The sequence below is a fragment of the Salinivibrio sp. PR919 genome (genome assembly GCF_001995355.1).
Taxonomy (GTDB): Bacteria; Pseudomonadota; Gammaproteobacteria; order Enterobacterales; family Vibrionaceae; genus Salinivibrio; species Salinivibrio proteolyticus.
Genome location: NZ_MUFL01000021.1, coordinates 1 through 46,198 on the forward strand (window position 1 = coordinate 1; position 46,198 = coordinate 46,198).

The following is a 46,198-nucleotide window of genomic DNA, read 5'->3' on the forward strand; positions in this document are numbered from 1 at the left end:
TTTACCATGGTCAACGTGGCCGATAGTACCAACGTTAACGTGCGGTTTCGTACGTTCAAATTTTTCTTTAGACACGATCGTCTTCCTTCCTAGTTGTGAGCTAAAGGTATCAACACCTAACTAGCTCAGAAGTCAGTATTGGATGCCGACAACACGCCGGCATCGAGACTAATAAAAATTAGCTACGCTCTGCAATCAGGGCGTCGGCAATGTTCTTAGGCACTTCGCCATACTCGCTGAATTCCATTGAGTATGAAGCACGACCCTGAGTTGCACTACGCAGGTCAGTGGCGTAACCGAACATTTCAGACAGTGGTACCTGAGCACGTACGATCTTCAGACCCGCTGGGCCCTCGTCCATACCGCCAATCAGGCCACGGCGACGGTTCAAGTCACCAACAACGTCACCCATCCACTCTTCTGGCGTAGTTACTTCTACTTTCATCATTGGCTCAAGCATAACAGGTTGCGCTTGCAGTGCACCTTTCTTGAATGCCATTGATGCAGCGATCTTAAACGCCATTTCGTTGGAGTCAACATCGTGGTAAGAACCATCGTACAGGGTTGCTTTAACGTCGAGCACTGGATAACCGGCAAGTACACCGTTTTTCATTTGCTCTTCAACGCCTTTCGCTACCGCGCCGATGTATTCACGTGGAACCACACCACCAACGATTTCGTCAACAAAGACAAAGCCTTCGTTTGGCTCAGATGGCTCAAGCTTCAGCCATACGTGACCATACTGACCACGACCACCTGACTGCTTAACGAACTTACCTTCAACTTCCGTGCTACCACGGATAGTTTCACGGTACGCTACCTGAGGCTTACCAACGTTACACTCAACGTTAAACTCACGGCGCATACGGTCAACGATAACGTCTAGGTGAAGCTCACCCATACCAGAGATCAGGGTCTGGCCAGACTCTTCGTCAGACTCAACGCGGAAAGATGGATCTTCTGCCGCCAGTTTACCTAGCGCGATACCCATTTTCTCTTGGTCTGCTTTAGACTTAGGCTCAACCGCGATCTGAATAACTGGATCAGGGAATTCCATACGCTCTAGGATTACTTTTGAATCCATCGCACACAGAGTATCACCCGTAGTTACGTCTTTTAGACCAACCGCGGCCGCGATGTCACCGGCGCGAATTTCTTTGATTTCTTCACGCTTGTTCGAGTGCATCTGTACGATACGGCCTAGACGCTCACGCTTCTGCTTAACAGAGTTGTAAACAGTATCGCCTGAGCTTACAACGCCCGAGTAAACACGCATAAAGGTCAGCGTACCTACGAATGGGTCAGTTGCAATTTTGAATGCCAACGCGGAGAACGGTTCTTTGTCGTCTGCGTGACGCTCGATTGGGTTGCCGTCTTCGTCTTCACCTTTGATTGACTTAACGTCGATTGGTGAAGGTAAGAATTCGATAACCGCATCCAGTACCGCCTGAACGCCTTTGTTCTTAAATGCAGAACCACAGGTTGCCAGTACGATTTCGTTATCTAGAGTACGCTGACGCAGCGCCTTCTTGATTTCTTCTTCAGACAGCTCACCTTCTTCAAGGTACTTGTCCATCAGCTCTTCAGACGCTTCTGCAGCAGACTCAACCAAGAAGTTGTGCCACTCTTCTGCTTGCTCTTGAAGTTCAGCTGGAATCTCTTCATAGGTATAAGTCATACCCATGTCTTCTTCATTCCAGTTGATCGCTTTCATTTTGATCAGATCGATAACGCCCTTGAACTCGTCTTCAGCACCGATGTTCAAGTGAATTGGCACAGGGGTCGCACCAAGGCGATTTTTGATTTGATCAACAACGCGTAGGAAGTCTGCGCCTGCACGGTCCATCTTGTTGACGAAAACCATGCGTGGAACTTCATATTTGTCAGCCTGACGCCATACGGTTTCAGACTGAGGCTCAACACCAGAAGAACCACAGAAAACAACAACCGCACCATCAAGAACACGCAGTGAACGTTCTACTTCGATAGTGAAGTCAACGTGTCCTGGAGTATCGATGATGTTAACACGGTGTTGTTCGAATTGGTGATCTGAACCTTGCCAGAAAGTGGTAGTTGCTGCAGAAGTGATGGTAATACCACGCTCTTGCTCCTGCTCCATCCAGTCCATGGTAGACGCGCCGTCGTGGGTCTCACCAAGCTTGTGGTTAACGCCTGTGTAGAACAGGATCCGCTCGGTAGTGGTGGTTTTACCGGCGTCTACGTGAGCACAAATACCGATGTTACGGTAGCGCTCGATAGGGGTTTTACGAGCCACAATAGTATCCTCTTACTAAGGTTAACCTTAGAAAATGGGTTCGGCGCGCCACCGAAGTGGCGCGCCATGAAGGCATTACCAGCGGTAATGTGCGAACGCTTTGTTCGCGTCTGCCATACGGTGAACGTCTTCACGTTTCTTAACAGCAGTACCTTTGTTTTCAGACGCGTCAAGCATCTCGTTGGCCAGGCGCTGAGCCATAGATTTTTCACCACGCTTACGAGCAGCTTCAACCAACCAACGCATAGCCAGCGCGTTACGACGCACAGGACGTACTTCTACTGGTACTTGGTAAGTTGAACCACCTACACGGCGAGATTTAACCTCTACCGCTGGGCGTACGTTTTCAAGAGCTTGTTCGAATACAGCCAAGTGCTCTTTACCAGAACGCTCAGCCATGATGTCTAGTGCACCGTAAACGATTTTTTCAGCAGTTGACTTCTTACCGTCAACCATCAGGATGTTCACAAATTTTGCCAGCAATTCTGATCCGAACTTAGGATCTGGAAGAATTTTACGCTGACCAATTACGCGACGACGTGGCATGGATTATCTCCGTTGTCTTCTTCAGGTTTTATCCAAAACTTTTCAGTTTTTTCAAAATTCAATTGTTTGAGTGTTTGGCCTTACTTAACGGAATCCATTAAGACTTAGGACGCTTCACACCGTACTTAGAACGACCTTGTTTACGGCCGTTAACGCCTGCACAGTCAAGTGCGCCACGAACAGTGTGGTAACGCACACCCGGCAAGTCTTTTACACGACCGCCGCGGATAAGCACAACGCTGTGCTCTTGCAGGTTGTGGCCTTCACCACCGATGTATGAGGTTACTTCGTAACCGTTAGTCAAACGCACACGGCATACTTTACGCAGTGCTGAGTTTGGTTTTTTTGGCGTAGTGGTGTAAACACGAGTACAAACACCACGTTTTTGCGGACACGCTTCCAGCGCAGGCACGTTGCTTTTCGCAACTTGCTTCAGGCGTGGTTTGCGTACCAGCTGGTTAATAGTTGCCATTAAATAGCTCCTGATATTACTTAACGTATAAGTGTGAAAAATCTATCCCCAATAAAACGGGGACGCGAAATTTTAGGCGCCGACTTATAGGGTGTCAAGATTTATACAGAGATCTTTGCATCGTCTGTTTTTTCACCGATAGCAAGGAAGGCATTTTTATCCTTCGATAGCCTAGTCGATCACCATGTCATTTGCGTGACGTGATCCTCGGTGAGTTGAACCAACCCTTGCATATCAATCTGTTTAACTTGCGGATGTAGATGCGCTTGTACCCCACGGGCCATCACATCTTCTTCGAGCACATAAACCGAACGGTTATCTGTAAAAAGTGCCACACCCAAAGGGCTCTCTACCAGTGCGCCAAGGACTGCGTCATTGATCAAGACGATGACACTGTCAGGGGTGGCATACGCCAAACAGTGCGACAGCGCATGCGTTGCATAAGGGGACGATTTGATAATATGTAGCATCTGACTCTCTTAAAAATGCAGGATGCGATCACAGCGAGCGAGCTGTGCCTGAATGTGTTCACGTTCCAGCACTTCGCCCGTCAACACGCGCGCCGCATCACCCATGCCTCGTGCCGTCAGTGACGCTTGGCAAATATAGATATCTTCGACATCACACAGCGGTAGCATTTTAAAGCTGGCAATATAATCGCGACTAAGCACTGTGCTTGGGCGCTGCCCATCAATCAATTGCATCACCCCATCGCCAATGAAGAACACGCTAATCGTTTCGCAAAAAGCGGATGCCGCCAACAGCGCATCTAACCCCTCACGTCCGCTCGCTGAGCCATGCGGTGCGGTTGAAAAAACAAACCCGAGTTGCATACGTCCTCTTAAAATTGCAGTACACGATCGGCTGTCAACAAAGCTTCTGCCAAGGCACCGAGACCAGCTTGTTGATACCCATCAGCCAGGTTAGCTTGTGACAAGCCATGCTGCGTCGCTTCTTGCTCACTCACAATACCTCGACGTAATGCGGCAGCCACACAGGTTTCGAGTTGTACCTGATGTTCATTGGCTAAGGTCTGCCATGCCTTAACCAAGTCAAATTCGTCATTCGCAGGCACCGTTGTCGCAGCCCCGTTTAATACGCCATCTTGGTAGAAAAACACTTTGCTGACACTGTGTCCTTTGGCAATGGCCGCACACGCAAATTGATAGGCCGTACGCGCAAGTTGCGTCCCATAAGCCGGCTCTGAGACCACGAGTACGTAATTGAGGCTCATTTTTCCCCGTCTCCCGTTTTGCGTTGGCGCACGTAAAGGTACACAGTGTGCTTCGATATGTTGAGCCTATCAGCGACACGATGAATAGCATCTTTGATATCAAAGATCCCTTTATCATAAAGCGCCATCACAATTTGGCGGTTTTTGGTGTTGTTAGACACACTTTTATCCGCGTTGACTTCTTCAATGGTACGCTCAACGGTTTGATCCACCAGCTCTTCTACATCACTGGCAAAGTTAACCGATGACGCAGCTTGCTTGGCTTGATCATCGGGCATAAACGCTTGCAGCACCTGAGAGAAAGGGGCATCCAAGTTTATATTGATACATAACAGCCCGATAATGCGGCTTTCACCATTGCGGATGGCAACCGTGATCGATTTCATTAAGGTGCCGCTTTTCGCGCGCGTAAAGTAGGCGCGAGAAAAATTACGCTCAGACCCTTCAATGTCCCGCAACATCCGTAAGGCCAAATCCGTGATGGGTGACCCCACTTGGCGACCGGTGTTTTCACCATTGGCAATTTTGATTGCTGACTTGTTCAAGTCTTCTAGCGAGTGCAGTACGATTTCACAATGCTCGCCAATCAGCGCAGCCAAGCCGTCTACGACCGCGGCATAAGAGTGWAAAATCACACTGTCTTGCGCAGTAAATGGATTCGGCTCAATGAGCTCGCTTTCTGTCATGATTTCTGCGCCAAAATGCTCTGTCGGTACCACGTACGCCTATCCTTATTCGACAGTGAATCTGTGTTTATCTCAGCCAAGTTTAACAGAATCCAGCCCTAAAAAAGCAAAAGCCCCGGCAAAGCCGAGGCATTTTGGCGCGAAAACAAGCGTCAGGTTTACCCTTCACTCGCCTTCTCTTTGTTGGCATCGTCTTTGATTTCCAGTAGCTCAACATCAAACACAAGCGTTGAGTTCGCAGGAATGGACGCCGTATCTTGGTCACCGTAAGCCAGCTCTGGCGGGATCACGAAGGTGAATTTAGATCCAACCGGCATCAGCTGCACCCCTTCAGTCCAACCTGGGATCACACGATTAAGCGGGAAGGTTGCTGGCTCGCCACGATCGTAAGAGCTATCAAATTGGGTACCATCCGTTAGCGTGCCTTTGTAGTGCACCACCACAGTGTCTTCCGCCGCGGGCTTTTTACCGTCACCTAAGCTATCCACTTTGTATAACAAGCCAGATTCGGTTTCTTTCACGCCCTCTTGGCTCGCAAATTCAGTGCGATACTTTTCACCGTCTGCCAGCGCAGCTTCTGCTTTCTCTTTAGCTTGTTGCTGAGCCAGCTCAGTCACGCGTTGATCGAGTGACTGCAGTGCCGCTTGCGCTTGCTCGTCGGTCAGCTTGGATTCGCCATTAAAGACGTCCTGCACCCCTTGCAATACCAACTCTTTATCTAAATCCAAACCAATGTCGGCTTGTTGCTCTAGGTTGGCGTTGAGGTATTGCGCTAAAGACGCACCAATCGCGTAGGCTGCCTTGTCGTCATCATTAGCAAACGACGCTTCCGCTTGCGCTTGCTCAGCGGCTTGGTTCGTCTGCTCGACGTTGGTGTCGTCTTGTTGACAGCCGACGGCAAGGGCAACGGTTGCCGCGAGTAGCGACATCTTCATTACTGATTTCATTGGGTACTCCGTTGATGGTAAGGATAAATCCTCGTATGGTTGTCACTGACGCATCAACAATGCGAAAGCCTGATTCTATCAATATACTCGTGGTTATATGGCTGCACGTTTCGGAACTCAAGCATCATGCCCAAAATTCGCCACATTGTTTGCATTTTTCTCATCGCCATCACGCTAACTGGCTGTTGGCAGTCTGGCAAAGAAGCCCAGCGTTGGTCAATCCATCCTGAAGGCGCCACCAGCTTTAGCCTGAGTCGAGACGGGCGATTTGCGCTGCTCGCCTCCGAAGAAACCGACATTGTGCTGTGGGATCTGGTCACCAACCAAAAACTGGCGGATCTAGGGCCCCAAGATCCGAATGCAAACCCTGTGGTGGTCAGCCATATCTCCGACAATAAACGCTATGCCATCACCGCGACCGCGCAAAATTTTGCTGTCTGGGATCTTGCCTGGAGCCAAGCCGAGGGCTTGTGGTCGGTCTCTGAAGGCATTATCCGTGATGCGGCTATCAGCAACAACGGCCAAAAAGTGGTCCTCGCGATGTCGGACGGCAAAGCGCTATTCATCGACTTAGGCACAGGAAGACGCTTAGAGTTCCTTGCCCATCGCGATAAAGTCAATGCGGTCGCCATTTCCCCGAACGGCGCTTACGTCCTCTCAGGGGGCAATGACCATCATGCCTATTTTTGGGACACCAATTCCGGGCAAATTATCAACGACTTTCCTTATGACCAACGGGTGAAGCAAGTGGCGCTGCAACGGGAAGGGAAGTATGCCTTTGTCTCGGATGGCAGCAATCAAGCAATTATCTGGGCCTTACCCAGCGGTGAGAAGGTCAGTCAACTGGATATCTTTGCGCGCCAAGCGATTTATGCCAGTGCACGCTTTTCCGATGACGGCCGCCGACTCGCAACCGGTACTCCCTCACAGCGGGTCGAGCTTTGGGATGTTCAGACCGGTGAGAATCTAGGGCGTTGGGAGGCATTGGCTCAACCCAATACTCGCCCTCCCAGCGCGGTCGTGTATGATGTTGCTATCGACCCAACCGGCCGTGTGATTTCCGGCACCTCGGCGGGCATCGCCCAAGCTTGGTTAACCGACACCCCTTAATGCAGTGAGAAACAAAAATGAGTGAGATTGGCAAATTACAGCAACAAATTGACGATCTAGAGTGCAAGGTCGCGTTTCAAGAAGACACAATAGAACAGCTCAATGACGCTCTCACCCAGCAGCAAGGCGATATTGAGCGTATGACAGTGCAAATTCAGTATTTGGTCGGCAAACTGAAAGACGTCGCGCCGGCCAACATCGCCAGCCAATCGGAAGAAACCCCACCGCCGCATTATTAATTGCCAAGCGCTGGTGTCGATACACACCTGAAGACGGTGGATATGAAATAAAAAAGGCGCCAAACCGGCGCCTTTTCTCGTTGCTAATCACTGATTAGTGATCGTGACCGCAGCCACCTTCTTGGTGAATGTGGCCATGAGCAATTTCGTCTTCGGTTGCTGCACGTAGATCAACCACTTCCACAGAGAATGACAGAGTTTGGCCTGCCAGCATGTGGTTAGCATCAACAACAACTTCGTCACCGTCAACTTCGGTGACTTCAACCGGGATCTGACCTTGGTCAGTTTCCGCCATAAAGCGCATGCCGACTTCCACTTGGTCTACGCCTTGGAATACGTTCGCCGGTACACGTTGTACCATGGCTTCTTGATACTCACCGTATGCGTCGTCAGGACCTACAGTCACTTCAAACGCGTCGCCTTTCTCACGACCTTCCAGTGCCTTTTCCAGACCAACGATCAGGTTACGGTGACCGTGTAGGTACTGGAGGGGTTCTTGCGCTGTTGATTCATCAACTAACGCACCGTCTTCATTTTTTACTTGGTAGGCCAGGCTGACCACCACATCATTTGCAATTTTCATGCTCGCTCCGAGACCGGAAGGTTAATGGACTGCCGATGATAACGGATTCCCTACTCCGGTTTAAAGATCCCAATGACATTCTCTGCCGGCGGGGTTTCAGACTGTGACTGCTGTGCCGAATCCGGAAGCCGACTCTCATGGTAATCGCAGCTGACACATTCCACTTTGTCAATATTGTTTTCGCGCCAGACCCGCAAGGTATCTTGGCGCTGACATTTGGGGCACGCCGCCCCAGCAATAAAGCGCTTTTTCACAATTCCATCCTATTCATCTCGGTTCCAACTCTGGTGGCGCTCAATCTCTCCGCGCATTTCCCGATCGAAGATCTCTTCCAACTCTTTACGCGCCTCTTTCACGCGTGAAGCGGCGGCCATATCTTCATTATGCTGAGGTAAGAGGTCTTGCAATACCCGCATATCCAATTTTCGGAACAACACCTCGGCACGTTTTGCCTTGTAAGGATGCATGCCTAAGGACTCTAACGTCTGTCGGCCTAAATCAAGCGCGCCAAGAAATGTCTCCCGCGACAAGGTTTCGACGCCTAAGCCCATGAGCTGATAAGCCTCCACCCGACTTCGTGCTCGCGCTAATATCTTTAAGTTAGGGAAATGCCGCTGACAAAGATCAACAATCTCCATCACTTCATCCGGCGAGTCGGTGCAAATCACAATCGCCTCTGCGCTTTGCGCCCCTGCCGCCCGAAGCAAATCAAGCTGCGTCGCATCACCGTAATACACATCATACCCGAATTTACGTAACAGTTTGATTTGGGTGGGATCACGTTCCAAGATGGTGACACCAATTTTGTTGGCAAACATCAATCGACCAACCACTTGACCAAACCGACCGAAGCCCGCGATGATGACGCGCGCATCATGTTGATCAAATTGCGTCTGTGTCGGTAACTCCTCGGGTTCATTAAAGGTGCGTTCAAACCAGCGTTGCTGCAAGGTAAGCATCAAAGGCGTGGTCATCATCGACAGACTCACCACCACCAGCAAGAAGGCATTCAATTCTTGGCTGAGTAACCCTTCTGCGCGTGCCGCCGTAAAGATCACGAAAGCAAACTCACCGCCTTGGCTAAGCAACACCGCCATTTGACTGCGCGCTTTAGGTGCCACACCAAATAGACGCGCGAGCAGATAGATAAGTAACGCCTTACCACACACCAGTGCAAGTACCGCACCGAGCAAGGTCAGCGGATATTCCAGCAATAGACCGAGATCCACCGCCATCCCAACCGCAATAAAAAACAGCCCCAGCAACAATCCTTTAAAGGGATCGATGGCGGTTTCGAGCTCGTGGCGATACTCACTCTCCGCAAGCAGCACACCCGCAAGGAACGCACCTAACGCCATCGAGAGACCCAACTGCTGCATCGCAAGCGCAATACCAATCACCAAGGCCAGTGCCGCCACGTTAAACAGCTCGCTGACCCCGCTCATGACCACCAAACGGAATAGAGGCCGAAGCAAGAAATGCCCGCCGACCAACAGCGCGCCAATCCCCACAAACATCCATAGCACATCTAACCAGCTGCCGAGACTGCCTCCTGCCAGTGCGGGCATCACCGCCAACATGGGGATCACCGCGATATCTTGGAATAACAGAATCGCAAACCCTGCTTGACCGGATTCACTGCGCATAAGGCGCTGATCCTCCATAATTTTCATCGCAATGGCAGTGGAGGAGAGCGCCATGGCCATGCCCACAATAAAGCCCTGCCGTTCCGTCAGGCCAAACATCACCCCAACAGCACCTATTACCAAGGTGGTCACCACCACTTGGCTACCACCCAGCCCCAGTATCGGCCGGCGCATCTGCAGCAGTTTTTTAGGGTTCAGTTCCAAGCCAATCAGAAATAGCAGCAATACCACCCCGAATTCAGAAAAATGGAGAATAGACTCCACATCGCTGATAAGCCCGAGCCCCCAAGGACCAATCACGATGCCAGCCATCAGATAGCCTAATACCGAGCCCATTCCTAACCGCTGCGCGAGTGGGACGGCAATGACCGCCGCGAGCAGAAAAATAAAGGCCGCAGACAGCAAGTTATGCTCCATGCTCACCTCCCGCATGGGCGAGCGGATCACGAATCCAATCGGCATACAATTCCGCAAACGCATCCCGATCAGCATCACTAACACGGCGTGCCCAATGCAAGACCAACGGCGGAAGCCACTCCATGCGGCAAAGAGCTGCGGTCAGCTCAAACGGCTGGAGAAGCTCTTGCATCGAGTACTTGTTGTATCCGCTTTTAGTGAACGCCTCAGCCGCCCCTCCAGTAGTGACGACAAAACGGCAGGTTTTTCCTGCTAGCGCATCCCCTCCCTCGCCATGTGCAAAACCTTTGCCTAGCACCACATCAATCCATTCTTTCAATAACGCCGGACAGGAATACATTTGTAGCGGGTGTTGAAAARCAATCACATCAGCTTGTTGCACCCGTCGGCGCTCATCGTGCACATCAACCACAAAGTCGGGATAGGTTGCGTAAATATCGTGAACGGTCACGTGCGGAAAAGAAGAGATAGCGGCAAGCAGACGTCGGTTCGCCACCGACTGATCAGGGTCGGGATGGGCAAAGATCACCAACACCGACGCGGGGTCTTGGTATGCATCCTTGTCATTGGGCATAGGCATCCTTGTTATCACGGCAAGAGTCAGTTTTCATGCTTGTTTTTAACCTTAACACACAAAACACACAACACAGATCGCGCCAGTTAGGCCGACTGACGGGGAAATTTGGCAATCCCCGCACCAAGCTGGTATAACGACGACGCACCCAAACCACACTAGCGCACTGAATAATCATGATTAGCTTTTCTGACATCCAATTACTGCGCGGTGGCAAGCCACTGCTCGATCATACCTCTGCCACCATCCATCCTGGCGACAAAGTCGGATTGGTCGGAAAAAACGGCTGTGGCAAATCTAGCTTGTTTGCGCTGCTTCGCCACCAGCTGACGTTAGATGCGGGCAGCTATCATTATCCTAGCCAATGGCAAGTAGCATGGGTGGCACAAGAAACACCCGCACTGGAAAAAAGTGCGCTCGAGTATGTCATTGATGGCGATGCTGAATACCGTGAACTGCAGATGGCCTTGTCGGATGCCGAACAACGCGATGACGGTCATGCCGTAGCGACCTTACACGATAAACTGGATGCCATTGGTGGCTACAGTATTGAGGCCCGCGCCGCCAGTTTGCTCGATGGCTTGGGGTTTAGTCAGGCGCAAATGCAATGGTCCCTCACGCAGTTTTCGGGCGGCTGGCGGATGCGCTTAAACCTTGCCCAAGCACTACTGTGTCGTTCCGACCTCTTGCTACTTGATGAACCAACCAACCACCTCGATTTAGATGCCGTGATGTGGCTGGAAAAATGGCTACAGCAATACCCCGGTACCTTGGTGCTGATTTCCCACGACCGTGACTTTCTTGACCCTGTGGTCAACCGCATTATTCATATTGAGCATCAGCAGCTGAATGAATACACGGGCAATTATTCCGACTTCGAGCAGATGCGGGCGCAGAAGCTGGCGCAACAACAAGCGCAGTTTGAAAAGCAAAAAAAGCAAATTGCCCACATGCAATCTTACATCGACCGCTTTCGTTATAAAGCCTCAAAGGCGCGCCAAGCGCAAAGCCGGATTAAGGCTCTGGAGCGGATGGAAAAGGTGTTGCCAGCGCAATACGATAATCCGTTTAGCTTTACCTTCTTCACCCCAGATGCGCTCCCAAATCCTATCTTGATGATGGACAAGGTCGCAGCGGGGTACGACAAGACGCCGATTGTGGAAAACATCCGCCTCAATCTAGTCCCAGGCGCGCGTATTGGTTTGTTGGGCCGCAATGGTGCGGGTAAGTCTACGCTGATCAAACTCCTTGCTGGCACCTTACCAGCCATGGCCGGTGAGCTCAGTTACTCCCAAGGGGTAAAAATTGGCTATTTTGCGCAGCATCAACTTGATACCTTGCGCATTGACGAAACCCCGCTGCAACATATGAATCGCCTTGCGCCTACCACAGCCGAGCAAACGCTACGTGACTTCTTAGGGCGCTTTGGCTTTCAGGGGGATAAAGCGCTTGAGACCATTGGTCCCTTTTCGGGAGGCGAGAAGGCACGCTTGGTATTAGCGTTATTGGTGTGGCAAAAGCCTAACCTGCTGTTGCTTGACGAACCGACTAACCACCTTGATTTAGACATGCGCCAAGCCTTGACGCTTGCCCTACAATCGTTTGAAGGGGCGATGGTGATCGTCAGCCATGATCGCTTTTTGCTGCGCGCGACCACCGACGATCTTTATCTTGTCGACAACGGCGCGGTGCAACCCTTTGACGGTGACTTACACGACTACCATCGCTGGCTTGGCGAGCAACAGCGTGCCGACCGTGCGGAAAGTAAAAAACAAAACACCGATGACAAAGCCGCCCCCCAGCAACGTCAGGTCGATCGTAAGGCACAAAAGCGTCGCGAGGCCGAACTTCGCCAAAAAACCGCGCCACTTCGTAAAAAAATTGACAGCCTAGACACAAAAATCGAACAGCTCTCTGCCATTATTGCCGATGCAGAGACCAAACTGGCCGACCCAACAATTTATAGCGCAGACCAAAAAGCCCAACTCGCGGAACAATTACAACGCCAGGCTGATGCCAAATCAGCGCTGGAAGAGGTAGAGCAAGAATGGATGGAGCGACAGGAAGAACTGGAAGCCATGGAGGCGGCATTCAATCAAGCCTAATTCCCGGCAAAGCGAATGCAGCCGATCTGTGGCAGTTTTGTTTGCAACACTACGGCAAGCAAGACGTGAAACAGGCGTGTCTTAAATTGCAAGATCAGCATCAGGGCAACGTCAACCTTGCCTTGTTGCTGGCTTGGTTGGAAAGTCATGGCTATGGCCTTGCCCCAGAGAGCCTCAGCCAGCTTAAACAATCGCTTAGCCGCTCTGAGCACTTGCTGATTGCCTACCGCAACCTGCGTCGCGATATCAAACCGCGCGTTGGTGCGGGACAATATAAAAAAATGCTGAATTTTGAGCTCAGCCTCGAAAAGTTCCAGCAACAAGACCTCATCCACGCCTTGAATCAACAAACATGGCTGACCGAATCGCCCTCGCCGTTGGCGTATTATTGCCGTCAGCTCTCGCCCTCGGCCAAATCGCTCTATCCCGCCCTGCGCGCCAGTGTGATCAAAGACGATGAGCAAGGAGACGCCGATGACGCCCTTTGAACCGATTCCCAGCGCCCGTAATCCACACCTACAAACCATCATGCCACGGCTGATACGGCGTCAACCCGTGCTCTCTCCTTTGTGGCAACAGCTGGATTTACCGGATGGTGATTTTGTCGATCTCGCTTGGACGCAGACACCTAAGCCCGGTCAACCGATAGTGGTGCTTTTTCATGGCCTTGCTGGCAGCTTTCATAGCCCATACGCGAATGGGTTACTGGCTGCTTTTCAGCGCCGAGGCTGGTGCGGTGTGGTGATGCACTTTCGCAGTTGCAGTGGCCGATTAAACCGCGTCCCGCGCACTTATCACTCAGGCGAGACACAAGACGCGCGCTATTTTTTGACCACATTACGTATGCGTTATCCTCAGCATCCCATTCATGCTGTGGGCGTATCGCTAGGCGGCAACATGCTGGTGCGCTATTTGGCAGAGTATGCGGACGATCCGATCGTCTCCAGTGGCTGCGCAGTGTCACCCCCCTTAGACCTTGCCGCCTGCTCGTTACGCATTCAGCAAGGATTCTCACGTGTCTACCAAGCGTATCTGCTCCGATCGATGCGGCAAACCCTGTCAGATAAGCTTACGCGGCACGCCCAAGTGGGTCGTTGGCAAGCTGGCGAGCAGCCCCGTATTGCGACCTTATTCGAGTTTGACCAAACCGTCRCCGCACCACTGCATGGATTTGAGGACGCACATCATTACTACCAGCAATGCAGTGGCCTATCCGTGTTGCCTGCGATCCGCACCCCTTTGACCATCATTCATGCCAAAGACGATCCTTTTATGACCGACGCGGTGATCCCAACCACGCCATTACCGGCCAATATACGCTATCAACTCACTGACCATGGCGGACATGTTGGGTTTGTCACTGGCCGTTGGCGTGCACCGCGTTTATGGTTGGAAGAGGCAGTGCCCGCGTGGATAGCTGAGCAACTCGACACCTGATGCCCCTATTCGTCACGATAAATTGTGACTGAATCGACATAGATACACTGCACCTACGCGCATAATTCGGTAAAATGGGAGCTAATTCACAACCTAAGCACGGAGATGGCGTCCGTGCCATCTAGGTGTCAGCAAAAGGTGATGTAGTATGATGGTTCCATGGCAATCTGTGCCAGCCGAAACCTTGACCAATTTAATTGAGCACTTTGTGTTGCGGGAAGGGACAGATTACGGTGAGCAGGAAGTCAGCTTTGCTGAGAAAGTTGAACAAGTGCGCGAACAATTAAAATCCGGCGATGCCGTGATTGTATACTCTGAGCTGCATGAGACAGTGGATATTCGTCGTCAGCGCGATCTCAGACCGTAACACCGCCTCCCATTGTGGGCTGCGGTGTAAATTCAGACTGATCAATGACAGGGCTCGTCATGTCGGCTAAACACCCAATCATCGCTGTGACCGGTTCATCTGGCGCAGGCACAACCACGACCTCCGAAGCGTTTCGCAAGATGTTCAATATGATGAACATCAAAGCCTCTTGGTTAGAGGGCGATAGCTTTCACCGCTTCACGCGGCCAGAGATGGATGTTGAGATCCGTAAAGCACGTGAACAAGGTCGTCATATTAGCTACTTTGGCCCCACGGCCAACGACTTCCCACGCCTTGAGCAATTTTTTAAAGAATATGGCGAACAAGGCACCGGCAAGTATCGTCGTTATCTACACACCTTTGATGAAGCCGTGCCTTATAATCAAATGCCGGGCACCTTCACTCCCTGGCAAGATCTGCCTGAAAATACCGACGTATTATTTTATGAAGGCTTGCATGGCGGAGTGGTGGATGGTGACGTCAATGTCGCCCAACATGTTGATTTACTGATCGGCATGGTGCCTATCGTTAACTTGGAGTGGATTCAAAAGTTTGTCCGCGATACGCGCGACCGCGGCCATTCCCGCGAGGCCGTTACGGACTCCATTGTGCGTTCCATGGACGATTACTTGCACTATATTACGCCGCAGTTTTCTCGCACGCATATTAACTTCCAACGCGTCCCAACCGTAGATACATCTAACCCGCTGAATGCAAAAGGGATCCCGTCACTCGACGAAAGTTTTGTCGTGATCCGCTTTCGTGGCATGAAGAACGTCGATTTTCCTTATTTACTGCAAATGATCAGTGGCGCCTTTATGTCTCGGCACAACACGCTGGTCGTGCCCGGCGGTAAAATGGGATTTGCGATGGAGCTGATTATTCGCCCCTTGATCCAACAGTTGATTGAGAAAGGCAAGATAGGTTAAGCGCCGTAGCGCACTTAACGTGTATTACTTCTCAGGTCGTGATCTTAGCCACATTTTTGCCGAATTTTTAGGCGGTTGGCTTAGATCAAAATCAAGAAATCCAGATAGAAAAAAGATACACTCTTGTTAACATACAGTGAGCTTGTAGCCTGCGCCAAGACCTCGTATTCTGTGCATTGGACTGATGGGTTTCCATTCAGACAAAGACAGGACGTCGTTGCCGGGCAACACATGCAGAGGAAATAAGTTATATGGTTCCAGGAAAACCTCAAACAGACCCTACACTCGAGTGGTTCCTTTCACATTGTCATATTCACAAGTACCCGTCCAAAAGTACTCTGATCCATGCAGGGGAAAAGGCGGAGACCTTGTACTACATCGTGAAAGGTTCTGTGGCCGTACTAATCAAAGATGAAGAAGGCAAGGAGATGATCCTGTCTTACCTTAACCAAGGTGACTTCATCGGCGAACTTGGTCTGTTCGAAGAGGACCAAGAGCGCACCGCATGGGTACGTGCGAAATCACCTTGCGAAGTGGCAGAAATTTCATTCAAGAAATTCCGCCAGCTGATCCAAGTTAACCCAGACATTTTGATGCGTCTCTCCTCTCAGATGGCGCGTCGCCTGCAAGTGACCAGCCAGAAAGTGGGAGACCTTGCCTTCCTGGACGTGACCGGCCGCATTGCACAAACCCTACTGAACTTGGCGAAGCAACCTGACGCCATGACTCACCCTGACGGCATGCAAATCAAGATCACGCGTCAGGAAATCGGTCAAATTGTTGGCTGTTCGCGTGAGACGGTTGGGCGTATCCTTAAAATGCTGGAAGAGCAGAATCTTATCTCAGCTCACGGTAAAACCATTGTGGTTTACGGCACACGCTAATCCTCGCGTGTTGCGATAAAACCGGCGCTTTTGCGTCGGTTTTTTATTTTTATTGACTGGAAACTCATTACCTAAGTTCTACACTTCAAAAACGACCCATCTAACAACTGATTAACAGGATGTCGTTTATGAGAAGCTTACGTCACACCCTTGCTGCATTGCTACTCGCGGCGGTTTCTTCAACTGCTGCGGCGAATATCACCATTGTCCACCCAGAACCACGGGCTGGCTCTGCCCTCGATTTATACGCTATCGACTTGATTGAGTTTTTAGCGGAAAAATCGGGTGAGTCTGTCACGTTACAGGCCTTTCAAGGCCAAATTGGCTCTCAGTCTCGTAAAGTAGAAATGCTGAAACAAGGACGACTGACGGTAGATTGGCTCGGGGCCGACCGTACCCTTGAGTCAGAGTTACTTCCCATCCGTTATCCAGTTTTTCGGGGTCTCTTAGGCCATCGCTTGTTCATTACTAATCAAGCCACCGAACCCAAGCTTGCACAAATCAGTGACCAAGCAGGGCTCAATAATCTGACCATGATCCAAGGGCAAGGCTGGGCCGATGTGAAGGTCTTGCAGTCAGCGGGATTTCGGGTTCGAGAAATTTCAAGCTTTGAGAATATCTTTAAAGCCGTCGATACCGGACGGGCAGACCTCTTCCCGCGTGCGCTTATCGAACCTTTTAGCGAACTGGCAGAGCGACCTCAATATGCAAATCTGTTGGTCGATCCGCACTTAATGCTGATCTATCGCTTCCCGATGTTCTTGTTTGTATCGCCCCAAAACCCAGAGGTGGCGACCATGCTCAATGATGCCTTTGCGGCCGCCTATCAAGACGGATCCTTCATCGAATTTTTTGAGAATGCGCCTCTGGTAAAAGAGACCTTTGAGAAAGCCAATATTGGTGAGCGCACCTTTATTCGCGTCGACAACCCACATCTGAGTAATGAAACTCAGGCGATTGACGATAAATTCTGGCTCGATATTGAAAGTCGCTAAACACAGCCACCCAAAAAAGGAGAGCATCGCTCTCCTTTTCTTCTCTCGCCACTATTGATGCGTACTTTCAAAGATTTTATCAGCCGAGGCGGCGACAAAACCTTGATAAAGTTCACCGTCCGGAAGCGGATACCGTTTCGCAAACTCGTAGAACCCCCCCGGAATATCATGGCGTGCATCGCTAAATTGCACCGGCACGCGATCAGCCATCGTCGAGGATTGCTCCAAAAAGACTGATGCATCCCCTTTGACCTCCCCGCCAGATTCGTTAATGGTAAAACCATTTTGGCGCAAGGTATCGTTAACCGCTTGACAGCTATCATGGTTGTTCAGCTGATTCACGCTGACGGTAAAGTGGTTCGCCCCATAGCCATGCGCTGCCACCCAAGCTGCATATTCACTTTCATCCGCTAACGTCTTGTAGGTTTGCCAATCCAACTCCCACAAACGTCCTTGATGAAGAAAATCGCTCCCTTTCAGCGCATCATCGTCTACATTCGCCACTAAGTCGCGCACGATGGATTGCAATGTTGTCGAGCATTGGCCCACCATCAATTCACTAATAAACACTTTCGGCATCAAAGGGTCGGGATGCTCGTAGTGACGTGCGTTGAGCTTCTTCGCTTCAAAGGTGTACTCACCTTTCGGTTCATAGCCCAACGCAATAAAAGGACGGGCAAGCTTGTCCAGCCCTACATTAGGCAGTGCAAAGGTGCGCAGTGCAATGTGATCATTGATCAGGGGTTGGCCTTCTTCGAGCAACCCATGCACTTTCTGCGCAGAAGGGCAAAGACGCTGGGTGTAGTCTTGCCACAGTCTGTCAAATAACGCTTGGCAACTATCCATGTTGTTCTCCTTAATCAAGAGGCGTGATCCCCGGCGCAAAGCTCTCGGGCAAGGTGACCTGCTCGCCTTCCATCGATGCCATAGGGTAGGCACAATAATCGGCGGCATAATAAGCACTTGGACGCAGGTTACCCGACGCGCCCGGACCACCAAATGGTGCATCCCCACTGGCACCGGTCAATTGACGGTTACGGTTTACAATACCGGCGCGAATATGGTCAAGGAAGTATTGCCATTCACCATCGTCGTCACTGATAAGGCCTGCCGATAAGCCGTAGCGGGTATCATTCGCTTTCGTCAATGCATCGGCCATATCGGTGTAACGCTGCACCTGCAATAAAGGACCGAAGTATTCTTCATCGGGTAACTCGGCGATCCCGCTAACATCAATGATCCCCGGCGAGATCACGGCATCATGGCGATGTTCACAAGCGACGACTGGCTTGCCACCGAGATCGATCAGTTTTTGCTGAGTGGCTAAGATCCCTTCGGCTGCCGCCACAGAGATCTGTGCGCCCATAAAGGGCGCCGGATCATCGAATTGGCCGCCCACACGGATCGTTTTAGTCCACGCTGCCAAGCGCGCCAAGATCTTGTCACCCACCTCCCCTTTAGGAAGAAGCAAACGACGTGCACACGTACAACGCTGACCGGCACTGAGGTAAGCCGATTGAATAATGGTATAAACCGTGGCATCCACACCACTATGTTTATCACTGATAACCAGTGGGTTATTGCCCCCCATTTCCAATGCCAGCATTTTGTCCGGTTGGCCGGCAAACTGGCGATGGAGGATGTGTCCGGTGTTGGCACTCCCGGTAAATAGAAGGCCATCAATACCTCGCGCTTGTGCTAGCGCTTCGCCGGTATCACGACCCCCTTGCACCAAGTTAATCAGCCCAGCAGGTAGACCGGCTTCTAACCAGTAGCCAAGGGTTTGTTCAGCCACTTTAGGCGTCAGTTCGGATGGCTTGAAAACCACACTGTTTCCGGCCAATAGTGCCGGGACAATATGGCCATTAGGCAAGTGACCGGGGAAATTATACGGCCCAAACACTGCCATCACACCAAGGGGACGATGCCGCAGTACAGCTTGCGTACCATTGACGTCTTTTTCCCGCGATCCTGTACGTTCATGGTAAGCGCGCAGCGAAATGGCAATTTTACCCACCATGGCGCCCACTTCGGTTTTGGTTTCCCAAAATGGCTTACCGGTTTCTTCAGCGATGGTACGCGCCAGATCGTCGGTATTGGCTTTCACAATTTCAGCGAAGCGTTCTACCAAGGCTTGGCGCTCGGCAAAATCGGTATTCCGCCAAGTAAGAAAGGCTTGTCGTGCCGCGCTTACCGCTTGTTCAACCTGCGGTTTCGTGGCTTCATTGCCTTGCCAAATACAACGGCTATCAAAAGGGTTTAGCGAAGTCATGACGTCGCCTTCACCCGGCGTCCATTCACCATTGATCAAATGGCCTGCGGTTTGATGTGTCATCCTTACTCCTCCATCGCGATCAAACGGAGTCGATCGCCGTCTTTAACTTGCAGCGCTTCGGCAACCTCTGGCGCAATCACAACGTGATTGGTTTCCGGATCAAGTGCCGCTTTCGCCGCAGTCGCGCGGAAGCCCGCAAAATCGGTATTCGAAATTAAGTAGTGCTGAGCACTGCTATGCTCACGCACGCTAGCCGTCGCATTAAATGAATGGCGGACCGATTCGATATTGTGGCGCAAACACTCGACCGTTGGACCGGCATCAAAGATGTCCACATATCCTCGGCATGAAAAGCCTTCTTTCTCCAACAGACGCAGTGCTGGCCGTGTTTTCGGGTGCACTTGTCCAATCACAGCACGCGCTTCTTCACTCAACAGACTGACGTAAATCGGCAACTTAGGCATTAAGTCGGCAATAAACCCTTTCGCACCGATACCGGTTAGGTAATCGGCCAAAGTAAAGTCAATCGAAAAGAAGTTGTCCTTAAGCCACTGCCAGAACGGCGAATTGCCATCATCATCAGACACGCCACGCATTTCGGCAAAAATCACATCCGCAAAGCGCTCAGGAAACTCAGCGAGCATCAAGAAGCGACACTTGGAAAGCAGTTTACCGTTGAGGCCACCTCGAAACTCAGGACGCAAAAACAGGGTGCAAATTTCCGTCGCTCCGGTGTAGTTGTTACCAAACGTCAGCACTTCAACAATGTTATGGACATTGAGCTTGCGCGATGAGTGCACCACTTTAGTTAAGTGATAACTATAAAAGGGGCTATCGAGGCCGATTGCCGCCTCGATCCCCGTGGTGCCCGCAACCTCACCTGTTTCGGTATCTTCGGCCACCATCAGGTAGCCTTCCATGCCAGGGCTAGTGACGTGCTTGGCAAAGCTTTCTAGCGAATTGTTGATACGTCCTTGTAGCAAATCGGCATCAACCGGCAATGAGGTAAATCCATGACCGGACTCTTCCGCACACAACATCAGTGCATCAAAATCTGACGCACGGATAGGCCGAATAACTAACATCTCAAATCCCTCCGAGTGTAAAGGCCGCCTTATGCAGCAACGACCTTCGCAATAGCACGATCAAGGCGCGCCATACCTTCTTCAATATCCGCTTTGGTAATCACCAATGATGGGGTGAAACGCACCACATTCGGGCCCGCGACCAGCACCAGCAAGCCTTCCTCACCGGCCGCCACTAAGATGTCTCGCGCACGCCCTTCCCACTCCTTGTTGAGTGCCGCGCCAAGCAACAAACCTTTACCGCGCACTTCACTGAAGATGCCGTATTTATCGTTGATCGCTTCTAGACCATCGCGGAACCACTGTTCGCGCTCAATAACACCGTCAAGAACCTCGGGTTTGGTCACTTCGTCCACCACCGCTTCTGCGACCGCACATGCCAAGGGGTTACCGCCATAGGTTGAGCCATGCGTCCCCGGTTTCATGTGTGCCGCTAGGGCTTCGGTGGTCAACATGGCACCAATCGGGATCCCCCCACCCAGTGACTTAGCGGTGGCTAAGATATCGGGAGCGACGCCCGATTGTTGATACGCATAGAAGGTGCCCGTACGGCCATTACCGGTTTGCACTTCATCGAAGATCAGCAAGGCATTGTGTTTGTCACACAGCTCACGTACACCTTCCAAGAAACCCGGCTCTGGAGGAATAATGCCGCCTTCACCTTGCAGTGGCTCCATCATCACCGCACAAGTGCGATCGGAGATATGATCAGCCAGCGCTGCTAAGTCATTGTATGGCAGGTGGGTAATATCACCCGGCTTAGGACCAAAACCGTCAGAATAAGCAGGTTGACCGCCCACGGTGACCGTGAAGAAGGTGCGACCATGGAAACCTTTGCTAAACGCAATGATTTCGCTTTTGTGCTCGCCGTGTTCTTCTTTTGCCCAGCGGCGCGCCAACTTTAGCGCTGCTTCGTTCGCTTCGGCGCCAGAGTTTGCGTAGAAAACACGATCCGCAAATGACAACTCAGTGAGGCGCTTTGCAAGACGCAATGCAGGTGCATTCGTCATGACGTTGCTTAAGTGCCAAAGCTTTTGAGCTTGCTCAGTCAACGCATCCACCATGACGGGATGACAATGGCCCAAACAGCTCACCGCAATCCCACCCGCAAAGTCGACGTACTCTTGCCCTTCTTGGTCCCAAATGCGGGAGCCTTTGCCGTGATCTGGGATCATGGGCATCGGGTTGTAGCAAGGTACCATCACTTCATCAAAGAGTTTACGTTCTACTTTTTTGTCCATCGTCATCACTCAATCCTTCTGTGTTTTTTCCATGACGCATAGTATTTACATTCTTTTAACCGCGGCAATAGCAGATTATTTTTTCTTTTCAGCAGAATAACAAATACCATGCAAATTAGAGATATAGTTATGCACAAAGTGTGAGGCGAAAGAAGCGCCTAATCAGCAAGGCTGAGATGCCTGTAAGGCATGAGTGGTGCGGGATGACGGTGATGGCTGCATAAGGTTGCAGCCACTGATAATCACGTCAGAAAAAACGAAATGTGAAAATAGTGATAAAGATCGCTATTTTTTGTAACTATTGCTGTAAGAAATTCGCCAGTAAGTCATGGCCGTGTTCAGTCAAAATGCTCTCCGGATGGAATTGTACCCCCTCAATTGGCAGGGTTCGGTGCTTCAATCCCATAATGATTTGGCGACCATCGGGCTCAGTGGTGGTCGCTGTCACGGTCAAACAATCAGGCAGGGTTTGCGGGTCAACCACCAACGAGTGATACCGTGTGACGATAAACGGACTGGGTAAGCGGTTAAATACCCCTTGATGATCATGTTCGACCAACGACGTCTTACCGTGCATCACCGCATTGGCGCGGATCACCGACGCACCAAAGACCTGTGCAATGGACTGATGGCCAAGACACACGCCTAAAATCGGTATCTGTCCGGCAAAATGGCGAATGACCTCGAGAGAAATCCCCGCCTCATTCGGCGTACAAGGACCAGGAGAGATCACTAAATGGGAGGGCTCCATCGCCTCAATGTCTGCGATAGCCAACTCGTCATTGCGTTTAACACACACGTCCACGCCCAATTGGCAAAAGTACTGATAGAGGTTGTAGGTAAAGGAGTCGTAATTATCGATGATAAGAAGCACTGTGCTGCGCCATCCGATTGAAAACCGGAATGATGCTAACACAGTGCCTGACAAGCGTCATCCGCGGGCGGTGTTGCCACTGCCCGCAGTGATTAAATTAACGTAGTTGGCAACGGAAGCCGGTGTAACGGACCGACATGGGCTGACTCGCCGGCGCACTGCCACAATAGACGGGGATCAAACCCAGCGCTTTCACAGTGACCTCGATACGATCATCTTTATCAAGTTTCAGCCCTTTTACCAATGGGCTTTGCGTATCAAAGGTGCGTTGTGAGCGCCATTTCATCCAAGCGTGATCAGGACTTTTTTGTCCATTCAGCATCGGAATAATCGGCAAAATACTGCGGTTATTAATGGTAACCGATACAGGCACAACCGGATCCGGATACGCCAAAGACACAATCACAGGGTCATGATCTGACGAAGAGAACGGATTGGTCGATTTCACCAAATCCCCAGTGTAACGACGACCGTATTCAAACAAGGTGCTTTCGACCGAGTTGATGTGCCAGTCTTCCACACCGACGACTTTTTCCGCCAAGCTAGCGCTGGCGATGGCGTGGTCGAGACTCCCCAATTCACCCGAGTACGAGTAGGAATAGGCTTTATCACCCAATCGCGCCGTGGCGAGATTGATATAGCCCAGGCCTTTCTCTACCGCTTGTGCGGTCGGATGCATAGGTACACCGCGAATTTCCGTGCCTGCGGCTGTCATGATATCGCGCTGATTCGGCTGACGTTGGTAGTCGGTTAATACACGGACCGGATCTTCTTTCGCGTACGCATTGAGATCGCCAAGGATCAATACGTCTCCATCCAGCTGCTGCAGACGATCGCGTAATGTCACTGCCGCGGAGACACGGAAAGCATTACAATGTCCTTGTAAATCTGCGGTATCCGTCTCGAATTCACCCGCGATCCAATCTTCATAACAGCCTGATCCTTTCGACTTAAAGTGGTTAACCACAATATGTAACGGCTCGCCATTAATGCTAAACGCTTGCAGCAGGCTGTCGCGTTGATACTTATTAAGCTCGCGCGTTTCGCCCTCAGGGTTTTCACCACTTATATGCTGCTCGGGCATAGCAACCGCTTGTGCGTCACCGGCTAACGAGACTTTTGCAGGGCGGTAAATCATGCCGACCATGATCGCATCAGAGCCAAAAAACGCGCCCTGATTTTTCACCGCATCGCTAGGTTCAACAAACTGATAATGGTCTGCAGGATCCGCAAACTCTGCGTTGAGGTGGGTCACCAAATCGGCAATGGCGCTTCCAGCTTCAAACCCATTATTTTCAAGTTCCATCAAGCCAACGATATCAGCATCCATCGCGCGGAGGGCATTGACAATCTTGGTACGTTGGAGCTCAAACTCAGCGGCGGTTTTAGCGCCTCGGTTGCAACCACGCTTGGCGTCCGCATGGTCGCGATCTTTACAGGTGACATTTAAAGGGCCACCAATGGCGCTGGCACTGGTGAAATAGTTGAGTACGTTAAAGCTGGCGACTTTAATGTCGGTATTCGGTACCGTCGCGGGTGCATCTTGACGATCGTGAAGGTGTACAATGTCACCGGCGGTAATGGTGTTGGTCGCCACTAAACGGTACTGATCGTAGCTAAAGCCCATCACGCCAGACAAATGCTCAATACGATCGCCAATACGTAGATAGCCTTGCTCAGCGTCGAGTCCAGGGAAATAGGGAATTTGTCCATCTTTGGCTTTTTGATCACTTTCGATATAAAGCTGATTCGCCGCATTGTTCGCCGCAAGCGCTTTCGCTTCGTCGGTTAACGCTGGATAAAGTTGCGTGGGTTTAAATAAAGGAGTGCGGTGCGTTAACACCATATTGTTGCGAAACGCGTCGTAGTCAAAGCCAAAATTACGGGTGATCACCAGCTCACTGTCCGCGTCCATGGTCACATACATGCCTTCGTAACGCTCAAGTGCATCCTTTAACGACTCACCGTGATCCACACGAATGGCAGTCGGGGCCAACGGGCCATAATACGGGCCCTTAGCCACTTGATTATCGGTCACACCCAATTGCGTATGACCATAATACTCTTTGACCTTACCACTGGCACATAAGGTGTCACCGGGCTGCAAATTGAGAGCATCAGCGTCCCGCAAGTACACAAACAAGCCATCGGACGTGGCGCGATTGCCATCCCCTTGAGGATCTTGAATCCAAACCCCTTTATAAAGGCCTTGGGTCACCGCAGTGACCACACCTTGTACCGCATAGGTTTTATCGGAGCTGTATTTGCCCGCCGGGACCAATGGGCTGCGCTCACCGTCACCTTGGATCGCATAAATGGGCGTGGTGGGCGTCATACCGCACTGGTAGGTTTGCTCGAGGGGGGCTTTGGCGGCCGCGGGCATGGCGAGTCCCGCCATCATCAATGCTAGCGGCGACCACATCAGTGGCTTTTTCATACCTGTTCCTTCACGTAGTTTGAGTGATTACTCGAATTTCGCGCGCATTATTAACGATGGATACACAGAATGGCGTGATTTGGCTCGCATCAGAAACAGTTACTATTGATGGACTTATAAGAAGTGAGAGTTGGGTTCCGGTCTGATCAAAAAAGCAGCGGAATCGGCCGCTGCTTTTTTATACCGTCATATTCGTGTGCTACACGCGTGGAACAAAACCCACGGCGTCATACACTTTACGCAAGGTTTGCTGTGCGCGTGCCGATGCATGCTCAGCACCTTTTTGCATCACACTGTCGAGCAGTGCACGGTCAGCGCGGTACTCATGATAACGCGCTTGGAGAGGCTCGAGCATCGCCACCACCGCTTCAGCCGTATCTTTTTTCAGATGGCCATACATTTTGCCTTCGTAGGCTTTTTCTAGTGCGGCAATTGACTCACCGGTCGCCCCGGACAGCAAACCAAGCAAGTTAGAGACACCCGGCTTTTGCTCGATATCAAAATGGACACGCGGAGGTTCTTCCGAGTCGGTAACCGCACGTTTGATTTTCTTGGCAATGGCTTTGGGATCTTCGAGCAAACCAATCACGTTATTACGGTTATCATCCGACTTCGACATTTTCTTGGTCGGATCTTGCAAGCTCATCACCCGAGCATTCACATCAGGAATGTAAGGCTCAGGCATGGTAAAGACATCGCCGTAACGGTTGTTAAAGCGCGTGGCAATGTCACGGGCAAGTTCTAGGTGCTGCTTCTGATCATTACCTACAGGCACTTGATTGGTTTGATACAGCAAAATATCTGCCGCCATCAGCACTGGATATCCAAATAGACCGGCGTTGATATTCTCAGCATGACGCTGCGATTTATCTTTAAACTGAGTCATGCGGTTCAGCTCACCCATTTGGGTGTAACAGTTCAATACCCAGCCCAATTGCGCATGCTCTGGCACGTGCGATTGTACAAACAAGTTACTTTTCTCGGGGCTCACGCCCACCGCCAAGCACAACGCCAGCGCATCCAAGGTTGCTTCGCGTAACGCATCCGCATCTTGATGAACGGTAATCGCATGCAAATCCACCACACAGTATTGGCAGTCATAATCATCTTGCATCTGTTCCCACTGACGCAGCGCGCCTAGATAGTTACCGATACTTAGTTCACCCGAGGGCTGCACACCACTCAGTACAATGGGTTTTGAAGATTGACTCATGATGATTAGGTTCCTTTACGCGTTGCCCAACCGGGCGGTAGTTATGTTGCTATATAATCGTTATGCTTGGTGGCTGGCGACCACGGCTTGTAGCTCACTGAATGAATCCAGCACATAGTCAGGACGGCTATCGCTAATCGGTTCACCGTAGTTGTAGCCATAGGTTAACCCGACAGAAGCGATGCCTGCATTCTGGGCTGCCAAAATGTCATTTTTTGAATCACCGACCATCAACATTTGTGCATTGGTTAAGCCATGCTTGTCTCGCAAATGGTGCAACCCTTCTGGGTTTGGCTTGTTGGTCGGTAAGCTATCGCCTCCCAACACATCGGTAAACAAGGCTGCTAATCCTAAGTCTTCTAGGATGGCGGGCACAAATGCCACGGGTTTGTTTGTCACCACACCCAGTTGATAACCTTGCTGATGCAGCGCGACCAAGGTGTCTTTCACGCCCGGATACAGCACGGTTTTTTCATGGCCGTTATTGTCGTAGTGGAAGTTAAAACGCTCACGGGCACGAGCGACCAAATCGGCATCCAAGTCAGTGGCAAAATCATGACGACGCGACAGCGCACGACGGATCATAATATCGGCACCGTTACCAATCCAACCTGTAACTTGTTCCACCGTCACGGTGGGCATGTCCAAGTCGGCCAGCATCATCTGTAACGCTTGAGTTAAGTCCGGTACGCTGTCGACCAAGGTACCATCGAGGTCGAAGGCAATATAACGAAGGCTCATACTACTTACCTATTTACAGTTGCAAGCGCGGTGCGCATCTCATCAATGGCCGCTTTATAGTCGGGTTGCCCAAAAATCGCAGAACCGGCAACAAACATATCTGCCCCTGCTTGGGCAATCTCGGCGATATTGTCAGCTTTCACACCGCCATCAATTTCCAGTCGGATGTCTCGACCGCTGGCATCAATACGTGCGCGCACGTCACGCAGTTTATCCAAGGTGCTTGGAATAAACGATTGGCCACCRAAACCGGGATTCACGGACATCAACAAAATCATGTCGAGTTTGTCCATCACGTAATCAAGATAATGCAGTGGTGTGGCGGGATTAAATACCAGCCCGGCTTTCATGCCGTGATCTTTAATCAATTGTAAGGTGCGATCGATATGGTCACTGGCTTCAGCGTGGAAGGTTATCATATCGGCGCCAGCTTTGGCGAAGTCGGGAATAATGCGGTCCACCGGCTTAACCATGAGGTGCACGTCAATCGGGGCGGTAATGCCGTAATCGCGCAGCGCCTGACAAATCGGCGCGCCAAAGGTGAGATTAGGCACGTAATGGTTATCCATTACATCAAAGTGGATCACATCTGCACCCGCGGCGAGTACCTTTTCTACATCCTCGCCCAAGCGCGCAAAATCTGCTGATAAAATCGATGGCGCGATCAAAAAATCCGTCATAGTTGTCGCCTCACTTGCCAAAAAGTCGCCGCAATTCTACCCGATCTCGCTCGCGCTGTCTTATTCGATCCCGCTTTTCTACCTGAACAGCTGACAAAATACATACCCCCAACTAGGGTTGGATAAGAGCGACAAAAAAGGAGGCATCATGACAACAAAATTAGGCGTTTGGGACGTCATCAAAAGTGTGATTGCCGCGCTTTTTGGTGTGCAGTCGGAGCAAAACCGCCAACGCGATTTTGCTCAAGACTCACCCGCTGCATACATCGTGATAGGCGTGGTGATGATTGGTGTATTTGTCGCAACTTTGCTTGCCATTGTCGGCATGATTACCTAATGCCGCTTTTCAGTTAGGGTTGGGGTGCAAACAGTGCCAACAGCTCATCCACTTTATTACGCCCATTCCCATTGCGGCTAATGGTGCGTTTGACTCGTACCACGTTGAAGGTCGCACCACGATATAAACGGCGGGTATAAGGGGTGTCGTGGTTTGAAATAAGAACCGGGATCCCACCCGCCATCGCTGCCTGCTCTGCATGCTCGGCCAATAACGCTTGATCATCCAGCGTAAAGCCGTTGGTGGCATAGGTGGTAAAATTCGCCGTTGCGGTTAAAGGCGCATAAGGAGGATCGCAATACACCACGTCGCCCAGCTTAGCGCGAGCAAAACTTTCCGCATACCCTTCACACACAAACTCTGCCCGTTGTGCTTTTTCGGCAAAAAAGAACAGCTCTTTTTCAGGAAAGTACGGTTTCTTGTAAGACCCAAAGGGAACATTAAATCCGCCTTTTTTGTTGTAACGGCACAGGCCATTGAAGCCGTGACGATTCATGTACAAGAAATAGAGCGAGCGAAGATACGGATCTTGCGTGGCATTAAAGTCTTCCCGCACTTGCAAATATTGCGCTTTTTGATTGTAGTCTTGACAGAAAAAGGCGCGTGCATCATCGACAAACCGTGCTGGGGTTTGTTTGATAATGTTATAGAGATTAATCAAGTCGGGATTAATATCAGCCAAGATATAGCGGTCATAGTCGGTGTTTAAAAACACCGACCCTGCGCCGACAAAAGGCTCGATCAGCGTGTCCCCTTCGGGAAGATGACGGCGAATGTCATCGACCAGCGAATACTTACCGCCAGCCCACTTTAGAAACGCGCGATGCTTTTTCATTGCCCCTTGTCATTCTCCGCGATATGAAAGGGGGCGGATTGTACCTTATTTTGTTTCATCAATCAGCGGATTTTACTGCCCATTTGCACGATTGATTTCACGGTGAATTTGGCTAAATGATTTCACGAATGGCTGCAGCGCACGGACATTATCGGCCAGCGTGAGTTCTGCGCGACGCGCCGCGGTGACACTCTCATAATCGCCCAGTAATACCATGTACCAAGTGCCGCCATTTCGGCGAGTTTGATAAACCTGAGCACGCCCCTCCAGTTGATAGTTCGCAATCAAATCAACTGCATCTTGGCGCGATTGTAAGGCGGCCAGCTGTAACGCATAGCGCTGCGCAGGCACCGCCAGCAGAGCTTGGGCATCTAATGGCAAGGTCTGGTTCGCGGACGCTGGCTGAGATGCAGCTTCCGGTTGCGCTGTTTGGCTTGGAGCGGCAGGCTCTGGGCGGCTGTCTGGTGCCGCCGGAGTAGGCGGTGTTTGTGCCAGCTCAGGGATCAAGGGTTCGTCAACGGCCTCAGTACCATCACCACCTGCATCCTGCTCTTCAATCATGGCATCGACCACGTCATCAGGCACGACAACGCGTTTGCCTTCATCTCCGCGGCCAACCGTCAAGCCTTCGCCATTAACCTCTTCTGGCAATGAGACTGTGTCCTCAGTCACCGAGCCTGACTGGCTAGTGCGGTTTGAAGTACTGGCTGGGTTTTGGTCCATGCCTTTCTCGGTGCCTTGGCCAGCAGTCACGGCGCTCTCTGGCTCGCCCTGCTGTTCGCGGAGTAAGTCATCAAGATTCTTTAACCCTTCTGGCAATACCATGCCCGAGGACTGATCATCACTTGGGCTCGGGAAGTACCACCAAATCACACCAGCACCCACGACCATGAGCACCACGGCCAATACCAGCATGGTAAAGGGTTTATTACGCGAGGGCTTTTTCTTCTCGTCACTCACTGTGCCTGTCTCCTGATTGTCCTTGCCCATGATCATGCCCGGATAGAGGGTTTGATTGGCCAGCTTGGCCAGCCATTGTTTTTTCTTGGTCGCATCAATGCGTCGGGTCACCGCCAACACATCGATAAACATTTCTTCCTCTCCCTCATTTAAGGGCGAGACTTCTAACTCTAACGGCTTTTGGCCTTGGCCATATGACACCTGACGAAGCCACTTGTTCAACTTTCCGGGCAACGCAAAAAGCACCACATTGATGCGCCAATGATCTTGGTTTTGTGCCTGTAAAACCAGTGCCCAAAGTTCAGACAATAAATTCGGGCTAAGACGGTGGGCATCATCAATGACAATTAACGCATCACATCCACTGTCGCCTAGCATCATCGTCAGACTGTCGACTAGCGGATCGGCCTCATTAAAGACGCCATCTTTGACAATTTGACGAAGCAAAATAGCACGGCGTTGTGCATCATTTTGTGCCGTGTGACACACCAGTAAGGAGTGGACCGACGCGTCGGCCCATTGCTCCATATAGCGCTCACTGAGCCAGGTTTTACCCGCGCCAGTCGGACCGGTGACCTGGATAAGGTTAGAGCTAAAGCGGGTAAGAAACTGCAGGCGTGATAAGAGCTGGGTTTGGCTTTCCAGCTCCAAGGCCAAAGTATCAAAGGTGTTTGTCATGCATTCAATGGTTAACCGGCATCAATCACATCCGCTAACAGCTGATGTGGAACATCTGCAACCACTTGCGCTTGGCCGATCGCTGTTGGCAGTACCAAACGCAACTGTCCTGAAAGCACTTTTTTATCACGCATCATGTGCTTAATAAAAGCATCGTAGTTCATCTGGACAGGGACGTGCACGGGAAGCTGCGCTTTTTCGAGCAAGGCAGTGATGCGGGACACACTTTGTTCGTCCAGCAAACCATGACGTTGTGCCGTGTGAGCAGCAAGCACGGTGCCCGTTGCAACCGCTTCACCATGTAACCAGTTGCCGTAGCCCATCTCCGCTTCAATCGCATGACCAAAGGTGTGGCCCAGATTAAGCAGAGCACGTACACCGGCTTCGGTTTCATCTTGCGCAACCACATCAGCTTTGATTTGACAGCAGCGACGAATCGCATAACTTAACGCGTCGGGTGACAAGGCGGTCAACGCCGCCATTTCGCTATCGAGCCAGTCAAAAAAAGGCGCGTCGGCGATAATGCCGTATTTGATTACCTCAGCCATTCCCGCCGCAAACTCTCGATCTGGGAGAGTGCAGAGTACCTGAGTGTCAATCACCACCGCTTTGGGTTGGTAAAACGCACCAATCATATTTTTACCCAAAGGATGATTGATGGCCGTTTTCCCGCCAACTGACGAGTCAACCTGCGCCAATAAGGTGGTGGGAACTTGAATAAAATCTACCCCGCGTTGATAACAAGCGCTGGCAAAGCCAACGATATCACCAATCACACCGCCACCCAGTGCCACCAGCACCACATCGCGATTGTAGTTATTTTCAAGTAGGAAGGTATYGATAGTATTGAAGGTTTCTAGCGATTTGTACGCTTCACCATCGGGTAAGCTAAGGCAGGCGACATCTTGTGCCCCTGCCTGCTTAAGCGTCGAGACCAGTTTCTCGCCATATAATGGCATCACTGTCTCGTTGCTTATCACAGCAACCCGACGCGAACGTACGTTTTCAAACAAGCTGGCATCTGCCAGCAGCCCTTCGCCGATAGAGATAGGGTAGCTACGCGCCCCTAACTGAACATCTATCCGTTCCATGGTCGGGTCCTGTGTCTGGGATTAGTGCTGCTCTAACAACTCGATGATTTGATTCGCGACCACTTTGGCGCTTTGATCATCAGTACGCACCACATAATCAGCAATTTCTTCATAAAGTGGGTTGCGCTCTTGCGCGAGTGATTCCAACACTTCACGGGGTTGATCGGTTTGAAGCAAAGGACGTTTTTTATCGCGTTGTGTACGCGCCAGCTGCTTCTCGATAGTGGTTTCTAAGTACACCACTACACCACGAGCAGAGAGACGGTTACGGCTTTCTTTACTCATGATAGAGCCGCCGCCGGTCGCTAGCACGATACCTTGCTTCTCAGTCAGGTCGTTAATCACGTTCTCTTCACGTTGACGAAAACCTTCTTCTCCCTCAACGTCGAACACCCATGCAATGTCTGCCCCAGTTCGATCTTCAATCACTGAGTCAGAATCATAAAATTCCATGTGAAGTTGTTGAGCGAGATGACGACCAATTGTGCTTTTACCAGCCCCCATAGGGCCTACCAAAAAGATATTTCGTTTTTCAGCCATTTTAAGCAATTTTACGCGCGGTTAAATAAAACAACACCGCCCGCAGGCTTGATGTAGAAAAGCCCGAGGCGCCAATTCCTCACAGATAATTCGTGATCAGACTAAAAATTATCTCAGGACAGTGGCCCCTTTGGCAACACCTAACCTACCCTGTGACGATTTTAGGGGTCACAAAGATCAGAAGCTCGCGTTTTGCATGATCTTTCAGACGGTGTTTGAACAGATTTCCAAACAGCGGAATATCCCCGAGTAATGGCACCTTGGTTTCTTTGTTAATCATGGTGTGTTGGAAGATCCCTCCCAGCACCACCGTTTCACCATTCCGCGCCAATACCTGCGTATTAATGCGCTTGGTACTGATCGACATGGCCTCCCCTTTACCTGCCACCACCGACTTCTCCGGCATATCTTGGGTGACTTTCAAATCCAGCACTAACTCATTCTCTGGGGTAATTTGGGGCGTCACGGTAAGGCTAAGTACTGCTTTTTTAAACGACACCGCCACAGCACCGCTGGAAGAGGCTTCAAGATAAGGTAACTCGGTCCCCTGCTCGATATATGCCGCTTTTTTATTGGTGGTGATTAAGCGTGGGCTCGATACAATTTCTGCTTTGTTTTCGCTTTCCAGCGCCGATAACTCGAGATCGAGCAATAAATCACTGCCCAATTTAGCCACTTGCAGGGCCAGACTTGACGCAGCAGGGTTGGAGGCGGCCAAGTTCACATTCAAAAAATTGTCCACCGGCAGAGAATCATTGCCCGATCCGGTTAATGCCTCATCATCGGAATTGTACATATTCCGGTCCCACATCAGGTTACTTTCTATCGAAGAGCCGATACTGGTTGAGCCGTTGCGATTTAAAATCCCCCAGCGCACCCCCAGCTCATCGACAGACCCCTCTTCAACCGTGACAATCCGCGCCTCAATTTCAACTTGCTTCACCGGCACATCCAAGTGGCGGACTAAGGTGCGAATGCGGGCTAGATTCTTTTGATTATCCTTAATGATCAATGCATTGGTTCGCTCATCCAAGGAAACCGCCCCGCGAGGAGACAGTAAGCTGACCCCTTCGCCTTGGCCTTTAATCAGTGCGGCGATATCACTGGCTTTGGCATAGTTCACCGTGAGGACTTCTGAGGTCAGAGGCAGTAAGGCATCGGCCTGCTGACGCATTTCGAGTGCTTGCTTTTCTTGTGCCATCAGCTCAGCGCTCGGAGCAACGAGCATCACTTGTCCCCGTTGGCGCTTATCCAGTCCCTTCACACGCAAAATCACATCCAATACATCTTGCCAAGGCACACCATCAATGCGCATGGTGATGTTGCCTTGTACCGARTCCGAGGTCACCAGGTTAAAATCATTCTGTTCAGCAATCAGCTGCAACACGGTACGAACCGGAATGTCTTGGAAGTTAATCGAGATCGCCGCCCCTTTTGGCGCTAAGGCCTTCGCAGAAGGCGCTTTTTTTGCCGCAGAGACGCGAATGGTCAACACCTTTCCTTGCTGCTGATAATCAAAATCCACCGCCTGCTCAGCACGCAGTACGATGCGAGCACTCTCAGGGGCCTGAAAGGTTTCAATCTCAGTCACGGGTGTCTGACGACTGCGAGTATCGAGAACCGCAAGTAATGCCTGTTTAACCTGCACGTTCGGTAGGCGTAACGTGACTTGCTGAGGGATGGGTTGACGAAAGTCAGCCGTTACCGCGGCATCGGAAAACGTCAGCGAGACCTGGGCATCACCATTATCTAAACGCTTCACCGCAATATCGGTCAGCATACTTTTTGCGGCAACCTGCACTGAACCTAGGCTGAACATCAGTACCAGCAGTGTGAGCCAGACTGGGCGAACGCTTTGCGCCAACGTGCGGGAAAGGTAAGGGTGTATCATCATATTGGTATCCTAACTACGGCAAAGTTGATTCCATCGACAAGGTGACGGTGCGAAGCTGCCAACACCCCAAGCCATCCGGCAGGGCTTCTTCAATCGCGATCTGGTGTGCATTCACGGCCACCACACGACCACGATTCTCGCCTAAATGCACACCTTCACTGACTTGAGTGATGGTGCCATCAGGGCGTGCAATTAAGGCTTGTTGCTTTGCGCCTTTGGTTAAGCTGCCTTTCATGGCAAGGCTTGCCAGTGGAAATTGTTCGAGCGGCTCTAACGGCCGTTGTAAATTGGGTTGCCAACAGTCACCCGTTGAAGCCTGTCTACCGACATTGATAGCTGGCAGTACAAAGGGATCTCGCTGATCGGCGACAAAAGCTATCGCTTGATAACTCGGCGGTGGGGGAATGCGGGTCGCCGTGACTTGCGCACTGGCTTGGGTTTGTTGCATAAACCGCTCGATATCACTGTGGTATCTATCACAGCCCACCAAGCACAAACCAAATAACAATACCAAAAGACGCTTCACTGTAAGGCCTCCTTCTCGGTGGCAATACGTTCACCGGTATAGCGATACGTGGTTGCGGACACAGACAGCAGCAAGGGCGCATGAATGTCATCGGTTTCAGTACGGGTTAGGACAAAATCTTGCAGCGATACCAAGCGAGTCATGGCGGCAATATCTGCGCTAAATGCACCGATAGAGGCATAGTCACCGCTCAGCACAACCGTCATCGGGATAGCATCGAGCCAACTGCCATGCTTTCTTGACTGCCACTTCAGTGTGTTGAAACGCAACTGATGACGGATCCCAACTTCATTGACCCCGGCAAGTAATCCCGAAAGTTCCTCTTCTTCCGGCAATTGGGCAATCAAGGTGGCATATTGCTGATTTAACGCGCGCATTTGTGCCTCAACATCGGGCAGAGCGGCGACACGATTGGCCAACAACCGATACTCGGCTTTGAGTTGTGTTTCGCGCTGGGTCGCTGCCTCCAGCGCCTCTTGGTTGGGCAACAAAATCATCAAGGCTGCGAGAATCAATAGTGCGATCGCGCCCACCGCCCAAACGATAGCGCGGGTGGCGAGTGGTGCACTGGGGAGTTTTTGCCAATCCCATTCAGAAGGTGCGATCATAACTGCACTCCTTTGGGCTTAGGGAGTTGCGGTGTGACGTAGTCGGTTAAACGAAAGCTTAACGTGAAGCGTTTGTTGGCGCGTTGCGAACCGGATTCGGTGATCACAGTGTCAATATCAACGTCGGTGGCTAACGCACTTTGCTCTAACGCTGCCAATAGACTTGCCATCTCCGCATTGGATGTGACCCAGCCTTCGACCGTGACACGCCCCTTTTGCTGCGCCAAACGACTTAAATAGGCCCCTTCAGGCATCACGGTTGGAATGAAATTCAGCAACGCAGTGACATTGTTGCGCTGTTGCTGTAAGGCGTTGACCAGTTGTAAGCGCGATTGCAGCGCGGCACGCTTTTTATCTTCGCGCTTAAAAGCTTGTAAGGTGGCACGAAAATCGTTCACCCCTGCGGTTAAGCGTTGATTGCGAGCCTGTTGCTCAGTCAGCCAGTGCTGCTGGACCGCATTTACAGCGCTGACCATCAGCACTACACCCAGCACCACCAAACCACTGTGAACCATAAAGGTGTGACGCTGAGCGCGACGCGCTTTTTCTCGCCAAGGGAGTAGATTTATACGCATGAATACCCTCCCCGTAGCGCTAATCCCAACGCAATACTGGCCTCGTCACTGATGGTGGGGGCGGTTTGATCCAACATCGCCACTGGGTTTAAGAGTGTGATGGCAAGATGCTCAGATGTCAGTGTGGTAGGCCAGACGCCGCTGATCCAAACCGTGCTCAGTGGTAAGAGTCGATTATGCTCACGCGCACGATGACAAGCCTGATCAAAGTGCTGCTGCACCAAGGTGTTGGCAGCTAACTCACGGTTTTCGTAGCGCTCTCCCTCCCCCAAACGGCTGCGATGCTGGTAAACCTGACCATCCGGATAAAGACGAATCGCGGTGATCAAGCCACCGTGATAATGCAGCCACAGCGGCCAGTGATTAGCCTGCGCAATAGGTCGAATCGCTTGATAGACCCCGACTAACGCTTGGCTGTTTATGTCTGCCACCGAGGGCGATAAACCGACATGCTTGAGCGCATCTAGGGCTGGAGTGAGCGCATGACGCCGACACGCCACTACTTGATAACAGGCTTGTCCTGGCTGAACGGAAATACCGCTCATGACCTCAAAATCGTAATACAAGGTAGCGATATCCATATTGAGGGCAGCACTCAGCTTTTGACCAATCAAGGCTTCTTGCTCAATCTCATCGTCAATAAGCGGTGCCGTTATTTGCTTGGTGATCACAGCATCTTCATCCACACCCACCACCACAGGAACGCGCAAGCGCTGATACCAAGGTAAACATGCGAGTAATCGTTTTTTTATCTCGGTCATCGGGGTGAAAAGATCGTCAGTCGCGCGATAGTGCACCTCATGATGCCCTGCGACCTGAATGCCTTGTCGATGTGCACGAACCGCAATGGCGTGAATGGTATCTCGGCCAATATCGATACCTAAAACTGCCGAATTTCGAACCATTTCGTGTTAGGCTCCCAACGTCAGCGTGAGGTCAGCATTTAGAAAACTGCCCTTCACGGCGGGTTATTTTTCTTGCTGGTGCCTTTATACTACTGACGTATGGTTATTGAACGGCTCAATTGCAACAGAACGGGAAATCTCAGGTGAAGTTCATAAAGCGTCTGCTTATCTTTGCACTGGTTTGCACAGTGCTGGGAGTCACTACAATTTTCGGGTTTTACCTGTACGTAAAACCAGACCTCCCCGATGTGGCGACACTGAAAGATGTCGAGCTACAAACCCCAATGCAGGTATACAGTGCTGACGGCAAGCTGATCTCCCAATTTGGTGAGAAGCGACGTATTCCCGTTAAGCTGGAAGACATCCCACCGCAAATGATTGATGCGCTAATCGCCACTGAAGACAGTCGCTTCTATCAACACCCGGGGATCGACCCAATTGGTATCGTTCGGGCCGCGGTGGTGGTAGCCATGTCAGGCAGTGCGAAGCAAGGGGCCAGTACCATTACCCAACAGTTGGCGCGAAATTTCTTCCTTTCTAACGAAAAACGCATTATGCGCAAGATAAAAGAGATTTTTATCGCGGTGCATATCGAGCAATTACTGAATAAGGACGAAATCCTTGAGCTGTACTTTAACAAGGTTTTTCTCGGCTACCGCGCCTATGGCGTCGGTGCCGCCGCCCAAGTGTACTTTGGTAAGACATTAGACGAGCTGACCTTAAGTGAAATGGCGGTGATTGTCGGCCTCCCTAAAGCGCCATCCACCATGAACCCGTTGTACTCCTTGTCTCGTGCTACTGAGCGCCGTAACGTGGTGCTAGCTCGCATGCTTAAAGAAGGCTACATTTCGCAAGCCGAGTATAGCCAAGCAAAGAATGAGCCGATTGTCGCGCGTTATCACGGCGCTGAAATTGAGCTCGATGCGCCTTATGTCGCAGAAATGGCGCGTGCATGGGCGGTAGAACACTTTGGCGACGATGCTTACACATCGGGCATTCGCATATACACCAGTGTCGACTCCGATATGCAACGCGCGGCCAATGATGCGGCGATGGATAACATCCTGGCTTACGATCGTCGCCACGGCTTCCGCGGTCCAGTCGCGACCTTATGGCAAGCCGCAAGCGACCGCTGGCAACACCAGCGTATTGTCGATTATCTTGCCAAGCAGCCTAGCTATGGTCCACTAGAGCCTGCCATCGTGACCGAAGTGAGTGACCAATCCGCCTTAGTGGTTGGTCCTAATGGCCAAGAAATTACACTCGATTGGGCGGGGATGGACTGGGCGCGCCCTTACATTACCGATAATCGACAAGGCCCCGCGCCCAAACACGCCAGTGATATTTTACAAAGCGGTGAGCAGGTGTGGATTCGTCGCGTTGACGATCAATGGCACTTGGCACAAGTGCCCAACGCCAATACCGCCTTAGTATCCATGTCGCCTACCACGGGGGCTATCAAAGCCTTAGTGGGTGGATTTAACTTTGTGCATAGCAAATTTAATCGTGCCACCCAATCGGTGCGCCAAGTGGGTTCGAGCATCAAACCCTTTATCTATTCGGCGGCCATCCATGAAGGCATGACCCTTGCCACCTTGATCAATGACGCGCCCATCAACCGCTGGGATCGCAGTCAAGGCGTGGCATGGCGTCCGAAAAACTCGCCGCCACGTTATGAAGGGCCACTGCGTGCTCGTATTGGCTTGGCACAATCGAAGAACGTGATGGCCGTGCGTGTCCTGCGTCGTGTTGGGTTGGACGATACCCTAGATTATCTGACTCGCTTTGGCTTTAAACGTAGTGATCTCCCTCGCGCCGAAGCCATTGCACTCGGCGCAGGCAGCTTAACGCCGGTTGAAATGGCACAAGGGTTTAGCGTATTTGCCAATGGTGGCTACTTTATGGAGCCCTTTATCATCGATCGGGTAGAAACGCCCTTCGGTGAAGAAATTTATCGTGCTAACCCATCGGTGATTTGCGATGACTGCGAAAAACCGATGGAGAAGGCTGACCCCTTCAACGAGCAGAATTTGCTGACCGATAACGGCGAAGAATCGCCACAGCCCGCAAAACAAGTTATTGACGAGCAAAATGCGTTCTTGGTGCGCGAAATGATGCAGAGCAATATTTGGGGCGGCGGCGACTGGCGCTATGGCACCGGTTGGAATGGCACCGGCTGGCGCGCACAAGCGCTCAAACGACGGGATATCGGCGGTAAAACAGGGACCACCAACGACTCTAAAGACACTTGGTACACAGGTTATGGCCCGGGTATCGTCACCACGGTATGGGTCGGCTTTGATGACCACTCACGTGAATTAGGGCGCACAACCCGCAACAGCAACCTGAATGACGAACAGCAACCGATTCGTGGGGCCGAGTCTGGCGCCAAAACCGCTGGGCCCGCATGGATAGACTTTATGCAAAAAGCGCTCGCGGATGTGCCAGAACAAAGCAAGGTGGTGCCACCGGGTATCGTCAAGGTACGCATTGACCGTGAAACCGGTTTGCTCACCCGCAAAACCGACCACACCTCGATGTTCGAGTACTTTATTAAAGGGACAGAGCCAACCGAATACGTCTCGTCTCAGCCGAGCGGCACCATCTATGAAACAGAGACCGAATCTTTGTTTTAATCGACAGTGTTCGTGACAATTGAAGTGACCCCCAGTGTTGGATATCCAGCACTGGGGGTTCTTTTTATCCTGCGTTTAATGCGGCAGGCTCAGCACTTAACGGCGTGTCCATGACTGCGACCATGTGCTCACGGATCACTTCAGCCAATTGTTCATAGCGCCCTCGCAATGGTGAACCGGGGCGATAATCTAAGGTGATCTGCCGTGTCGGTGTTGGCGACGTGGTGGGAATATAGGCCACGCCATCACGGCGCTGTGCCGGGACGGATAAGCGAGGGAGTAAGGTGATACCACTGCCCGCCGCGACCATATTACGGAGTGTTTCTAAACTGGTGGCACGAAAACGCTGATCTTCACGCGCCCCCACTTTAAAACAAAAGCCCATCGCTTGGTCACGTAAGCAATGACCATCGCCCAGCATTAACAAGGTCTCTCCTTGCAGGACATCTAACGCCACTTCAGCACACCCCGCAAGCTTATGCGCCTCACTGACCGCTAATAACATTGGCTCTTCATACAATGGCAGCTCTTTCAAATGCTGGGTTTCTTCCACAGAAGCCAAGATGATGCAATCGAGTTTGCCCTCTTCCAGTTGCTGCACTAACTGCTGCGTCTGTCCTTCGTGAATGAATAGCTCCAATTCTGGAAAACGGTCGCGCAGCATGGGAATGATCTTCGGCAACAGATAAGGGCCGACGGTCGGGATCAGGCCAATATGTAGGGGGCCGGTCATACTTTCCCCTTGTTCACTGGCCAATTCGGTCAAAATTGTGACTTCTCGCAATACGTTACGTGCCTGCTGTACTAACCTCATACCCGCATCCGTGAACAACACACGACGACTGGTGCGCTCTAACAAACTCACGCCCAGCTCATCTTCCAGCTTACGAATCTGTCCGCTCAAGGTGGGTTGGCTAACAAAACACGCTTCGGCCGCTTTGCGAAAGTGGCGGTGTTCAGCCAGCGCCACCAGGTATTCCAAATCACGAATATTCATTGCTGTCTCTTCTATAGGAGAAAACTATCAAAACCATAGCATCAAGCGATTAGAGCTATCAATCTTCTTTCGCGATACTACATCCATCAAGACACGGCGAGTCAGACACATGCCGTCGACAGTTAACGACCAAATCAAAAGGGGAAACCATGTTTGCATCAAAAGAAGGCCAACCAGTACCACAAGTTACCTTCCGTACTCGCGAAGGCGACCAGTGGAAAGACGTTACCACCGATGACATTTTTGCCAATAAAACCGTGATTGTATTCAGCCTGCCGGGTGCGTTTACACCGACCTGTTCATCCTCGCACCTGCCGCGCTATAACGAGCTATATCCGGTGTTCCAACAGTACGGCGTTGATGACATTGTCTGTGTGTCCGTCAACGACACCTTTGTGATGAATGCATGGAAAGCCGACCAAGACGCTGACAACATTCATGTCCTGCCTGATGGTAACGGCGAGTTCACTGATGGCATGGGAATGCTGGTCGACAAAAACGATCTTGGCTTTGGCAAACGCTCATGGCGCTACAGCATGCTGGTGAAAAACGGTGTGGTCGAGAAAATGTTTATCGAACCCAACGAGCCAGGCGACCCGTTCAAGGTCTCTGATGCCGACACCATGCTGGGCTACATCGCCCCTGAGCACAAACTGCAAGACTCGATCACTGTGTTTAGTAAGCCAGGCTGCCCATTCTGTGCCAAGGCCAAACAAGCCCTGATCGACGCAGGTCTTCAGTTTGAAGAAATCATCCTCGGTAAAGACGCCACTACGGTTTCTTTGCGTGCGGTGAGCGGTCGCGCCACCGTGCCACAAGTATTTATCGGTGGCCGTCATATCGGTGGCAGTGAAGAGCTCGATACCTATCTGAATCAGTAATCCGCTGTTTGGGCGGCCTCCTTGCCGCCCGTTATTTTCCCAGGAGAAAGCAATGAAAACATTAACGGTTGATGTGGCTGTGATTGGTGGCGGAACTGCCGGACTCGGTGCTTATCGCGCAGCCAAAGCACATACGGATAACGTGGTGATGATTGAAGGCGGTCCCTATGGCACCACGTGTGCGCGAGTTGGCTGCATGCCTTCCAAACTGTTAATTGCGGCGGCTGAAGCGGCGCATCATATCGACAAAGCGCCCGGCTTCGGTGTGTATCCCGGCGGCACCACGGAAATTAATGGCCGTGAGGTGATGGATCGGGTGAAACGCGAGCGTGACCGCTTTGTCGGCTTTGTACTGGAAAGTGTCGATGACATTCCCGCTCAAGACAAAATTGATGGCTATGCGCGCTTTGTAGATGATCACACCTTAATGGTTGACGATCACACCACCATCCACGCTGATCGTATCGTGATCGCGACAGGTTCGCGTCCAAGCTGGCCGTCTGCTTGGGATCACCTTGGTGATCGTTTAGTGGTCAATGATGATATTTTTGAATGGGACGATCTGCCTGACTCAGTTGCGGTATTTGGCCCAGGTGTGATTGGCCTTGAGCTCGGACAAGCGCTGCATCGCCTCGGGGTCGAGATGATTATGTTTGGCGTCGGCGGCCAAGTGGGCCCGCTGACCGATCCGGACATCATGGCCTATGCGGATAAAACCTTTAGCGAGGAGTTTTATCTCGACGCCGATGCCAAGGTGGAAGAGATGGTGCGTGAAGGCGATAAGGTACAAATCCGTTATCGTGATAAAGAGGGCGAGAGCCAACTGCGCTGGGTCGACTATGTAGTTGCCGCCACCGGTCGTCGTCCCAATGTCGACAAGCTAAACCTCGATGCGACCAGCATCAAAGTGGATGCCCGCGGCGTGCCAGTTGCCGATAGTTACACCCTGCAAACCACGGCACCRCACATTTTTATTGCCGGTGACGCCAGTAACCAAATTCCGTTGCTGCACGAAGCGGCTGACCAAGCGCGCATCGCCGGTGACAACGCCGGACGCGGCAAAGATATCCGTGCCGGATTACGCCGCAGCAAGCTCTCCGCAGTCTTCTCCGACCCACAAATCGCAATGGTTGGCGAAAGCTACAAAGCGATTACCGACCGTCTCGGCCCCTGTGGCTGCTTTGAAACCGGCGTGGTGTCGTTTGAAAACCAAGGCCGCTCACGAGTAATGCTGCGTAACAAAGGCTTGTTACACGTTTATGCCGAACAAGGTACAGGCCGTTTCCTTGGCGCCGAAATGATAGGACCGAACGCCGAACACTTGGCCCACTTGTTAGCATGGGCACATCAAAACCAAATGACCATTTCGCAAATGCTAGATATGCCCTTCTATCACCCAGTGATTGAGGAGGGGGTACGTACCGCGCTGCGGGATGTGAATGCCAAGCTCAAACTCGGCCCTGAAATGATCAAACACTGCATGGACTGCGGCCCAGGCTGCTAATCCACTGCCCTTTTCGCCGACACTCGGCGCTTTACAGGCGCTGCCTGTTGCTTCCCCAAGCACTTGCTTACCTTTTGCCCTCCTCGTTGGAGGGCTTTTTTGTATCCGGCGGCCCACTGCGCCACAATAAGCTATCGCTACTACCGACCAAGAGACACCGCATGGCTTGCAAATACTGTCAGTCCGCGATTTGGCAACAAAAACTGGGACGCTGTACCCGTTGTATGAAACAACTGGCCGCCATCTGCGCGCTACTTTGGCCACTCTGGTGGTGGGGCTATGCCGACACGCCACGGCAAGTGGAGTCGATTGCATTGTTATTCGCCGCCGGCAGTGCCAGTGTGCTACTCACACTGCATGTGGTGATTTATCCGTTTCGGCGCAATAAAAAACCCGCGCCAGAGCGCGGGTCGTCAGACATACCAGACGATTAATCGGCCAGATCCGTGGCTTCGTTAATCACATGGAAAATGTAGTTTTGCTCCACGGCACCTTGGAATAACCACGCCATCGGCCCACGCGCCATGATGGCCACATCTTCACCGGAGTGGGTTTCCGAACCGAGCTTAATCAAGGATTGCTGTTTGTAATCCAGCTCACGCACCTGCCCTTCTTGCAAGTTTTCACGCTCACCTTTCACCGCTCCCGGGCCGTTGCCATAGGTGATGGTGGTATAGGTTTTACCAAAATCATCCTGATTCAAGCGCCCTTTTTGACGTGACAAACCGAGAATCGGATTGCCCCGCTCCGCATAGCCGTTCATCACCATAGTGTGGGCATGGTCGGCGGTGACAATGATCAGGGTATCTTCTGGGTTGGTTTTCGCTAAGGCCACTTTAATGGCATCATCGTAAGCCAACGTATCTTCTAACGCTCGCGCAGCGTTGCCCGCATGGTGAGCATGGTCGATACGTCCGGCTTCCACCATCATCACATAGCCGTCTTTGTTGCGGCTAAGCATATCAATCGCCTTGCTGGTCATGTCCGCCAATGATGGCTCATCTTGGCTTTCACGGCGATCCGCTTCGTATTTCATGTGGCTGCTTTCAAACAAACCAAACACGCGTGAGGTGGTCGCCGGATCGATGGCATCAAAACCGGATTTATCGAAAATGTATTGACCATCAGGGTGACGGGTTTGCCATGCCTCAATCAGGTTGCGTCCATCTTTACGCTTGCCCTTTTTGCCCTCAGGATCGACGCTATCGGCAGGAATAAATTCACGCCGTCCGCCACCGAAAGCCACCTGAAATCCCTCACCAGCATCAAAGTCGACAAACTGACTGGCGATATCGGTACAGCCTTGGTTTTTGGCAATGTTGGGTAACTTGCTATCGTTTTCCCAATTGCGATCCGCACTGTGCGCGTAGGTGGTGGCTGGGGTGGCGTGGGTTAAACGGGCGGTTGAGATTAAACCCAACGCCTTGCCCTTCTCGCCCGCCATTTCAAATAGGGTTTTCGCTTCGTTACCTTTGGCGGTACTGCAAAAACCACGCTGGACATTATCGTCAACACTGATGATCCCAGCTTTGGTTTTCACTCCAGTGACCATCGCCGTCGCGGTCCCGGCCGAGTCAGGGGTTTGCATGTCAGTGTTATAGGTTTTTGCTAGTGCAACATGCGGCAGGCTTTCCATGCCAAGGCGGTTTTCCTCACCGGTTTGTCCTTGCTGCTGCCCCTGATAAATCCGCGCCGCGGTGATTGTCCCCACACTCATGCCATCACCGACAAAGAGGATCACGTTTTTGGCTTTGCCCGTAATAGGTGGGTTCGCTTTAGCGGCCGCCAAGGCGGCTTGCGCGTCTTGGTACCAGACATCGTTTTGTTGAGGCACTGCTGCGTGTGCAGTTGCCGCTAATAAGGCTGAGGCCACTGCGGCCGTCACGGTTGTTTTCACCACAAAATCTCCATCATTAACGAGAAAACGCGGGCATGATGGTCATTGCACGTGACGCTTCTGTGACAAACCGTACAATGTAACAATTTGTAAGCCACTCAATTTGATGAAGTTTTTATGACACCGATAGGTAAAAAAGGCTGCGACTTAGTCAGCACACAGCCTTTAGGAGGGATAACGACGCCGCTGATAGCGTCAGGCAATAGACGATGTCACCCTACTCCAGCGTAGAGAAGGTCGAAATCGTGGCTGGCCCAGCAATGTTATAGGTCAGTGCCACTTCGTCACAGGCGTGAAAGCGCGGACAGATTTCACAATCTTTCATCACTTTCTCAGGCAGTTGCGATTTCGACACCGGGGTAAAGCCTAATTGAGTGAAAAACTCGGGCACTCGGGTGAGGACAAAGACTTGCTCAATCGCCATTTGCTTGGCTTTTTTAATCAAGTGCATCATCAGCGCTGTACCGTGACCTTGGCGCTGCCAGCCTGCTTCAACCCCTAAGGAGCGGATTTCTGCCAGCCCTGAGTCGTAAATATACAGCGATCCGCAGCCGGTGAGATCGCCTTGATGCTCGGATACCGCAAATAGGCCGATATTACGCACCAATTCATGGCGATCACGAGGTAAGTTCTCCCCCAATTTTGCCCAATACACCACCATGCCTTCGATGGTATCGAGGTCAGTGAGCCTTGCCGAGCGCACCGTGACTTTGGGGGTAAAGCGCTTATCTAAACGCTTTTGCGCCTCTTGAATGGCAAAGCTGACCTGCTCGGGCGCCACGCCACCCAGCGCACGACGTTGGGCCAAGCAGGATTCAATCGTGAGCATCGCATACACATCGTCTTCAATCACCGGTGAGAATTGCTGCAAGGTGGCGAGCGGTAGATCTTCCAGTCCACAGCCTTGCTCAATGGCAGACACCACCGCCACGCCCACAATATGGTGTGCTTCACGGAACGGGATCCCTTTGCTCACCAAATAATCCGCGAGCTCGGTGGCGTTGGCATGACCTTGCTGCGCCGCCTGCAAGGTTTTGTCTTTGTGAATGGTGATACCTTCAAAACACAAGGCGGCCATATCCAAGCAATCGTGCCACGTGTCCATGGCATCGAAGAGCCCTTCCTTGTCTTCTTGCATATCCTTGTTATAGGCCAGTGGCAAGGCTTTCACCGTCATCATCATTGCCGACAAGGTGCCATACACGCGGCCGGTTTTACCGCGGATAAGCTCTAGCGCATCGGGGTTTTTCTTTTGTGGCATCAGCGATGAGCCTGACGTCACCGTATCGGCCAGCTCGATAAACCCGGATTCGCCCGAGTTATAGAAGATCATATCTTCGGC

At 51.5% G+C, this 46,198-nt stretch carries 47 protein-coding genes; 14 read left to right on the forward strand and 33 right to left on the reverse strand.

Annotated features, from left to right (window positions below):
- Positions 1–178 precede the first annotated feature (178 nt).
- The 8 genes from fusA to fkpA form a co-directional block, all read right to left on the reverse strand.
- On the reverse strand, positions 179–2,275 hold the full coding sequence (gene fusA, locus BZG83_RS05870; protein ID WP_077479741.1) for an elongation factor G: 2,097 nt from the start codon (positions 2,273–2,275) through the stop codon (positions 179–181).
- 75 nt (positions 2,276–2,350) lie between these two features.
- Positions 2,351–2,821, reverse strand: coding sequence for a 30S ribosomal protein S7 (rpsG, locus tag BZG83_RS05875; RefSeq protein WP_069589544.1), 471 nt, complete (start codon positions 2,819–2,821; stop codon positions 2,351–2,353).
- Positions 2,822–2,918: 97 nt separating this feature from the next.
- Positions 2,919–3,293 (reverse strand): 30S ribosomal protein S12, encoded by a 375-nt coding sequence (gene rpsL, locus BZG83_RS05880; protein ID WP_069589545.1) that lies wholly within the window; start codon positions 3,291–3,293, stop codon positions 2,919–2,921.
- A gap of 179 nt (positions 3,294–3,472) precedes the next feature.
- The gene (tusB, locus tag BZG83_RS05885) at positions 3,473–3,763 is read right to left on the reverse strand and encodes a sulfurtransferase complex subunit TusB (protein WP_077479742.1); all 291 of its coding nucleotides are present in this window, start codon (positions 3,761–3,763) and stop codon (positions 3,473–3,475) included.
- 9 nt (positions 3,764–3,772) lie between these two features.
- Positions 3,773–4,126: a sulfurtransferase complex subunit TusC gene (gene tusC / locus BZG83_RS05890; protein ID WP_077479743.1), complete on the reverse strand. Its 354-nt coding sequence runs from the start codon at positions 4,124–4,126 to the stop codon at positions 3,773–3,775.
- A gap of 8 nt (positions 4,127–4,134) precedes the next feature.
- On the reverse strand, positions 4,135–4,527 hold the full coding sequence (gene tusD / locus BZG83_RS05895) for a sulfurtransferase complex subunit TusD (RefSeq protein ID WP_077479744.1): 393 nt from the start codon (positions 4,525–4,527) through the stop codon (positions 4,135–4,137).
- Positions 4,524–5,246, reverse strand: a complete 723-nt coding sequence (locus BZG83_RS05900; protein WP_077479745.1) for a helix-turn-helix transcriptional regulator — start codon at positions 5,244–5,246, stop codon at positions 4,524–4,526. Before BZG83_RS05900 ends, tusD begins: the two co-directional genes overlap by 4 nt.
- 125 nt (positions 5,247–5,371) lie before the next feature.
- The gene (gene fkpA / locus BZG83_RS05905; protein WP_077479746.1) at positions 5,372–6,160 is read right to left on the reverse strand and encodes an FKBP-type peptidyl-prolyl cis-trans isomerase; all 789 of its coding nucleotides are present in this window, start codon (positions 6,158–6,160) and stop codon (positions 5,372–5,374) included.
- A gap of 126 nt (positions 6,161–6,286) precedes the next feature.
- Between fkpA and BZG83_RS05910 the strand changes: the two genes are divergently transcribed.
- Both BZG83_RS05910 and BZG83_RS05915 read left to right on the forward strand, forming a co-directional pair.
- Positions 6,287–7,270, forward strand: coding sequence for a WD40 repeat domain-containing protein (locus tag BZG83_RS05910; RefSeq protein WP_069589554.1), 984 nt, complete (start codon positions 6,287–6,289; stop codon positions 7,268–7,270).
- Between the two features lie 17 nt (positions 7,271–7,287).
- Positions 7,288–7,509 carry a SlyX family protein gene (locus BZG83_RS05915; RefSeq protein ID WP_069589556.1) on the forward strand — a complete coding sequence of 74 codons (222 nt, stop codon included), beginning with the start codon at positions 7,288–7,290 and terminating at the stop codon, positions 7,507–7,509.
- 94 nt (positions 7,510–7,603) lie between these two features.
- Here BZG83_RS05915 and slyD read toward each other — a convergent pair whose 3' ends face one another.
- The 4 genes from slyD to kefG are packed head-to-tail and all read right to left on the reverse strand — an operon-like array spanning position 7,604 to position 10,729.
- Positions 7,604–8,092, reverse strand: a complete 489-nt coding sequence (gene slyD, locus BZG83_RS05920) for a peptidylprolyl isomerase (protein WP_077455135.1) — start codon at positions 8,090–8,092, stop codon at positions 7,604–7,606.
- A 50-nt stretch (positions 8,093–8,142) separates the two neighbouring features.
- Positions 8,143–8,346: a YheV family putative zinc ribbon protein gene (locus tag BZG83_RS05925; RefSeq protein ID WP_077455134.1), complete on the reverse strand. Its 204-nt coding sequence runs from the start codon at positions 8,344–8,346 to the stop codon at positions 8,143–8,145.
- Positions 8,347–8,355: 9 nt separating this feature from the next.
- Positions 8,356–10,155, reverse strand: coding sequence for a glutathione-regulated potassium-efflux system protein KefB (kefB, locus tag BZG83_RS05930; RefSeq protein ID WP_077479747.1), 1,800 nt, complete (start codon positions 10,153–10,155; stop codon positions 8,356–8,358).
- Positions 10,145–10,729 (reverse strand): glutathione-regulated potassium-efflux system ancillary protein KefG, encoded by a 585-nt coding sequence (kefG, locus tag BZG83_RS05935; protein ID WP_077479748.1) that lies wholly within the window; start codon positions 10,727–10,729, stop codon positions 10,145–10,147. The genes kefB and kefG overlap by 11 nt, the downstream gene beginning before the upstream one ends.
- A gap of 176 nt (positions 10,730–10,905) precedes the next feature.
- On the opposite strand from kefG, the gene BZG83_RS05940 reads away from it, so the two are divergent.
- The 7 genes from BZG83_RS05940 to BZG83_RS05970 all read left to right on the forward strand — a co-directional run bounded on the left by BZG83_RS05940 (position 10,906) and on the right by BZG83_RS05970 (position 17,446).
- Positions 10,906–12,834, forward strand: a complete 1,929-nt coding sequence (locus tag BZG83_RS05940; RefSeq protein WP_077479749.1) for an ABC transporter ATP-binding protein — start codon at positions 10,906–10,908, stop codon at positions 12,832–12,834.
- Positions 12,777–13,322, forward strand: a complete 546-nt coding sequence (locus tag BZG83_RS05945) for a TIGR02444 family protein (RefSeq protein ID WP_077479750.1) — start codon at positions 12,777–12,779, stop codon at positions 13,320–13,322. The genes BZG83_RS05940 and BZG83_RS05945 overlap by 58 nt, the downstream gene beginning before the upstream one ends.
- Positions 13,309–14,271, forward strand: a complete 963-nt coding sequence (locus BZG83_RS05950) for a hydrolase (RefSeq protein WP_077479751.1) — start codon at positions 13,309–13,311, stop codon at positions 14,269–14,271. The genes BZG83_RS05945 and BZG83_RS05950 overlap by 14 nt, the downstream gene beginning before the upstream one ends.
- Before the next feature lie 148 nt (positions 14,272–14,419).
- Positions 14,420–14,638 carry a YheU family protein gene (locus BZG83_RS05955; protein ID WP_069589565.1) on the forward strand — a complete coding sequence of 73 codons (219 nt, stop codon included), beginning with the start codon at positions 14,420–14,422 and terminating at the stop codon, positions 14,636–14,638.
- Between the two features lie 59 nt (positions 14,639–14,697).
- Positions 14,698–15,567: a phosphoribulokinase gene (locus BZG83_RS05960; protein WP_069589567.1), complete on the forward strand. Its 870-nt coding sequence runs from the start codon at positions 14,698–14,700 to the stop codon at positions 15,565–15,567.
- A gap of 251 nt (positions 15,568–15,818) precedes the next feature.
- Positions 15,819–16,451 carry a cAMP-activated global transcriptional regulator CRP gene (gene crp, locus BZG83_RS05965; protein WP_002535199.1) on the forward strand — a complete coding sequence of 211 codons (633 nt, stop codon included), beginning with the start codon at positions 15,819–15,821 and terminating at the stop codon, positions 16,449–16,451.
- A 128-nt stretch (positions 16,452–16,579) separates the two neighbouring features.
- Positions 16,580–17,446, forward strand: coding sequence for a hypothetical protein (locus tag BZG83_RS05970; RefSeq protein ID WP_077479752.1), 867 nt, complete (start codon positions 16,580–16,582; stop codon positions 17,444–17,446).
- A 51-nt stretch (positions 17,447–17,497) separates the two neighbouring features.
- On the opposite strand, the gene BZG83_RS05975 is transcribed toward BZG83_RS05970, so the two are convergent.
- From BZG83_RS05975 to rpe, 9 genes are all read right to left on the reverse strand, one after another.
- Positions 17,498–18,292, reverse strand: a complete 795-nt coding sequence (locus BZG83_RS05975) for a DUF1338 domain-containing protein (protein ID WP_069590940.1) — start codon at positions 18,290–18,292, stop codon at positions 17,498–17,500.
- A gap of 10 nt (positions 18,293–18,302) precedes the next feature.
- Complete coding sequence (gene astD, locus BZG83_RS05980) at positions 18,303–19,781, reverse strand: succinylglutamate-semialdehyde dehydrogenase (protein ID WP_077479753.1); 1,479 nt, start codon at positions 19,779–19,781, stop codon at positions 18,303–18,305.
- A gap of 2 nt (positions 19,782–19,783) precedes the next feature.
- The gene (gene astA, locus BZG83_RS05985; protein WP_077479754.1) at positions 19,784–20,806 is read right to left on the reverse strand and encodes an arginine N-succinyltransferase; all 1,023 of its coding nucleotides are present in this window, start codon (positions 20,804–20,806) and stop codon (positions 19,784–19,786) included.
- Between the two features lie 29 nt (positions 20,807–20,835).
- Positions 20,836–22,053, reverse strand: coding sequence for an aspartate aminotransferase family protein (locus BZG83_RS05990; RefSeq protein WP_077479755.1), 1,218 nt, complete (start codon positions 22,051–22,053; stop codon positions 20,836–20,838).
- A 292-nt stretch (positions 22,054–22,345) separates the two neighbouring features.
- Entirely contained in the window at positions 22,346–22,921 is a 576-nt protein-coding gene (locus tag BZG83_RS05995; RefSeq protein ID WP_077479756.1) for an anthranilate synthase component II, read from the reverse strand.
- Between the two features lie 97 nt (positions 22,922–23,018).
- Entirely contained in the window at positions 23,019–25,358 is a 2,340-nt protein-coding gene (locus BZG83_RS06000) for an ExeM/NucH family extracellular endonuclease (protein ID WP_077479757.1), read from the reverse strand.
- A 199-nt stretch (positions 25,359–25,557) separates the two neighbouring features.
- Entirely contained in the window at positions 25,558–26,571 is a 1,014-nt protein-coding gene (gene trpS, locus BZG83_RS06005; RefSeq protein WP_101494755.1) for a tryptophan--tRNA ligase, read from the reverse strand.
- Between the two features lie 60 nt (positions 26,572–26,631).
- Positions 26,632–27,312, reverse strand: coding sequence for a phosphoglycolate phosphatase (locus BZG83_RS06010; protein ID WP_077455120.1), 681 nt, complete (start codon positions 27,310–27,312; stop codon positions 26,632–26,634).
- Between the two features lie 5 nt (positions 27,313–27,317).
- Positions 27,318–27,992 carry a ribulose-phosphate 3-epimerase gene (gene rpe / locus BZG83_RS06015; RefSeq protein WP_069589885.1) on the reverse strand — a complete coding sequence of 225 codons (675 nt, stop codon included), beginning with the start codon at positions 27,990–27,992 and terminating at the stop codon, positions 27,318–27,320.
- A gap of 148 nt (positions 27,993–28,140) precedes the next feature.
- Here rpe and BZG83_RS06020 point away from each other — a divergent pair, with 148 nt between their 5' ends.
- The gene (locus BZG83_RS06020; protein ID WP_069589884.1) at positions 28,141–28,329 is read left to right on the forward strand and encodes a DUF2970 domain-containing protein; all 189 of its coding nucleotides are present in this window, start codon (positions 28,141–28,143) and stop codon (positions 28,327–28,329) included.
- 13 nt (positions 28,330–28,342) lie between these two features.
- Here BZG83_RS06020 and dam read toward each other — a convergent pair whose 3' ends face one another.
- From dam to pilM, 9 genes are all read right to left on the reverse strand, one after another.
- Complete coding sequence (gene dam, locus BZG83_RS06025; protein ID WP_069589882.1) at positions 28,343–29,164, reverse strand: adenine-specific DNA-methyltransferase; 822 nt, start codon at positions 29,162–29,164, stop codon at positions 28,343–28,345.
- 72 nt (positions 29,165–29,236) lie between these two features.
- Entirely contained in the window at positions 29,237–30,802 is a 1,566-nt protein-coding gene (locus tag BZG83_RS06030; RefSeq protein WP_077479758.1) for an AAA family ATPase, read from the reverse strand.
- An 11-nt stretch (positions 30,803–30,813) separates the two neighbouring features.
- Positions 30,814–31,893, reverse strand: a complete 1,080-nt coding sequence (gene aroB, locus BZG83_RS06035; RefSeq protein WP_077479759.1) for a 3-dehydroquinate synthase — start codon at positions 31,891–31,893, stop codon at positions 30,814–30,816.
- 21 nt (positions 31,894–31,914) lie between these two features.
- The gene (aroK, locus tag BZG83_RS06040; RefSeq protein ID WP_069589875.1) at positions 31,915–32,433 is read right to left on the reverse strand and encodes a shikimate kinase AroK; all 519 of its coding nucleotides are present in this window, start codon (positions 32,431–32,433) and stop codon (positions 31,915–31,917) included.
- A gap of 145 nt (positions 32,434–32,578) precedes the next feature.
- Entirely contained in the window at positions 32,579–34,327 is a 1,749-nt protein-coding gene (locus BZG83_RS06045) for a type IV pilus secretin PilQ (protein WP_241825768.1), read from the reverse strand.
- A 13-nt stretch (positions 34,328–34,340) separates the two neighbouring features.
- Entirely contained in the window at positions 34,341–34,853 is a 513-nt protein-coding gene (locus BZG83_RS06050) for a pilus assembly protein PilP (RefSeq protein WP_077479760.1), read from the reverse strand.
- Positions 34,850–35,461: a type 4a pilus biogenesis protein PilO gene (locus BZG83_RS06055; protein WP_077479761.1), complete on the reverse strand. Its 612-nt coding sequence runs from the start codon at positions 35,459–35,461 to the stop codon at positions 34,850–34,852. Before BZG83_RS06055 ends, BZG83_RS06050 begins: the two co-directional genes overlap by 4 nt.
- Complete coding sequence (locus BZG83_RS06060; protein ID WP_077479762.1) at positions 35,458–36,036, reverse strand: PilN domain-containing protein; 579 nt, start codon at positions 36,034–36,036, stop codon at positions 35,458–35,460. The genes BZG83_RS06055 and BZG83_RS06060 overlap by 4 nt, the downstream gene beginning before the upstream one ends.
- Positions 36,027–36,941 carry a pilus assembly protein PilM gene (gene pilM / locus BZG83_RS06065; protein WP_077479763.1) on the reverse strand — a complete coding sequence of 305 codons (915 nt, stop codon included), beginning with the start codon at positions 36,939–36,941 and terminating at the stop codon, positions 36,027–36,029. The genes BZG83_RS06060 and pilM overlap by 10 nt, the downstream gene beginning before the upstream one ends.
- A 143-nt stretch (positions 36,942–37,084) precedes the next feature.
- Between pilM and BZG83_RS06070 the strand changes: the two genes are divergently transcribed.
- Positions 37,085–39,577 carry a penicillin-binding protein 1A gene (locus tag BZG83_RS06070; protein ID WP_077479764.1) on the forward strand — a complete coding sequence of 831 codons (2,493 nt, stop codon included), beginning with the start codon at positions 37,085–37,087 and terminating at the stop codon, positions 39,575–39,577.
- A gap of 64 nt (positions 39,578–39,641) precedes the next feature.
- Here the strand turns inward: BZG83_RS06070 and oxyR are convergent, their stop codons facing one another.
- Positions 39,642–40,574, reverse strand: coding sequence for a DNA-binding transcriptional regulator OxyR (oxyR, locus tag BZG83_RS06075; protein ID WP_077479765.1), 933 nt, complete (start codon positions 40,572–40,574; stop codon positions 39,642–39,644).
- A gap of 149 nt (positions 40,575–40,723) precedes the next feature.
- On the opposite strand from oxyR, the gene BZG83_RS06080 reads away from it, so the two are divergent.
- From BZG83_RS06080 to BZG83_RS06090, 3 genes are all read left to right on the forward strand, one after another.
- Positions 40,724–41,455, forward strand: a complete 732-nt coding sequence (locus BZG83_RS06080) for a glutathione peroxidase (protein ID WP_077455110.1) — start codon at positions 40,724–40,726, stop codon at positions 41,453–41,455.
- Positions 41,456–41,507: 52 nt separating this feature from the next.
- Entirely contained in the window at positions 41,508–42,959 is a 1,452-nt protein-coding gene (locus BZG83_RS06085) for a dihydrolipoyl dehydrogenase (RefSeq protein WP_077479766.1), read from the forward strand.
- Between the two features lie 161 nt (positions 42,960–43,120).
- Positions 43,121–43,393 carry a DUF3624 domain-containing protein gene (locus BZG83_RS06090; RefSeq protein ID WP_077479767.1) on the forward strand — a complete coding sequence of 91 codons (273 nt, stop codon included), beginning with the start codon at positions 43,121–43,123 and terminating at the stop codon, positions 43,391–43,393.
- On the opposite strand, the gene BZG83_RS06095 is transcribed toward BZG83_RS06090, so the two are convergent.
- Both BZG83_RS06095 and argH read right to left on the reverse strand, forming a co-directional pair.
- Entirely contained in the window at positions 43,390–44,859 is a 1,470-nt protein-coding gene (locus BZG83_RS06095; RefSeq protein ID WP_077479768.1) for an alkaline phosphatase, read from the reverse strand. The genes BZG83_RS06090 and BZG83_RS06095 overlap by 4 nt on opposite strands.
- 214 nt (positions 44,860–45,073) lie before the next feature.
- Positions 45,074–46,198, reverse strand: a 1,125-nt coding sequence (argH, locus tag BZG83_RS06100) for an argininosuccinate lyase (protein WP_077479770.1), incomplete at its 5' end; no start/stop codon positions are given.

Coding starts and splice junctions, on each gene's coding strand:
- rpsG (WP_069589544.1), bottom strand. CDS start 2,821: ATGCCACGTCGTCGCGTAATTGGTCAGCGTAAAATTCTTCCAGATCCT.
- rpsL (WP_069589545.1), bottom strand. CDS start 3,293: ATGGCAACTATTAACCAGCTGGTACGCAAACCACGCCTGAAGCAAGTT.
- tusB (WP_077479742.1), bottom strand. CDS start 3,763: ATGCTACATATTATCAAATCGTCCCCTTATGCAACGCATGCGCTGTCG.
- tusC (WP_077479743.1), bottom strand. CDS start 4,126: ATGCAACTCGGGTTTGTTTTTTCAACCGCACCGCATGGCTCAGCGAGC.
- tusD (WP_077479744.1), bottom strand. CDS start 4,527: ATGAGCCTCAATTACGTACTCGTGGTCTCAGAGCCGGCTTATGGGACG.
- fkpA (WP_077479746.1), bottom strand. CDS start 6,160: ATGAAATCAGTAATGAAGATGTCGCTACTCGCGGCAACCGTTGCCCTT.
- BZG83_RS05910 (WP_069589554.1), top strand. CDS start 6,287: ATGCCCAAAATTCGCCACATTGTTTGCATTTTTCTCATCGCCATCACG.
- BZG83_RS05915 (WP_069589556.1), top strand. CDS start 7,288: ATGAGTGAGATTGGCAAATTACAGCAACAAATTGACGATCTAGAGTGC.
- slyD (WP_077455135.1), bottom strand. CDS start 8,092: ATGAAAATTGCAAATGATGTGGTGGTCAGCCTGGCCTACCAAGTAAAA.
- kefB (WP_077479747.1), bottom strand. CDS start 10,155: ATGGAGCATAACTTGCTGTCTGCGGCCTTTATTTTTCTGCTCGCGGCG.
- BZG83_RS05940 (WP_077479749.1), top strand. CDS start 10,906: ATGATTAGCTTTTCTGACATCCAATTACTGCGCGGTGGCAAGCCACTG.
- BZG83_RS05945 (WP_077479750.1), top strand. CDS start 12,777: ATGGATGGAGCGACAGGAAGAACTGGAAGCCATGGAGGCGGCATTCAA.
- BZG83_RS05955 (WP_069589565.1), top strand. CDS start 14,420: ATGATGGTTCCATGGCAATCTGTGCCAGCCGAAACCTTGACCAATTTA.
- BZG83_RS05960 (WP_069589567.1), top strand. CDS start 14,698: ATGTCGGCTAAACACCCAATCATCGCTGTGACCGGTTCATCTGGCGCA.
- crp (WP_002535199.1), top strand. CDS start 15,819: ATGGTTCCAGGAAAACCTCAAACAGACCCTACACTCGAGTGGTTCCTT.
- BZG83_RS05970 (WP_077479752.1), top strand. CDS start 16,580: ATGAGAAGCTTACGTCACACCCTTGCTGCATTGCTACTCGCGGCGGTT.
- BZG83_RS05975 (WP_069590940.1), bottom strand. CDS start 18,292: ATGGATAGTTGCCAAGCGTTATTTGACAGACTGTGGCAAGACTACACC.
- astD (WP_077479753.1), bottom strand. CDS start 19,781: ATGACACATCAAACCGCAGGCCATTTGATCAATGGTGAATGGACGCCG.
- astA (WP_077479754.1), bottom strand. CDS start 20,806: ATGTTAGTTATTCGGCCTATCCGTGCGTCAGATTTTGATGCACTGATG.
- BZG83_RS05990 (WP_077479755.1), bottom strand. CDS start 22,053: ATGACGATGGACAAAAAAGTAGAACGTAAACTCTTTGATGAAGTGATG.
- BZG83_RS06000 (WP_077479757.1), bottom strand. CDS start 25,358: ATGAAAAAGCCACTGATGTGGTCGCCGCTAGCATTGATGATGGCGGGA.
- trpS (WP_101494755.1), bottom strand. CDS start 26,571: ATGAGTCAATCTTCAAAACCCATTGTACTGAGTGGTGTGCAGCCCTCG.
- BZG83_RS06010 (WP_077455120.1), bottom strand. CDS start 27,312: ATGAGCCTTCGTTATATTGCCTTCGACCTCGATGGTACCTTGGTCGAC.
- BZG83_RS06020 (WP_069589884.1), top strand. CDS start 28,141: ATGACAACAAAATTAGGCGTTTGGGACGTCATCAAAAGTGTGATTGCC.
- dam (WP_069589882.1), bottom strand. CDS start 29,164: ATGAAAAAGCATCGCGCGTTTCTAAAGTGGGCTGGCGGTAAGTATTCG.
- BZG83_RS06030 (WP_077479758.1), bottom strand. CDS start 30,802: ATGACAAACACCTTTGATACTTTGGCCTTGGAGCTGGAAAGCCAAACC.
- aroK (WP_069589875.1), bottom strand. CDS start 32,433: ATGGCTGAAAAACGAAATATCTTTTTGGTAGGCCCTATGGGGGCTGGT.
- BZG83_RS06055 (WP_077479761.1), bottom strand. CDS start 35,461: ATGATCGCACCTTCTGAATGGGATTGGCAAAAACTCCCCAGTGCACCA.
- BZG83_RS06060 (WP_077479762.1), bottom strand. CDS start 36,036: ATGCGTATAAATCTACTCCCTTGGCGAGAAAAAGCGCGTCGCGCTCAG.
- pilM (WP_077479763.1), bottom strand. CDS start 36,941: ATGGTTCGAAATTCGGCAGTTTTAGGTATCGATATTGGCCGAGATACC.
- oxyR (WP_077479765.1), bottom strand. CDS start 40,574: ATGAATATTCGTGATTTGGAATACCTGGTGGCGCTGGCTGAACACCGC.
- BZG83_RS06080 (WP_077455110.1), top strand. CDS start 40,724: ATGTTTGCATCAAAAGAAGGCCAACCAGTACCACAAGTTACCTTCCGT.
- BZG83_RS06090 (WP_077479767.1), top strand. CDS start 43,121: ATGGCTTGCAAATACTGTCAGTCCGCGATTTGGCAACAAAAACTGGGA.